The organism is Psychromonas sp. KJ10-2, from assembly GCF_047323255.1.
Taxonomy (GTDB): domain Bacteria; phylum Pseudomonadota; class Gammaproteobacteria; order Enterobacterales; family Psychromonadaceae; genus Psychromonas.
In genome coordinates this window covers 115,343-173,013 of record NZ_CP178827.1, presented here as the reverse complement: position 1 = coordinate 173,013, position 57,671 = coordinate 115,343, and the positions used below count along the sequence as shown (strand labels likewise).

The following is a 57,671-nucleotide window of genomic DNA, read 5'->3' as shown; positions in this document are numbered from 1 at the left end:
TTTATCTTTCAAAGCTGACTCTTTCACAATAAATCCTTCATAAATGACTTAAATATAACTATCCAACTCAGTGGCAAGGCAATCCAAAATAGCTTTAGGTTTAGCTTGCATTAACTGTGTTGAATTATGCACACCATAACTTACACCCAAACTATCGATGCCCGCATTAGCAGCCATCTCTAGATCATAGATAGAATCACCAATCATCAAAGCTTGTTCGGCAGGGATCGCTAATTTGTCTAATAACATTTTAATCATTAATGGGTCTGGTTTGGAGTGTGCTTCATCAGCACAAACAGTGCCACTAAATAGATGCGCAGTATTGGTTTTAGCAATCATACGATCCAATCCTACTCTTCCCTTACCGGTTGCAACGGCTATTTGATAACCGCGTTGCTGTATGTTAACCAGCATATCTGCAATGCCATCGTAGAAAGGCGTTTCAATATGCTGATTCGCATGATAGCGGTCGCGATAGGCGTCCACTAATTGCTGCTGTTTAATGAAGGGTAAATCAGGAAATAACTGTTGCGTAGCTGTTAACAGGCTTAAACCGATAATATCTTTGATTGCGGCTTCACTTGGTACGGCAATATCGATTTGTTTGGTAGCCTGTTGCATACACAACACAATTTTATCTAGGGAGTCCATTAAAGTGCCATCCCAATCAAAAATAATTAACTGGTATTTCATATTAACTGCGCTGTAACTTGGTTAATAAAGTCTCTAAACGAGGACAAAGTGGCGCACTAACAGTCATTTTTTCTCTAATACCGGATGGTAAAAGGTAATATGAGCAGCATGCAGGAAAAGTCGATTTAATCCTAATGCAGTCATTTTACTATCAAAAGTACTGTCACCGTAACGTTCATCACAGGCGATATTATGGCCTTTACAGGCACTGTGCACACGAATTTGGTGAGTTCGTCCAGTAACTGGACTCGCTTCCACTAAGGTAGCGCCTTCATAACGTTGCACAATTTTAAAATGTGTTTCCGAGGGTTTACCCAATGGGCTAACTTTAACCACAGAATCTTGGGCATTCTTTAATAAAGGTTCACGTACTAATCGGTCTTTTTTGTCCCATTGACCTTTAACTAACGCGAAATACTGTTTTTTCATGGTTTTCTGACGTAACTGCTCGTGCAGTGCACGTAACATACTGCGTTTTTTTGCAATTAATAGACAGCCAGATGTTGCTTTATCTAAACGGTGAGCTAATTCTAAGAAGCGTGAATCTGGACGTAAGGCACGCAAGCCTTCAATCGCTCCAAAATTTAGACCACTACCGCCGTGTACTGCTAAACCAGAAGGTTTGTTTAAAATAATTAAAGCGTCATCTTCATAGACAATAGCGGACTCTAAATTTTTAATGCTGTTGAGTTTAGGTGAAGGTAATGCATTTTCCGGATCAACTTTTACAGGTGGGATGCGCACGGTGTCGCCAACCTGCAATTTGTAATCGGGTTTAATGCGTTTTTTATTAACACGAACTTCTCCCTTACGCACAATTCGATAGATCATGCTTTTAGGCACGCCCTTTAAATGTAAGCGAAGAAAGTTGTCGATTCGTTGTTGTGCATTTTCTTGAGCGATGTCAATAATGCGTACTGAGTGATTTATCTGTTCCATTCGTTAAGTTTATCATGCCTGATCGCATAATATGCAAAAACTTTGTTGCTTGTAAGTAGATATAAATGCGACAATAACAGAGTTAATGCCTCGCAATTCCTTCTCTATAAAATTGCTAGTAGGCATGGCTATTATGAAAGCAAATCAAATGATTAGAATGTAACGCTGATGTGTTGAATTATTTTTGATTTAACGCTTTTTTTGTATCCGCTTTTTAACGCACCTCTGAATACTTCCAGTCGAGAGATTGTATAACCAGACATGAGGTCAAGCATGCAAAAAAACAGTTAGTACATATAGAAAATAACGAAAAAATACTACAAGAGTTCACAAATGAAAAGAATGTTAATCAACGCAACTCAAGCAGAAGAGTTACGTGTAGCCCTAGTTGATGGGCAAAAGCTGTATGATCTTGATATTGAAAGTCCTGGTCACGAACAAAAGAAAGCAAATATTTATAAGGGTAAAATCACACGTGTAGAAGCAAGTTTAGAAGCTGCATTTGTTGACTATGGCGCAGAACGTCACGGTTTTTTACCGCTTAAAGAGATTGCTCGAAACTACTTCCCAGAAGGATATTCATTCAAAGGCCGCCCTAACATTAAGGATGTGATTAAAGAAGGCCAAGAAGTAATTATTCAAATTGAAAAAGAAGAACGTGGTAACAAAGGCGCAGCCCTAACCACATTCATTAGTTTGGCTGGTAGCTACCTAGTATTAATGCCAAACAACCCACGTGCAGGCGGCATTTCACGTCGTATCGAAGGAGATGACCGCACTGAACTAAAAGCCGCTTTATCGAACTTAACGCTGCCTAAAGGCATGGGGTTAATCGTACGTACTGCCGGTGTTGGTAAATCAGCAGAAGAGTTAGAATGGGATTTAAATGTACTGGTTAATCATTGGCAAGCCATTGATCAAGCATCACAAACTAAAGCCGCTCCTTTCTTAATCCACCGTGAAAGTAATGTTATTGTACGTTCAATTCGTGACTACTTACGTCGCGATATCGGTGAAATCGTTATCGACCACGCTAAAACATTTGAATTAGCAAAAAGTCATATCGAAATGGTACGCCCAGACTATGTTAACCGTCTTAAACTGTACCAAGGTGAAATCCCACTATTTACTCACTACCAAGTTGAAAGCCAAATTGAATCTGCTTTCCAACGTGAAGTGCGCTTACCATCAGGTGGTTCAATTGTTATCGATCCAACTGAAGCATTAACGTCTATCGACATTAACTCTGCACGTGCAACGCGCGGTGGTGATATCGAAGAAACTGCCTTTAATACTAATTTAGAAGCCGCAGAAGAGATTGCACGCCAATTACGTTTACGTGATTTAGGTGGTTTAGTGGTGATCGATTTCATCGATATGACCCCTGCTCGCCATCAACGTGAAGTTGAAAACAGAATGCGTGAATCAGTTCGTCAAGATAGAGCACGCATCCAATTAGGCCGCATATCTCGCTTTGGTTTAATGGAGATGTCTCGTCAGCGTATTCGCCCTTCTTTAGGTGAATCAGCTTCTAGAGTATGTCCGCGCTGTCACGGCCAAGGTACTATTCGTGATAATGATTCATTATCTTTAGCAATTCTTCGTTTAATTGAAGAAGAAGGCTTAAAAGAAAACACTGCACAAATTCAAGCACGTGTACCGGTAGCAGTTGCTGCTTACCTGCTTAATGAAAAACGTAAAGCAGTGGCTAAAATTGAAAACCGTCATGGTTGTGAAGTTTACATTGTACCTGATGCCAACCTACTAACGCCGCACTTTGAAGTGAAGCGTACACGTAAAGATGGTAAAGAAGATATCAACTATGATGCACTTGAAAAGCAACATACAGTTTATATTCCAAACAGTGCGCAAAAAGAGCATGAAGAGCTTGAAGAGCCGTTACTAAATGGCTTTAGTGCACCTAAGAAAGAGGCTGCGCCAAAAGCACAAACTCAAGAAAAAGTAGCCGCTAAACCAGTGGAGCAAAAACCTTCTTTTGTTGCTAACTTGATCCAATCAATTGTTAAATTCTTTAGTGGTGAGCCAAAGGTTGAAGTTGAGAAAGAGCCTGAGCAACAGCCACAACCAAAGAAAGAGACAACTCGAAATACTCGTAATAACAAGAGTAATCAAAACCGTAACCGTCAACGCAATAACCGCAATGACAAATCGGGTGAGCAATCGAATGAACGTCGTAACAACCGTAAATCAGCTGATCGCAAACCAACAGCACAAGCTAAAAAATACGATAACGAAGATAAAACATCTCAAAATAACAATGAGAAAGGCAATAACCAAGAAGTTATCGTAGCACGCCGTAAACGTCGTAATATGCGTAAGAAGGTACGTGTACAACAGCCAGAAAATGCGGCTGAAACAAACACAACACCTGAAAAACCTAACGTTAATAACGATGCGCCTGTTAAAGCAGCTGAGCCGAAAAAGCCAAAAGCTAAAAACAAGCCTAAAAAATCGCCTGAAGCAAACAAAGAAGCTAAAAAGCAACAGGCACCAGTGAGTGAGCAGAAAGCAAATGAAGTAAAAGCTGAAGAAACCACAGCAAATACTGAAGAAGCTTATACTCCTGTTGAGATCCCACAACGTCGTTCACGTTACCTGCGTAACAATGGTCAACGTAACAAACGCGATCAACAAAACGATCCAGCTAAAGAAGCAATTACTTCTCGTTACCCTGAGGCTGAAACAGAGCAAGTTGAAGCACCAAAAGTGCAATCAGCAGCGCCAGTAGCAGAAACCGTTGATAACATTGCGCCGGCTGAAGCACCGCAACAAGAAGCTGAAAAGCTACAAAAAAGTGTTGAATCTTCTCCAGTGAGCCCTGCTGAGAAAATTCTACCACTGAAAGAAAAAGCAGTAGCAGCTGCTCCAGTTGCGTCTGAAATAGTTGAAGAGCCAGCTAAACCTGTTGAGACTGTGGTTGTAGAGGAAGAGCTAGAGCCTGTGATTGTGACACCAGAAGTGAAGCTTGAAGCAGCGCCTGAAGCAGTTGAAACAGCAAAAGCAGAAGTGACAGAAACGCCAGTTGAAGCATCAGCAATAAGCACAGCTAAAACAGGTACAGTGAGCATTGCTAAAGGACTATCAACGTCAGCAATGGTTAAAACGATTTCTGAGCCTTTAGATTTATCTAAAGAGATCAAGATCGTTGCTGCAACTGAACGCCAAGCGATTGTAAAAGCATCACAACAAGCGGGAAGCTCATTTGCGAGTAACCGTTCAAGCAGTGACATGGTAAAAACATCGTTATAATAAATCGTTATAAACAGTAGATAATAACTATTAGTAAAAACGGATATTCCTATGGAATATCCGTTTTTTTACTGCAGTTTGTCCCTCAACAGTTTAGAATCAATCACAATTATCAACAGTCACACTCAACAGCTTTATTAGCTTAATAGCTCCAGTGAGTCGTATTATTCAAGGTAACAATATGAGCGAAGTAAGACATAACAAATTGTTAATTTTAGGTTCAGGCCCTGCAGGTTACACAGCAGCAGTATATGCAGCTCGTGCCAACCTTAAACCAGTATTAATTACAGGTATGCAACAAGGTGGGCAATTAACAACAACTACCGAAGTTGAAAACTGGCCAGGCGGCGCAGCTGACATGACAGGCCCAGGTCTAATGGAAAGCATGAAAGAGCACGCTTTACGTTTTGATACAGAGATTATTTTTGATCACATCAATGAAGTTGAGTTAACTAAACCACCTTTCACTTTAAAAGGTGATACCGGTACTTATACTTGTGATGCATTAATTATTGCAACAGGTGCATCGGCACGTTACTTAGGATTAGATTCTGAAGAAGCGTTTAAAGGACGTGGTGTTTCTGCTTGTGCCACCTGTGATGGTTTCTTCTACCGTAACCAAAAAGTAGCGGTTGTTGGTGGTGGTAATACTGCTGTTGAAGAAGCGCTATATCTATCAAACATTGCCTCTGAGGTACACCTTGTACACCGTCGTACTGAATTCCGTTCAGAAAAGATTCTATTAGATCGCCTGAACGAAAAAGTAAAAAATGGCAATATCGTTTTACATACTGACCGTACATTAGACGAAGTATTAGGCGATGATATGGGCGTAACAGGCTTACGTATTAAAGATACCTTATCAGACAAGACTGAAGAGCTAGATGTAATGGGTGTATTCATTGCAATCGGTCATAAACCAAATACCGATATGTTCGAAGGTCAGTTAGAGATGAACCACGGCTACCTAAAAGTACAAACAGGTAGCGAAGGTAATGCAACTCAAACCACTATTCCTGGGGTATTCGCTGCGGGTGATGTATCTGATCACATCTACCGTCAAGCAATTACTTCTGCAGGAACAGGTTGTATGGCCGCACTTGATGCAGAAAGATACCTCGATAACTTAAAATAGTAATCTGCTATTGTAGTGTTGATATAAAAAAGACTGCCTAGGCAGTCTTTTTTATTGGCAAATCAAAATTTAATTAAACCATTAAATCTTAAGAATGAAATTCATTACAGGCAAACAGTGTGTTTTCAATCAAGGTTGCTACTGTCATTGGGCCAACACCACCTGGAACAGGTGAAATATACGCAGCTCTCTCTTTAGCTGTTTCAAAATCAACATCACCAGTAATTTTACCAGTGTCTAAACGGTTAATACCCACATCAAGTACGATTGCGCCTTCTTTTACCCACTCACCAGGAATAAAGTTAGCTTTACCACGCGCCACCACTAAAATGTCAGCTTGACGAACATGATCTTCTAAATCAGTTGTAAAACGATGACACGTTGTGGTTGTACAGCCCGCGAGCAATAATTCTAACGTCATTGGACGACCAACAATATTGGATGCACCTACCACCACTGCATGTTTACCATGAAGGTCAACATCAATAGATTCCAACATAGTGATCATGCCACGAGGTGTACAAGAGCGTAACTTAGGAATACGCTGAGCTAAACGCCCTACATTATAAGGATGGAAACCATCCACATCTTTACTTGGTTGAATCTGCTCGATAACCAGCGTTTCATCCAATGACTTAGGCAATGGAAATTGCACTAAAATACCGTCAATGCTGTCATCTGCATTAAGTTGGTCAATCAAAGCCAGTAATTCATCTTGTGTAGTGGTTTCTGGTAGGTCAAACGCTTTAGAGGTGAAGCCTACTTTTTCACAAGTACGACGTTTACTTTGAACATATATTTGCGAAGCAGGATCGCCTCCCACTAAGACAACAGCTAAACCTGGAGCGCGAAGGCCCTTTGCTATACGTGCTTTCACACCCTCAGTCACTTTATCAGTAACCTTAGCCGCAATCGCTTTACCATCAATGATTTGTGCAGACATCAAGCAATACTCTTTGTAGTTGAGAAATTGTCGCTATTGTCGCAAAACTCAATTAAGAAGTCACATCAAAGATGTAAAATTTAACAACTTAAAACGTGCTCTTTTAGCCTAAATTAGGTTTATGATTGATTGTGCTTTTAGTATTCCATTCACAATCAGTTAATGTCTATAATACGCCCCTGAAATGGCGGTGATAAGCAGTGATATATCACCCTTAAACGGTTAAATTTAACTCTGTTAATTTTTCTGATTAGTATAAACTAACTATGTCATTATTTTCTTTACTACTCCCATGAGAAGTCTCGCATGCAACACTCTTTTACATTAATGCTCAGGCGCCTAATTACCGATTCCAATACACATTCTGGCTTTAGAATTGTAATAGCAATGGCTTGCGTATTTGTACCTGCTATTTTCGACCTACAATTTGGTTTTTTTAAACAATCAAGCTTAGCGATATCACTGTCTTTATGTTTAGGCGTGCTCGCATCCGCTATTGTAGAAGTCGATGAAAACACTAAAGACAGACAAAAATTTATCGCAACCGTGATAGCTTGCTTCTTTATTGCATCATCGAGTGTTGAATTACTTTTACCCTACCCTATTTTATTCGCTGTGGGTTTGGGGACATCTACTTTTGCATTTATGATGTTAGCAAGTTTAGGTATGCACTATAGCCGCATTGGATTCGGGGCAATCCTTATTGCGATATATACCTTAATTGGTCATCAACCAGAAGCTGCATGGTTTGAGTCTCCAATGTTGTTAGCCTTAGGAGCTTTATGGTATGGGCTGTTTGCTATTGCTTGGTCACATTTAAGTCCTAACCGAACATTACGAGAACAATTAGCACAGTTATTTTATGCATTAAGTCGTTATCAGTTACAAAAATCTGAACTATTTGATACGCAAAAAAGTAACTCTCGACAAGCAATTACCGATACCCGCCAAAAGTTAGCCCAATTGAATATTAGTATTGTGGCTCGATTAGCCTCATCTAAAGATATGGTAAAGGGTCAATACCAAGCTAATAGACGTCAACAAGAATTATCGCGTCTTAATCAATATTATCTGGTTGCAGAGCAAATACATGAACGTATTTGTGCAAGTCAGTATCTATATAGCCAGTTAGAGCATACCTTTGGCCGTAGTCAAATTTTAGAAGGCTTTCATCAACTTTTATTACAGCTCAGTAGTGATTGTCACCTAGTCGGCAACTGTATTAAAGACAAACATCCATATTTACATAGCAAACGTTTAAAATGGACTGTACAAGCCCTATCGGATCAACTCCTATTACTAAAACAAAAACTACAATCGTTTGATAATAATCAAGAGGCAATGCAAGCCCTTCAAGCTATTTATGATAATTTAAATGGAATTGATCAGTTATTAATGTCATTGACCAATGTTAAATCGCAACAATATCCAATTATTGTAGATAATGAACAAAAGCTGCCCCGTCCTTTTTGGAAAGTGCTATTTGAAGCCTATCAACAAAAAACACCTGTTTATAAACATGCAGTGCGTATTAGCGTCTCCTTAGTGATCGCTTTTGCCATACAAGCTAAGTTTAACCTGAATAACGGCTACTGGATTCTTCCCACAGTATTGTTTGTTTGCCAACCTAGCTTTAGTGAAACACGCAAACGATTAATGTTAAGAAGCTTTGGTACCTTATTGGGTATTTTACTCAGTTTTCCAATTTTCTATTTTTTACACGATACACTCTCACAAAGTGTATTCATGGTATTGGCAGCATTTTTATTTATTACCTATGTAAAAACCAATTATGGGCTCGCGGTTATTTTTATTACCATCATGGTGATGATCTTAACTAATCTGTTAGCACCTTCTGGTATTGCTTTCTTATACGCCCGAATTTATGAAACTTTAATTGGTTGTATACTGAGCTTTGCTGCAATCAGTGTTATCTATCCAGATTGGCAATTTAAACGCTTTCCAGGGTTGGTTAATAACCACCTTTTAAAAACTAGCCGTTATTTTAAGCAGGTTGCACAGCAATATCAGTTTGGTCGAAGTGAAAGTATTATCTTCCGTCAAGCTCGTTTCGCCGCTTTTAAGTCTGATTCAGCATTAACCAATGCTTGGCAAAGTATGTTATTTGAACCGAATTCAAAGCAGCACCTTAAAAAAGAGGTTTATGGATTAGTTAATCGATGTGATGCTTTGTGTTGCTATATTGCAGCCCTTTCATCGCACCGCCATAAGATTGAATCAGAAACTGAATTAGCCGTATTATCAGCTTTGTTTGAAGCGACCTCTCAACAAATTTTGTATACCTACCGCCCGGAATTAAAAGCGCAAACTGAACATGTGATCGAAATTGATACCTTCGAACAGCATAAAGAAAATATGTCCGATGAAGCAAAATTGATCGTTGAGCAACTTAAACTGATCGCCTTTTCCGCCATGGATATACAGTTATTATTAAAGAAGATTGAAGAGACTAGTGAGAAAAAGCGACTCATTGCACAGTAGACAGGCTTAACTGTGCTTTTAGGATAGGCAACTTACAACTTTTATTATAGAATTTTGCAGCAATCAAGCGCCCACCGATAAGAGGAAGATATCTTGCTTTTTAATGGTCAAGACATTGCAACTGATGCACAAGGCTACTTGCTCGATTCCGCACAATGGGATCTTGCTTTAGCGGAGTCAATTGCAAACATAGAAACAATTACAATGACAGATGAACACTGGCAAGTGGTTTACTTTGTACGCGAGTTTTATGAGGAATTTAATACCTCTCCAGCGATTAGAGCCTTAGTAAAAGCGATGCAAAATAAATATGGTAAAGATAAAATCAGCAGTCGTTACCTGTATAAATTATTCCCTGATGGCCCTGCAAAGCAAGCCACCAAAATAGCGGGTTTACCAAAACCAGCTAGATGTATTTAAGTACTTAATAAAGGAAAGATAAGATGCCTAAGGCAAGTGATATCAAGAAAAACACCGCAATCGAATTTAATAACAGTGTTTACATTATTAAAGACATCGAACGTTCTGTACCACAAGGTCGTGCTGGAGGTAGTTTATACCGCATGCGTATGTACGACGTAGTTACAGGTGCAAAAACAGATGAAACTTTCAAAGACAGCGATATGCTAACATTAGCAGACCTAATCCGTCGTAATGTTATGTTTTCTTACATTGATGGTGAAGAGTATGTATTCATGGATAATGAAGATTACACACCTTATAACTTAAACAAAGAAAGCATTGCTGAAGAAGTATTATTCATTGATGAAAATACACAGGGCTTACAGGTTGTGATTGTTGATGGTTCACCAGTAGGTGTTGAATTACCTGCAAGCGTTGATTTAACTATTACTGAAACTGACCCATCAATTAAAGGAGGTTCAGCAACAGCACGTACTAAACCTGCAATCTTAACGACAGGTTTAACAGTGCAAGTACCTGAGCACATTTCAACGGGTGATAAAATCCGTGTAAATACTACCGAAAAGAAATTTATGGGACGTGCTTAACTAGAACGCTTGGTTATCCTTAACAGCTAGAAACAATAAAGCCGATATTAATTATCGGCTTTATTTTTATATGATGTAAGAATATTAAATATCTGCTTTAAATCTAATTATCGATTGGTCAACACTTCCTTTACTAAACAGCCTCCACTGTTAATACGCCGACTTGCATATTGACTATCTTCACTTCAGTACCAGCTGTTAACGCTTGCTTTGATTTAACCTTCCAATCAATACCTGAATATCGATGACTGAGCGTTTTACCTAAATGTAGATCTTCTTCTAGAGTAAATGTTTCCCCTACCATGCCATTTTCAACTTGGTGAGCTTCAACGCTATTTTGCATACGCTTCATTGGCTTCCAGCTAACTAAAGCAACGAGTGATGATATAACCGCCGTTGCAAGTAAGGCATTAACTAAGGTTTCAGGTAAAAAACCTAATGCCATTAATAAGCCGGTAATAATGGTTCCTACACCTACAAATAATAATACAAAGGTTGAAAAACCTAGTACTAGGACTTCAATCACTAAAAAGATTAGACCCAGCACAACCAAAGTTTGTGGAAGATGTGTCAGTATATATTCCATAATTAGCCTTTATCTTTATTTAAACTCGTAATAATTGTCATTGCTTGTGCAACCATTGATGCTGCGTCATTGCCACTATCAGGTAGTAATACCACAGATGATTCTTTAGCAATGGCCTCTTTAGCTTGAATCGCTTTGGTAGCAAGGTCTAGCTGGATCGCCTTTTTGACCTGATTCTGTATTAGCAGCTTCACCGACTTTATTTAACGCTTCAGCTTGGGCTTCTGCCACGGCAATAATAGCTTCTGCTTCACCTTGCGCACGTAGGACTTGCTCTTCTTTTTCTGCTTGAGCTTGTAACACAACCGATTGTTTTTGGCCTTCGGCAACATTAATTGCCGCTTGACGATCACCTTCAGATTCTAAAATTTGAGCACGTTTAACACGCTCAGCTTTCATTTGTGTCTCCATTGCTTCCATTACAGTAGTTGGCGGCACAATATCTTTAATTTCATAACGCAGAACCTGAATGCCCCAAGGACCAGCAGCTTCATTGATTGATGCAACGATATTAGTATTTAGAACATCACGTTCCTCAAAGGTTTTATCCAATTCCATTTTACCTAATTCCGAACGCATAGTCGTTTGTGACAGTTGAGTCACAGCAAATACGTAATCATCAACACCGTAAGTTGCTTTATAGGGGTCTAGTACACGAAAGAACAGGACACCGTCGACACTTAACGAAATATTATCTCGAGTAATAGCACTTTGGCTTGGCACATCAACGGCTTGTTCTTTTAAAGATCTATCAGCGCCGATATGATCAATAAAAGGTACTAAGAAGTTTAAGCCTGCTTCGCGTGTTGATTGATACTTACCAAATCGCTCGACTAAATACGCTCTATTTTGCGGTACAAAAATAATCGATTTCTTTAAAATGATAACGACTAAAACTAAGATAAAGACTTGTATATTTAATACGTATTCGAATATGATATCCATGTTCATTTCCTTAAATAAAAAATAGATTTAAATGCTCGGCTTAAATGATAAGTGTAGGCTGATTTACTAATAAATAGTGCGCTGTAATATAAATTAACTATCTAATAATAAGTTTATTATCATCAATATATATCAGTATCATACAGTAAAGATTAGATGAAGTGCGCTGAGCCTTTAATAATATTCAGATTGACTTTAATATTATTGATACGCTTCATGTCTCTATTAAGCTCACAAAATATGAAACACACATCCTAAAATGTAACAGCCCTAGATAAAGGAAAAATAATGTCACAAAAAATTTATTGCATCGCTATGTTTCGGCCTAAAGCGGGTAAAGAAGATGAGTTATTCAAAATATTACAATCATTAGAGCCTAACTCCCAACGTGAAGATGGTTGCATTCAATATATCGTAACCAGACAAATAGATAACCCTTTTGCGACAGGTGAGAGTTTTCCTTTCGTATTTAATGAAATTTGGGCTAGTAAAGCGGCCTTTGAAGCACATTGTCAGCGTAAAGAGATAGTGGCTTTTTTTGAAGAACAATGTGTTGCAGAAGATGGTTTAGTAGAAGCACACAATGTCTGTGTTTATAGTGATCAGCCTGCGAACTTCGACGCGCCGCAGCTATAACTTCACTGTAATGAAGAGTCAAATTTACTGACCAAAGCCAGCATTACTGCTTTGGTCGCTTAATTAAAGAGGTTAGTTAAGTAATAAGGCCTTTTTACTTAATAATTTTGTCCAGCCCCCACAAACTGTTATTGTAGCGATCATTATTAGCCGATCAGGAAATTATTATCGTGAGTGACACCTCTTTTGCAAGTTTGCCTTTATCAAAGAGCCTTTTAAGTAATCTAGAATCATTAAAATATCAGCAAATGACTGAGATACAGGCACAATCTTTACCGCTCATTCTAAAAGGTGAAGATGTGATTGCACAGGGTAAAACCGGCTCAGGTAAAACTGCGGCATTTACGCTTGGTATTTTACATCACTTACGTGTTAAACAGTTTAATATTCAGTCTTTAGTGATCTGCCCTACGCGAGAATTAGCCGACCAAGTGGCCGCTGAGATAAGAAAATTAGCGCGTGCTATTCATAACATTAAAGTACTGACTTTATGTGGCGGTACACCCTTGGGCCCACAAGCGGGATCTCTAGAACATGGTGCACATATTATCGTTGGTACACCAGGGCGTATTCAAGATCACCTAAAGCGTGGTTCATTAAACTTACAAAACCTATCAGTACTGGTGCTTGATGAAGCAGATCGTATGTTGGAAATGGGTTTCCAAGATGCCATTGATACCGTGATTGAACATTGTCCAAAACAACGACAAACACTGCTGTTCAGTGCAACTTTCCCAGAAGGTATTCAACAAATTGCTAAGCGTATCTTAACAGAGCCAAAACAGGTCACAGTGGCTGCAACCCATGATAATGCCAGTATTGAGCAAACCTTCTATTCAGTTCAAAATAACCAGGACCGTATGCTGGCCTTACGTTTATTACTGAATCGTCACCAGCCTGATTCAAGTGTTGTGTTTTGTAATACTAAGCGCGAAGTACAAGAAGTAGCAGAAGAGTTAGCAAACCGAGGTTACAGTGCGCTGGCTTTACATGGTGATTTAGAGCAAAAAGATCGTGACCAAGCCTTGATCCGTTTTGCCAATAAAAGTGCTCGCATATTAGTGGCAACAGATGTCGCGGCGCGTGGTTTAGATATTGATAACTTAAGTGCGGTATTTAACTTCCATGTTGCACACGATCAAGAAGTGCACGTTCACCGTGTTGGACGTACTGGCCGTGCAGGCAGTAAAGGTCTTGCGTTTACTTTTTACAGTAACAAAGACGATTACCGTATCAAATTATTAGAAGATATCTTAGATCGCAATATTAGCGCCAGTGAGTTACCTGACCCAAGCCTTTTAGATGTGTCTCCTGCTCCATCGGAGATGGTAACTATCCGCATTGAAGGTGGTAAGAAACAAAAAATCCGTCCAGGTGATATCGTAGGTGCATTAACTGGAAATGATGGCATTACAGGACAACAAATCGGCAAGATATCAGTGTCTGATTTTTGGTCTTATGTCGCCGTTAGCCGTGAACATTTAAAAATTGCCTTTAAAAAGCTCAGCGAAGGTAAGTTAAAAGGCAGAAAATTCCGAGTAATGGTAGTGCGCGGTTAATTTTTAACGATATGAATACAATGCGCTATTGAGAGATATAAGAATTCAATGGCGCTTCATAAACATATCAAACAAACCAAATTTAAATTTAAAAACAATAACTTAAACTAACATTCACCCTGCCTATTTTGTAAACCTTCATCCCATTAAAAACAAATAACGATTTGTTTAATTTCCTTGATTATTCCTTTTGTAACAGAATGTATCATCGCAAAATAATAAAGTAAGTAAATGTAACTTAATCGATTTTAGTGTTTGGCTTCAATAACGCCCTCCCTTATCTCTATATACTCCATTTCAAGTTAGCAGCAGCGCTTTTAAACATTTAATCAACGACGATTATGAGCAACAATGGAGAATCACTCATGAACTTATTCGGCAATTTACAAAAAGTAGGGAAGTCATTAATGCTTCCTGTATCCGTATTACCTATTGCAGGTATTTTATTAGGTGTGGGTGCCGCTAAATTTAGCATACTACCAGATGTAGTATCACAGCTAATGGAGCAAGCAGGCGGTGCAGTCTTTGGTAACATGGCATTATTATTTGCTATCGGTGTAGCACTTGGTTTTACTAAAAATGATGGTGTATCAGCCCTAGCTGCTGCAGTGGGTTATTACATCATGATGCAAACCATTGAAACATTAGCACCAGGCGCGAACACAGGTGTACTAGGTGGCATCATCGCCGGTGGTATTGCGGCAGCCATGTTTAATCGCTTCTACAATATTTCATTACCTGATTACCTTGGATTCTTTGCAGGTAAACGTGCAGTGCCAATTATGACTGGCTTTGCTGCGATTATTATGGGTGCAATATTAGCCGTAGTTTGGCCTCCAATTGGTGCGGGTATTGCCTCATTCTCACATTGGGCAGCAAACCAAAACCCAACGGTGGCATTCGGTCTTTACGGTGTGATTGAGCGTTCATTAATTCCATTTGGTTTACACCATATCTGGAATGTGCCTTTCTTCTTTGAAGCTGGTTCATGTGTGAATACTAATGGTGAGCAACTAAACGGTATTTTAACTTGTTACCTATCTGCTGATGATGCAACACGTGCTGCAGGTAATGGGTTCGGTCAATTAGCCGGTGGTTACATGTTCAAAATGTTTGGTCTACCAGCAGCAGCGATTGCTATTGCACACTCAGCTAAGCCTGAGAACCGCGCAAAAGTAATGGGTATCATGTTATCAGCTGCATTAACATCATTCTTAACAGGTATTACAGAACCAATCGAATTCTCATTCATGTTCGTAGCACCAGTTTTATACGCAATCCACGCTTTATTAGCAGGTTCAGCATTTGTTGTAACAAACATGTTAGGTATGGTTCACGGTACTTCGTTCTCACACGGTTTAATTGACTTCCTAGTACTCTCAGCAAACGCTCAAAAAATCGTTTACTTTGTGATTATCGGTCTAGTTTACGCAGCGGTTTACTACACATTATTCAGAGTAGTAATCAAAGCACTTAACCTTAAAACACCAGGTCGTGAAGATGAGGAGCAAGAAGCATCAGCAGTATTAAACAACGAAGAGATGTCTTCAGCGTTAGTAGCTGCATTCGGTGGTAAAGAGAATATCGCAAACCTAGATGCTTGTATTACACGCTTACGTATCAGCGTTGAAGATATCAAGCTAGTTGACCAAGCTAGTCTTAAGAAATTAGGTGCCGCAGGTGTTGTTGTCTCTGGTAACGGTGTACAAGCTATCTTTGGTACGCGCTCTGATAACTTAAAAACGGATATGGAAGCTTACTTAGGCAGATAATCCAATCAAAAAACTAACTTGTTAATGACGGATGATTAGCAAGTTGCTAAGCAAGGTGGTCATAAATTCAGAGATAATACTGAATAGATGACCACCTTTTTTGATTGCCGCTATTTTTCCCCCTCAGTCCCGTTGAACTATCAAACTTCAACATTGTGTGTTAAAAAAGTCATATTGTTTATTGTTTTATAACCATAAAGGATATGCGATTGACCACGCCAATAACGATTCAATTCAATGATGCTATTGATACAATCTCTGAACAAGACTGGCAAACCTTAAGCCATTCCAACAACCCTTTTGTTGATTATCACTTTTTTAAAGCACTTGAAACGAGTCAATCCGTTAGTATCAATCAAGGTTGGCAAGCACACCACCTGGTAGCAAAATCGCAGGAGCAATCTGTTGCGGTAATGCCCATGTATTTAAAAAGTCACTCTTGGGGCGAATATGTCTTTGACTGGGATTGGGCGGATGCTTTTGAGCGTTATGATTTAGATTATTACCCTAAACTCGTGTCTACTATCCCTTTTACCCCCGTAGAAAGTAACAAAGTGCTCTCATCTACTTTGCAGGTCAGCGACCTATTTTCAACCTTAATTGAGTATTGTGAACAGCAGCATATTAATAGCTGGCATATTTTATTTACTGAGCAAATAAAAACACCTTTACCTGAAGATGTGTATCAACGTAATACGGTTCAATTTCATTGGTTTAATCGCGGTTACCAAGATATTAATGACTTCTTTGCTACTTTCACCTCTCGTAAGAGAAGAGCAACCAGAAAGGAAAGACTATCTATTGCTCAACAAGGTTTGACAATACGTCATTTAAACGGTCATCAAATCACTGAAAAAGAGATAGCGTTTTTCTATTTAACCTACCAAATCAACTATTTAAAGCGTGGCCATCAACCACATTTAAATATCGATTTTTTAAACAGATCATCTCCTCTATGCCAGATAACATTTTATTAATCATCGCCAGTGACCAAGATGAAGATGTTGCCTGCGCGCTATTTTTTCACGACGATTCACAATTATATGGTCGTTACTGGGGCGCAACGGGCTACTACAACAATTTACATTTTGAGCTCTGTTATTACCAAGGTATTGAATTTTGCATCAATCACAACCTGAGTCGTTTTAACCCAGGAACACAGGGAGAACATAAGATCCAAAGAGGCTTTGAACCCGTATTAACCTATTCATATCATTGGATTATGCATCCTGGCTTTAAACAGGCAATCAAAGACTTTTGTCAACAAGAGCGATCGCATATGCTAACGTACCAAGCACAATGTCGTGCATTATTACCCTTCAAACAAGCAGATAAATAACGATGACAAACAAACCTTATTCGCAAGCTTCTGAAAATAATAAAACACCTATTCTAGCTATTTTAAAAGAGGTTTTTGCAGACAAGAAACAGATACTAGAAATAGGCTCGGGTACAGGACAACACGCCATTTTTTTGCACAGCATTTACCACATCTATTGTGGCAAACCAGTGACCTTATTATTCATCATCAAGGGATTAAAATGTGGTTAGATGAGTGCACTTTAAGTAATGTCCAGCCCCCTATTTTACTCGACTTGCATCATGATTGGCCGACACCAACTAATCATATTCCTCTTGATGGTGTCTATACTGCTAACACCTTGCATATCATCAGTTGGTCATTAGTTATTAAGTTCTTTGAAGGTATCTCAACAAACTTACCCGTCGCAGGTAAAGTGTGTATCTATGGCCCTTTTAAGTATCAAGGTGAATTTACCAGTGACAGTAATGCGGATTTTGATTTATGGCTGAAGGAGAGAGATAGCCACAGTGGTATTCGTGATATAGAAGATATTTTATTACTGGCCGATTCCGCAGGGCTTAAATTGATAGAAGACTACAAAATGCCTGCCAATAATCAATTATTACACTTTGAGAAAATCATATAAAAGGCAGTCAGAAGAGACTAAATTTTAATAGCATTGTAAAATGCCTATAATTAATCAAAAATAATCATCACAATAATATATGATTGTTGGCATACAGATAGGGTTATACCCATTACATTAATTAAGTGGACCTATTAAAGTAGGTCAGTAATGAATTTGATAGGTATTATACCTCCTAATACAAGTGTGAGACATAAGATGAAAGATTCGGAAAACTTCAGCGTCCGTGTAAACTTTAGGCCACAACAGAGTGTTGCTGTGCCTGCGGAAACAAGCTTACATTGGGGGAGAATTATCACCTGTTTATTGCTAGTTGTATTAGTGATCGCCTTAATAATTGGACTTTCACAACCCTTTTTAATCCAACAAAAGCCAACTATCGAAAACACTAATGATGCTAGTGCTTTGAACTCGACTAATACTTCACAACCTAATCAAGATATCGCTAAACCGGATACTAAACCTCTCAATGCACCACTAGCGTTAAACACTGAAATATCATCTAACCAACAGGCTATCAATGTAAATAAAACAAGTGTTGTTGCCGTAGCAGAAAATAAGCCACAACTAAATATAGCACCCAAGCAAGAGCAGATTATCGATACCAATGATGTTGCACTAGCTAGCGTTACAGAAAATCTACAAGATCAGAATATTGATGCTAAACAACTACAAACAACGATTGCCGAGGATCCAACAGTCATTTCTGAAGATGAAGATCAGGCATCCATAGCCTTAGAAAGTACTCAACAAGCGGTTATCGACATCAACAACATTGATCAGATACAAGCTGAATCAATACCTGAAACTGAAGCCGTTAACTTAGCAACAAACAACATTAACCAGTTTTCAGAAGAAACAAATAAAGGCGATGATGCTTTTACTGATATAGATGCCCATGTTAGCAATACTAATATTGAAGACACTTCAACCGCTGACCTTGACGCTGTAGAAGAGCCACAACAGGAAAAAGTGGTTGAGCGTAAACCAACTATTATCGTGGATAATGAAACAGAAATTAATGAGCAACACCTTCTTGCACAACATATCACTCTGCCACCTTCTACCTTATTAATACAAGGCACAGTGCAACGCTTATCAGATCATATTAATCGCTTTCAAATAGCCCCTATGGTGGAAGATCATGAACCATTAGGCACCATTAATGATATCGAATTTGAAGATGGAACACTCACGGTATACGCTTTTTCTGAAGTCTACGACCTTAAAGATACCGTGCTCTATTATGTTTGGAGTTTAAATGGGCGAGATGTTGCAACTGTACCGGTTAAGATAGGCGCTGACCGATGGAGAAGTCATTCCACCAAATTTATTGAACCAAGCATGAAAGGTCAATGGTCAGTAAAGTTACAAAACTCACAGGGTGACAACTTAGCTATTAACCAATTTACTTATGAGCCTTAATTGGTTTGCATCCAACTTTTGCCATTATTTGATGTACGTTTAATCTTTTTAGCTTGTACTAGCCCATTTACAGCTTTAGTAAATTCAGCTTTAGATATATTTAATTCGTTTTCTATATCATGAAGCCCCTTAGGCTCTTTCAACATATTAAAGATTCTATTCTCAATTTTTCGAGACTCTGGAGGTTTAACTACACTCAAAGTAGTAAGCTCTTTTTGGGGAAACCTAGTGATTTTACTGTCTACACCTAATAGCGTGCACTGTAGCTTAAATGCAGCGATAAGATCTTTATCATTGGTGTATAAATTGAATTGTAAAATAGCCTTTTCAGGCTGCGTAATACTAGCGAGTAACCTAGATAAATAGGCAATGATATAAAAATCAGCTTGATTGGCGCCATCTGGATATTCGTCTAAACAAATAAACAATTTCTGTTCGCAATAGCTTTTAATTGAGTCAACTTTAGAAAAGACAAACACTTTATCAATAATTCTAGGATTAACTGCATCTAATCCTCTAAATCCAACATTCTCAGCATCTACGAAGATAATTTCCATTATCCTTTCCCTTGAAAATAAATCACTTAAAAGTAAAAATAAATATCACATTAACATCATTACCATTTGCAGTTCAATAAAAAAGCCACTGATAAACCCTATCAGTGGCTTTGTTGTTTATAACAAACGAGTCATTAATGTAACTTAGGATCAAAGGGTTTTGATAAGCTCATCGGTGTTGATAGTTTCTGTTTTAAAGAGTTGGAGCTGATTAATACCATCACAATCAAGGTTGCTAGATAAGGCATCATCGCTAGCAAGTTAGGTGAGATATCAAACCCAAAACCTTGCATCACTAAATGTAAAATAGATGCAATACCAAATAGGTAAGCCCCTAACATCAAATACCCTACTCGCCATGAAGCAAATACCACCAGTGCAAGTGCAATCCAGCCACGCCCTGCGCTCATATTTTCCATCCACATAGGTGTATAAGAAAGTGATAAATATGCACCTGCTAAACCAGCCATTGCACCACCAAATAAAGTGGCTAAATATCTAATTTTAATCACCTTAATGCCCAGTGCATTAGCCGAATGAGGGTTTTCACCTACTGCTCTAACGGTTAAACCAACACGGGTTTTGTGTAATACCCACCAGGTTGCGCCTGCAATGAAGAAACTCAAGTAGATTAGAATATCTTGATTAAACAGCAGGTCACCAATAAAAGGAATATCACTTAAAAATGGAATCGCTATCGCTTTAAAACCAGGGATAGTTGAACCTACTAAACTTCCACCCATAAAAGAGCTTAAACCAATGCTGAAAATCGTTAAAGCTAAACCCGTTGCTACTTGGCTCGTATTTAAACTTAACGCTAATGCACCAAATAACAGGGCCATGGTCATACCGGCAACCATGGCTAGTGACATCCCTAAAAATAAGTTACCAGTATAATAAGCACCAGCAAAACCTGCCATTGCGCCCATTAGCACCATTCCCTCCTGGCCTAAATTAAGCACACCTGATTTTTCAGTAACCAACTCACCTAGGGCTATGAGTAATAAAGGTGTACCGGTTTTCAATGCAGCAATTAAGATTTGTTGAATGAGTTCCATATCCATGTTGAGATCCTTTCTATTTATTGCTGTCACTGTTAGTGACTAATTCACTATCAGCTGAACTTGGTAAAACTGGTTTTTCAGGTAACGCTTTAGACTTGAATGAGACTTTATAATTAATTAAAAAGTCACATGCGAGCATAAAGAACAATAAAATGCCTTGAAATAAACCTGTGATGGCAGTAGGTAAACCTAACTCTATTTGGGCTAAATCACTGCCCATGTATAAACAGCCCATAAATAACGCTGAAATAATAATGCCAAATGGATTTAAGCGGCCTAGATAAGCCACAATAATCGCAGCATATCCGTAACCAGGTGAAACAGAAGGAATTAATTGACCTATCGGACCTGTTACTTCAGCAGCGCCGGCAAAACCAGCTAATGCACCGGCAAATAACATCACACCCCACACCACTTTATTACTGCTAAAGCCTGCATAACGAGCTGCAGCTTTATCTTCACCATACACGCGCACAATAAATCCAGGTAAGGTTTTAAACAGTGCGATTCCTGTAATAATTGCAATCACAACTGCGATAACAATACTGATCGATGCACGCCCTTCTTCTTGAATTAGGGGTAATAAAATGGCATCCGCAAACATTGCTGATTCAGGAAACCCAAAACCTTGCGGATCTGCTAAAGGCCCATGCACCGCCCATAGCAAGGTATATAAACCAATATAATTGAGCATAATAGTTGATAGGATAATATTGGTTTTGAAGAAACGATCTAAGGCTGTTGGAATAGCTGCCCACAACGCACCTGAAATAACACCTGACATCAAGATCAGCGTAATCATACCAATGCCGGCATCTTCACCAGCTTGAATGGCAAAATAACTACTAACAACAGCACCGATCAATAACTGCCCTTCCGCACCAATATTCCAAATATTGGCGCGAAAACAGATAGCTAGACCAGTAGCACAGAGCATTAAAGGAGCTGCTTTTACCATTAACTCACCGATATTATAACTATCGCTCAGTGGCATGATCACAAACACTTCAAAGGCTTTGATTGGGCTCACTTCCAATAATACAAACATTAAACTAGACGCTAACATGGTTAAGGCAATGGCAATAAAGGGTGATAACCAAGCCATTAATTTTGCGCTTTCTATGCGCGGTTGAACACTAAGCATGGTTTGCCTCCTTGTGATCGATAAAGCCACCAGCAATCCATTTTCCGATCTCTTCAATATCTGTGTTTTGTGTTTCTACAATAGGAGATAAGCGCCCTTCATATAATGCGGTTAATCGGTCGCAGACAACAAACAACTCATCAATATCTTCCGACACGATCAGAATGGCTGCACCTTGCTCTCGTAATGCAATTAACTGCCGATGAATCGCACTGGCAGCACCAATATCAACCCCCCAAGTCGGATGAGCACAAATTAATACGCTAGGTGCTTGCTGCACTTCTCGACCAATTATAAATTTTTGTAAGTTACCACCAGACAAACTTTTTGATTGCGAGGTTTGATTATGGCATTTAACGTTATTATCACTGATAATTTTCTTGGCTAAGGCTTTGAGTTTGTTACCTAGAATAAAACCACCTTGAATCAATGAAGTAGTATTAGTGAGCAAAGTATTATCGGTCAGGCTCATTTCTGGGACTGCTCCTTGACCTAATCGATCAGCAGGCACATAAGCCATGCCTAACGCTCTTCTTGCTCCAGCGTTTAAATGGCCAATCTTTTTATCGGCGAAGGTAATACTGGCTTTATCAGCCCGTGTATCTTCACCGCTTAAAGCTTCTAATAAATCCTCTTGTCCATTACCTGCAACACCTGCCACCCCTAATATTTCACCTTTTCTTAGGGTTAAACACACATCCGTTAACCCACAACCAAAGGGGTTGGTAGGTGCTAGGCTCAATTGTTGTGCAGAGAAAATGACTTCCTCGGTTAACACTTTAGGGTAGCTTTCAGAGAGTATCGCTTCACTCCCGACCATCATTCTGGCAATCGATTCTGGCGTTTCCTGAGCAGGGATACATTCACCCGTTACTAGACCACCACGTAAAATAACAGCTCGGTCACATAGCTCCGTGACCTCTTTTAGTTTATGGCTGATAAATAAAACACTGCCGCCTTCACTGGCGAGTTTTTTAATACTCTGAATAAACCAGAGACTTCGTGGGGTGTTAATACGGAAGTGGGCTCATCTAAAATCAGTAGTTTTACGTTTTGAATGAGACAACGAAGTATCTCAACCCGTTGTCGTTCACCAATACTCAAGCTATGAACATAACGATCCGGATCAACGTGCAGGTCATACTTTTTACTGATATCAATGATCTCTTGGCGTAGATCGGTTAATTGCTCAACAAACTCTTTATCTAGGCCGAGCTCTATATTTTCTTGAACAGTTAAGGTTTCAAATACTGAAAAGTGTTGAAATACCATACCGATGCCCATGGCACGCGCTTGATTTGGGGAGTTAATATCAACTTCTCGGTTATCCCAAAAAATAGCACCAGTATCGGGTTTATTCACCCCATAAATCATTTTAACTAAGGTGGATTTACCTGCACCATTTTCACCTAATAATGCTAATATTTCGCCCTTGTTCAGGCTCATATTGACATTGTCATTGGCAATCACACCAGGAAAGATTTTACTCACATTCCATAGTTTGAGTAGCGGAAAATTTGCCATATTATCGTTGCTTCCTTATTCGACTTCCATGCACTATATTGCTCATTCAATACTTTACTTTGATTGTGTCTCTTCATTACGATATTCATAGGTATCTGCAAAACGGGATAATATCCATTCACCGGCCGTTACTTCCAGGTAAGGAGAAACTTCACCTTTGTCTACACAAGAGGCAATCGTACTCACCGGTGTATCAAAATTTGGCTCGACAAAAAATGGCATTGAAAAACGTGTTGTTTGAGAAGATGGGCTAGTAACGCGATGCTTTGTCGATTTATAACAATCGTTTGTCCAACGTTGCATCAAATCACCAATGTTGACGACGAAACTATCTTCAACCGGTGTGGCATCAATCCAATCACCATCTCTATTTTGTACCTGTAAACCACCTATTTGATCCTGATACAACAAGGTAATACAACCATAATCCGTATGTGCACCTGCACCATTTTGTTGCCCCTGTTGTGGTGGGTAATGAATCAGACGTAATACACTCACTGGGTAGCTAAAATACTGACTAAAAAAATCAATGGGCAGTGATAATGCAAGAGCCATTGCTTTTAAAATTCTCAAAGCAACTTCCATACTGAGTTGATACTGTTGTTGCATTAATTGAATAAAACCATCTACATTCGGGTATTGATTTGGTCCATATAAGTCGCCGCAACGAGCGACTTGAGGATGATATGGGCTAAGGTCTAAGGCCATATCAAAGGTTTCTTTATGGTCGCTTGGACCATTTGGATCTAGTTTTTCAGCACTCACTTGCCCCCACCCTCGGTGATTGCTTGAATGCTGAATATTAATTTTTTGTTTAGCAAACTCAGGTAAAGAGAAAAAGGTGTTTGCCATCGCTTGTACATTAGAAAATTGCTGTTTAGGGATACCATGACCCGTTACGTAAAAGAATCCAGTATCTCGGCATGCTTTATCAATAGCTTCAATAACATCAGACCATTGGCTAATATCATCACTTTGTAGCGCACTTATATCAATGATGGGTAAGTTTAAGGTCATATTGTATATCCTAAAATTGGGTATTTATTTAAGCGAGGAAACTTAGTACTAGCGAACTAGCACTAAGTGAGGTAACTATTTACTGGGAATTTTTGCATCGATGCCTTCTACATACCACATCACGCCAGCTAATTCCTCATCTGTTAGGGTTTTACCTGCAGGAATAACTTCATTACCTTGGTTATCATTCATAGGACCAGTGAATGGATGGAATTCACCTGATTTGATTTTTGCTTCAGTCTCGCTGATGGCAGTTTTAATCTCATCACTTAGGTTTGGATTAACAGAAACAATTTGTAAAATCTCTTCTTTAAATCCACCCCAGTAATCTTCTGGTTTCCATGTGTTATCCATGATTTTTTGCACTGTATCTATGTAGTATGGTCCCCAATGGTCACGTACCGAAAACATATGTGCATTAGGTGCAAAGTGGCTCATATCAGAGGCTTGACCAATACCCATTTTGCCACGTTTTTCAGCAGCAATAAGCGGTGCAGGGCTATCTGTATGCTGTATGATCACATCAGCACCTTGATCCATTAACGCATTGGCAGCATCTGCTTCTTTGCCTGGATCGTACCAAGTACTTACCCAAACGATTTTCATTTTAATATCTGGATTAACACTTTTAGCGCCCAAGTAAACGGCATTGATATCACGAATAACTTCTGGAATTGGGAATGAAGCGATGTAACCAAGCACGTTAGACTCTGTTTCCATACCAGCAGCAACACCTGATACATAACGGCCTTGATAAGTACTTAATAAATACGTACCAACATTCTTACCACGTTTGTAACCAGTAGCGTTTTCAAAATGCACTTTAGGGAAACGTTTTGCCACTTTAATGGTTGGATTCATAAACCCAAAAGAGGTGGTGAAAATAACATCATGACCTGATTTTGCTAACTGAGTAATAACACGTTCGGCATCGGCTCCTTCCGGCACATTTTCTACATAGGTGGTTTCCACTTTGCCATCAAAATGTTTCTCTAACTCTAAACGGCCTTGGTCGTGCTCATAACTCCAACCATGGTCACCTACAGGACCCACATACACAAACCCCACTTTTAGTGGATCATCCGCAGCTTGTGTTGCTGGTAATAAAAATGCATTAACGGCTAATGCTGCCGCCGTCACTAATTTGTTGAACTTCATAAATAACTCCTTTTATTTAACATCAATTAACATTTAACCTAAGGGGTGTAGCAAAAAGCAGACCAAGAAACGTTCAAAAAATAAAAAACCAGCTATACCTAGCGGCACAGCCCTTTTCGGAAAATCTTAGTACGAGTTATTCATTACTTTTTATGTTGACTTGTCCCCTTTTGGTGCATTTTCCTGACCATTTGCACAAATTATAAGATTCCGATTATTGTGAATTAAAAAGCATTATTCACGCATCTAACAAACTCAGAAAATAGCCCTTCACCTATTATTTCGCTCAATAATAGCCTTAAATTCTGCAACCTTCATTTTCACTTTGTAACCAAATTTTTTTCAATGTTACAAAGTAAAAAAACATCTCAAAAAATAACAATGGCCCCTAATATCCAAACTCAATAAAACAGATACATATCAACTACTAGGCTAGTTTTTAAGCATAAAAACACAATCCTTAATAGGCCAACTTTGTTGAGTTAAATAGCGTTAATTGCCTCTCTCCCCCTGCTTACTTCACCCTATAACTTGTTACATACAAGTTACTTTTTGTTACTTAAAATCAATAACATAAGTGACAGTGATCGCTTTTTGATTATCTATCTTCCCTATAATGCTCAGCCACTTATCGATATCGACATCACAAGTAAACAAGCTAAATGTACGGTATCGCTGGCACTTTATGGATAAAACAATATTTAAATATTCTGCTTTATCTTCAAACGACAAGGAAAATGTATGCATTATCAAAGATCAGTCATTTCATGTGTTGTCTCTCTGGCATTACTCACTGGATGTAACAATGCAGTTGATCAAACCACAGAGGATGGAACCATTACATCTAGTGTTGAGTCTAAAGTCCCTTATTTTTCTGATTGGCCGGAAATCAATAGTGCTGTGGCCGTTGACCCAACTATTGAAGCGGCTATTGTTACTATTCTTGATCAAATGACCCTAGAAGAAAAAGTAGGTCAAATGATTCAACCCGATCTACGTGAAGTGACCGTAGAAGAAGCTAAACAATATAAGTTAGGTTCGTTATTAAACGGCGGTGGAGCTTGGCCGAATGATGATAAATATGCCACGGCATCTGATTGGGCAGAAAAAGCAGACGAATATTATGACGCCCTAGCAGAAGCCTATGAAGATAGACCTTTTAAGATCCCTTTTATGTGGGCAACAGACGCCGTTCACGGTCATAACAATGTCTACCGAGCCACAGTATTTCCACATAATATTGGTTTAGGTGCAGCCAATAACCCTGACTTAATCTATGAGATAGGTGTTGCCACTGCACAAGAAATTGTAGCAACTGGCCTAGATTGGACCTTCGCGCCTACCGTCGCTGCACCTCGCGATTACCGTTGGGGGCGTGTCTATGAAGGTTACTCAGAAGATCCTGAAATTATTTATCAATTTGCAGGGCAAATGGTGGCAGGCCTACAAGGTGGTGCAGAAGGACTAAAAGTCAAACCAATGTTATCTCTAACGTAAAACATTGGGTGGGTGACGGCGGCACTTATGATGGAGAAGACCGAGGCGAAAATCACTATAGCGAAGAGTACCTTAGAAATATCCATGCAACCGGATACTTTGCCGGCTTAGATGCGGGTGCGCAAGTGGTAATGAGTTCCTTCAATTCATGGCACAACGAAGCTAATTATGACCAGACAGAAAGCGGTGAGTACAATTATAAACTACACGGTAGTAAATACTTATTAAATGATATTTTGAAAGAAAAAATGGGATTCGATGGAATTATTGTCACCGACTGGAATGGCCAACAAGAGATCACAGGTTGTACTGCTGCAAACTGTCCAGAAGCAGTGAATGCCGGTAATGATGTTTTCATGGTAACGTCAAGAAGTGATTGGCAAGCTTTCTATAATAATGTCATTGACCAAGTCAATGATGGCACTATCTCAATAGAACGCATTAATGATGCCGTTACACGTATCCTACGTGTAAAAATGCGCGCAGACCTATGGAACAAACCTAAACCGTCAGAGCGGGAATTAGCCGGAAATACGGATATCTTAGGCTCAGATGAACATAGAGCTTTAGCACGACAAGCAGTGAGTGAATCATTAGTGTTACTTAAAAACAACAATGATCTATTGCCTTTAAGTAAAGAGGCGACTTATATAGTCACGGGTAGTGCTGCTAATGACATTCAAAAGCAAACCGGTGGATGGAGCTTAACATGGCAAGGCACTGAAAATACTATTGAAGATGATTTCCCTGGAGCAACCACGCTGTTAATGGCGCTGCAAGATACAGTAGGTACTGAACAGGTATTTACCGATGCCTCTGAAGCGCCTGAAGATGCGATTGCCATCGTGGTGATAGGTGAAGTTCCTTATGCAGAAATGTTTGGTGATATCAAATCAACACAAACACTACAATTTTCATCTTTAGATAGCACTTACGCTGCAGACCTTGCAACGGTGCAAGCAATGAAAGAAGCGGGCCATAAAGTAGTGACTGTCTTCTATTCTGGTCGCCCTCTTTATGTCAATGAAGAGATCAATGCCTCAGATGCCTTTATTGCGGCTTGGTTACCAGGTACTGAAGCCGGCGGTATCACTGATGTGTTATTTGCAGAAAACGACATGGACTTTACTGGACGCCTCTCCTACTCATGGCCTATGACAGTTTGCTCAACCACTATCAATCGCCATGCTCCGAATATTACAGATTACAGTACGCCTGTAGATGGCACTACTGGGGAGTTGATTGAACAAGATATTGAAGGCGAAACTAAACCGCTATTCCCTTATGGTTATGGATTAGGTTACGCTGCTAGCGATACCCAATCAGTGACCACTGACTTAGACAATATTGAACTTGATCAACGTAATTATGGCTGTGGTCAAACCGAACCTGACACAGATACCGCGACGGTCAATTTAGAAATCTATGGACGAGAATCATCTGGTGAATTCACCGCTCGTATCAGTGGTGAAGCCAATGGATGGACTGGCGTAGAAGTCTCTAATGGTTCAGAAACGACCATTGGTTCCGTCACCACTACACCTATTAACTACTTACATCAACAAGATGCAATTAGTGTGAACTTTAGTGGAGAATCAGCAGCACAAGTGTATTTACAGACCAGCGATACCAGCGGTATCGATAAATACAGTTATGTGAATGCCGAGGCTACTTTGCAATTTGATATCGACATGAAAAGCACTGCGCCAGAGAGCCTTATCCTAGCGGCACATTGTGAATGGCCATGTTTAGGTGAAATCGCGATCAATAAGGTATTACCCGATGCAAGCGCGGCAGATGAAAGTAATTGGACAACTATCAAGATCCCGTTATCTTGTTTAGTTGACGAAGGCATGGACTTTTCTGTAGTGAATACACCTTTCTTACTGTATTCAACGGAAGCCGTAGAATTTAACTTAGGTGAAATTCGTTACGTACCCAACAGCATAGATGCAGCGGAAGACGCGATCAGCTGTGAAGCATTACAAGAAGATGCCCTAGCACCATTAGATAGTGATGACCTAGCCGTGCGAGATACTTGGCTTAATATCAGCACTTATCAAACCACAACAGAGGATTGGTCTAGTATCGACGGTCATGTCACTTATAGTGAAGAAACTATCGACGACCAAACAATCTTATCCATTGTTTACGATGCAACTAGCCCTGAAAGTTATAAAGGTATTGTGAGTATTGATGGAGATGCACAAAACCTATCTAACTATGCAGACGGGACGCTAACTTTTGACTTATATATTGAAAGTTACGGAGAGCCTGCGAATGAAGGGGAAACCGCTACGGAAGGATTGGTGATCAAAATGGAATCTGAAAATGGAGTTGGCAATGATTTCCTACTTCCTAAAGCCAACTACAACACCGGAGAATGGTATACAGTGGTCACTAACGTGAGTGATTTAAATACTGGTACTTTGGATATCACCACTATCAATAAACCCTTAGCATTACTCGCTTCTTGGGGATCTTCTCAAGCTGGCTTTAGTTTTAAAGTAAAAAATATACAGTTAACTGAATAAAGCTAATCAACCTTAAGGTACTAGCCGTTCTGCTAGTACCTTATTTTCCTTTCCTTTCCTACAAAATTTATTGCAATTGATCTAAAGTAAGCCAATAAGCGTAATAGTTAAAAAGCATTTTTAAAGGAATAAAATCATGTTTAAACATCTATTACCTGCACTATTTTTGTGCATCACATCAATGAGCAGTTACGCTAATATTGAAATCCAATTTCGCGATGGTGCACCTAAAGATAAATTTACCATCAGCAATAACAGTCAATGTACGCTTCAAAACTTGATGATTAACATTGACCTAACTAAGAGCGCGGGACGCTTAATTTTTGATACCAGCGCCTCAGGTCAAGGGGTAGAAGTCTTCCAACCCTTCGAAGTTACTGCAGGTAACATCACGCTGCATACTAGCGATAAAGTCAACGATGGCGATAAACAACTACCTTTACTAATTAAAACCATGAATACCCAAGAGATTGTAAGCTTCACCATTGACGTTGATGACACATTAAGTAATAGCGAATTAGGCAATATTCGTGTAACCAGCTCTGAAATTGCACAAGGTAATGTCAGCGCAAGCATTAGAGGAAACAAGGCCATTCAAGCTGCTTTTGATAATAGTGGTAAAGCGATACTGATCATGGAAGGCTGCTCTGTGTAAGTTTCATTGTTCTAATTTCACGGTAAAACCCAAATACTTAAACGGCAAACAGCAGCTTCATGGCATATCAATAGCGCTTTATTTAGAGGTTAATGCTTTGACCATCACACTAAGTTGCTGCACAGCCTCTTCAGCAGTCAAAGACTCACTATTAAAGTAATCACTGATAAGCTGAATAATTTGCCCTTGCTGATGACTACTGGTTGCCATATTTTGGGTAAATGATGGAACTTTCACTTTATTATCAAAATCTTGTGCTGACTGTTTTGAACAAGCATCAAAACCGCTTAAGTCTACATTTTGACGTGCTGGAATAGACCCTTTTACCTTGCTAAATTCAATTTGAAACTCAGGTGAGATTAATGTGTTGACGAAGGTTTTTTGATTCGCTAATTCAATCTCCGTATTGACTTTTTTAAACAAAACAAAGCTGTCAATATTATAGCTAAATACACCTTCTGTGCTAGGTGCTGGTACACATTGGTAATCTTTTAATGCTTCTTTACCCGCAGCAGTCCAGCTCCCTTTCACCCAATCTCCCATAAAGAACATTGCGGCTTGATCATTAATAAACGACTGTGAAGCCCAAAACCAATCTTGCCCCTGTTGTGCAATGGACGTGTAAGCATGTAAACGCTTAAATAGCTTAAAAGCTTCAACCATCTTAGTAGAGTTAATGACGCTATTATCAAAGTGAACAAAGGCTTTAATATAGTTCTCTGGACCTAATACAGAAATAGCCACAGATTCAAATAACAATGCATCTTGCCAAGGTGTACCTCCCATGGATAAAGGTTTAACTCCTTTGGCTTGGATAAAATCAGCCACAGCAAAGAACTGTTTCCAGGTTTTAGGCGCGGCTAAACCAAAACGTTTAAAAATGTTGCTATTTAACCATAACCAGTTCACCCGATGAATATTAATAGGAACGCCCATATATTCGTGGTCAACGGAAACATCATCAATCACCACTTCCGGTAAAAAATTAGTCCAAGCCTGGGTATCCACTAGCTGATCGATGGACACTAACATGCTTAACTTATCCCATTCATTAATATCTGGCCCTTTGATCTGAGCTGCTTCTGGTGGTGTGCCTGATAAAGCGCGCATCTGTAATACATGGATAGCGCCATCACCGCCGCCGCCAACAATTGCAAAGTCTTCAAACTCAATATCATTAACTTTAAGATGATCAACCAACACTTGTTTTGATTGTAATTCTCCAGGTTCCGTCCACCAGTGTAATACTTCAAAAGGCGCTGCTTGTAAGCTATTAGAGAGCACCAATGCGCCTGTGCACACAAGTATCGATAAAGGAGATAAGATAGTTTTTTCATTAGCATGCTCTTGGAAGAATGACACATACCGCTAAGCCACCCTGCGGATGATTGAACAGATGGATTTCACCACCATGTGCTTGAATGATATTACGAGCAATACCCAAACCTAAACCATGCCCTTGTTTATCATTATGTAAACGCACATAAGGTGTAAATATTGAACTTAAATCCAGAATCTGCAATACCGGACCTTGGTCCCTTACTGTAATCACTAATGAGTGCGCGGAATCTTTGACAAATACATCAACTTTGCCGCCATATTTCACACCATTATCAATAACATTAGATAAGGCTCTTTTTAAGGCATGCGGTTTGCCTCGGAAGGTTTCATTGGTATTAATATGTAATGAGATAATCTCTTTTTGTGTACCAACAATCTGCTTTAACAATTTATGGATATTAATATTCTCAATATTTTCATGGATATTGGTGTCTTTCACTGTTTGTAATGCCGCTTTAACCAGCATTTCTGAGATCTTCTAAATCAACATTAAAAGCATCTGTTTGTTTTTCATCTTCTAATAACTCTGCGCGTAAGCGTAAACGAGTGATCGGTGTTTTTAAATCATGTGATATTGAACGAAATACCTCTTCTCTATCTTTGATATAGCTTTGCAGTTTTTGCTGCATATGGTTAAAGGCACGCGTAGCGGCAACAATTTCAGTTGCCCCCTGCTCTACTAAAGGTGGTTTAGTGAAGTCGATACTGAACTCACCTACCGCCGATGCTAAATTCTTTAAGGGCTGTGTTTGCCAATAAAAAATCAGATAGATAAACATTAATAAAATAAAGGTAGTCACTGTTATCGACACAAACTGCTGTGTTGATATTGGAGACGGATCATCTAATAAATAAGGGGGTGGTAATACTGCCGCTAGGTATAACCATTCATTTTCACCTAACTCCATTTGTAACACCAAAATTGGCGGACTCACCGACGGGATCATTAAACTATAAGCGCCCCAAGATGGTGGTAAATCTTTAAGTAGAATATTGTTATTAATAACATGCAAGTCATCAGGACTAGAAAACTCTAGATAAAGCGCTCTATGCTCCCCCAATTTTTTCTGCACAATATTTTTCATATCACCCAACACTTGCTGCTTTAAATCACTGTCATTAATCGGGTTAATATCGATCATCTTTTTATTTAAAGACACAAAGAAACGGGAGCCACCTAAATCACGAAGTTGCTCTAACACCAAGTGACGATAACTATTGGGTAATTTTTGAAAAAACGAGATAGTACTGACGGCACTGTTCGCTAAGTTTTGGGCATTAGCGATCACCGCATTTTTTTCAGTATCTGCGATCTGTGTTACCCAAAAAGGCTGGTTAAGCTTTGTGCCAATACCACTGACACTATGGTCAGTAACAACATTCTCGAGATCAAGGAACCAAATAGCTTTCTAATATAGGCCATATTTTACCAAATTTACTTATTCAGTGAGCTGCTGTATTTCAGCAATAAAAACGTAACCCGCACCACGCACTGTTTTAATGATTTGCGGTTGCTTTGCATCGTCGCCAAGGTTCTGGCGTAAACGACTTAGGTGTACATCAATGGCACGTTCGTTTGAAAAGGCATCACGACCATGAAGAGTTTGGCAAATTTTATCTCTGGAAATAGCCTGATTAGGGTTTTCTAAGAATAACATTAATAGTTGGAAATCCGCGCCAGTTAAGGGCAAGCTCTCACCGTTATCATTTAATAAAGTTTGTTGTAACGCATCCAGCTTCCACTGCGCAAACTTCATAAAGCGTGGTTTTACCGAATCAATGGCAGCTTTATGGAAAGCACTGCGACGTAATAAAGCTTTGATCCGTGCCAATAATTCACGCGGACTAAAAGGTTTCGCCATATAGTCATCCGCACCAATTTCTAAGCCTAAAACTCTGTCAACTTCATCGGAGTTTGCAGTTAGCATAATAATAGGCACATTAGAGGTTTGACGAACACGCTGACATAATACAAAACCATCATCACCTGGCATCATAATATCTAGTACAATCAAGTCTGGTTGATGCACTGATAATTGCTTTTCCATCGCAACACCGTCTTCAGCAGCAATCACTGAAAAGCCTACTTTACTTAAATATTCAGATAACAACTCTCGAATTGTTTTATCGTCATCGACTACTAAAATCTGTTTACTATTTGACACATGCACTCGCTTATTAAAGAAAAGATTTACTCAGAAAAATATCACCGAAGAGAAACCATTTTAAACTAAACAGATGATCGCAAACAATAAACTGCATGGTTTTGTTGTAGAGTATTGATTCAACCCGCAAAAACACAACAAAATCACTAAAAAAACACACAAATAAAAAGGCTATTATTCAAACAAAAATATAGTTAAGCGATTTAATTTCAACAACATAGAGACACTGCTAATTTTAATTTAAATAAACCTGTTTTTTAAGCTTGCACTGGCTAAAAACGATGATAAAATGCGCGCGTTTTCAAATTCAACTCAAATTATTTTAACGATTAACTATTAAACGGAGGCCTATACAATGCAAACACTTAACATTGACTCATCTAGATCTCTGAATCGTTATTTTAACCCCAAAAACAATACTCATTACAACATCGAGAACGTACAGTCGAACCTTGAGCCATTTGCCTTAAGAAACTGTAAAACCCGTACCGAATATTTGTAATTAATCTATTGCTATGCCCTATTTACTCAATTTATTTTTATAAATTGATGTATTTTAATTTTTCCAATTTAGTGGAGCGTAAAATGCCAAACGTCCTAAATTTAGCACCAGAATGTCACTCTTTAAACGATTCAGAAGTACCTGTTGTGACTTCACCGTATGACTTAACACCCGATGAAGTGTTACTAAGTCAAGAACACTATGAATCTGAAGTGCGTTCATATCCACGTCGTTTGCCGATTGCTATCAAAAGCAGTCGAGGTGCAATTGTAGAGGACACTAAAGGTCAAGTGTATCTGGACTGTTTAGCATGTGCTGGTGCATTGCCATTAGGTTATAACCACAGTGAAATTAACCAAGTATTGATTAACCAAATTAATATGGGTGTGCCTTACCAAACGTTGGATTTAACCACACCAAGCAAAGATGCATTTATCAAAGCTGTGATGCAGTTTTTACCGGCTAACTTTGCTAAAACAGCACGTATTCAATTTTGTGGTCCTTCTGGCGCAGACGCTGTTGAAGCGGCAATAAAATTAGCTAAGTTATACACTAAACGTAATACCATGATGTCATTCCAAGGTGCTTACCACGGCATGACGAATGGCTCACTAGCATTAACGGGCAACTTAGGCTCTAAAAGCCGTCGTACAGGCTTAATGTCAGACGTGCACTTTATGCCATTCCCATACAGCTTCCGTTGTAAGTTTGGCTTAGGTGGTGAGGCTGGCGCACAGCAAAGTATTCGTTATATTGAATCAGTATTATGTGATGACGAGTCAGGTATCACTAAACCTGCAGCGATTATTGTTGAACCAATCCAAGGTGAAGGTGGTGTGATCCCAGCGCCTAAAGAATGGTTACAAGAGTTACGTCGTATTACTACCGAGCATGGCATTCTATTGATCTTTGATGAAGTACAATGTGGTATTGGACGTAGTGGCGATCACTTTGCTTTTGAAGAATCAGGCATTGAACCAGATATCCTGATCCTATCTAAAGCGATTGGTGGTGGTATGCCGATGTCGATTATTCTTTACCATGAGAAATTCGATTGCTGGAATGCAGGTGAGCACACAGGTACGTTCCGTGGTAACCAATTAGCCATGGCAAGTGGAGCAAAAACATTAGAAATCATCCAACGTGATAATTTAGCAGACAATGCAGCACAACGTGGTGAGCAACTACGTGACGGTTTACGACGCGTACAAGCCAACTTCCCACAGATTGGTGATGTACGTGGTCGTGGGTTAATGAATGGTATTGAAATAGTTAAACCAGGCGAAACAAATGGTTTAGGGCAAGCCGTTGCAGATCCGCAATTAGCTATCGCCATCCAACGTGCCGCGTTAGAGTTAGGCTTGATCATTGAAAAAGGTGGACGCCAAGGTGCGGTATTACGCTTCTTACCACCACTCGTGATCAGTGAAGTACAAATTAACTTTGTGATTGAAACGATCGAAAAAGCGATCAGTATTGCAGTGGAAGCACAATAATGACAGCAAGCAATAACTGGTCAGCGTATTTTGCTCAGCTTGGTGAAAACCAAGCTTTTGAGCAAGCAACGGCACAGACTAAAGCAGCCATTGACGGTTTATTTCAACATGCAACTAAGCCCTACTCAGGGCTTGAACCTGCATTATTAAAACAGCAACTTAACGGCGTTGATTTTTCACAACCTGCACCGCTTGCTGAAGTGATTGAAAGCACCAACGAATTAATCGCTAAAAATTCATTATTGGTACAGCACCCGCATACTATTGCTCATTTACATACGCCACCTTTAATTGCGTCGATTGTCGCTGAGCATTTTATTGCTGCATTAAACCAATCTATGGATTCTTGGGATCAAGCGCCTGCTGCTACGTTTGTTGAGCAGCAAATGGTTGATTGGTTATGCGCAACATACCAACTTGGCGAGCGTGCCGATGGTGTATTTACTAGCGGTGGCACACAAAGTAACTTAATGGGTTTATTATTAGCCCGTGACTGGTATGCATACCAACAGTCGCAACATGATATTCAACAAGATGGTCTGCCACACTATGCTCAAAAAATGCGTATTATTTGCTCTGATAAAAGTCACTTCACGGTACAAAAATCAGCGTCATTAATGGGCTTAGGTGAGCGCAGTGTTGTATTGGTAAAAACCAATGTACAAGGTCAAATTGATGTTGATGAATTACAACTAACTATTGATGCATTAAAAGCGCAGGATCTATTACCTTTTGCTGTTGTAGCTATGGCAGGAACAACCGACCATGGTGCAATTGATGACTTAGAAGCGGTTGTTAATATTGCACGTAACGCAGGTTGTTGGTCACATGTTGATGGCGCTTATGGTGCAGCATTACAATTAAGTGAACAACATAAAGGTCGCCTTAAAGGCATTGAACTTGCTGACTCTGTGAGTGTTGATTTCCATAAACTGTTTTATCAAACAATCAGTTGTGGTGCTTTATTGATTAAAGATAAAACCAACTTCAATACCCTATTACATCACGCAGATTACTTAAACCGTGAAGGCGATGAACTGCCAAACTTAGTAGACAAAAGTATCGCTACTACCAAACGTTTTGATGCATTAAAAATGTTCATGACATTAAAAGCAGTGGGTGAAAAACAGTTCGGTGAATTTTACGACCACCTGTTGTCATTAACCCAGGAAGTGGCAGATAAGATCAATCAAAATCCACACTTTGAGTTATGTTGTACACCATTACTGTCAACAGTATTATTCCGTTTATCAAGTAAGATTCAAGGTGAGCTTAATGATGTTGAGTTCAATCAATTACATCAAACCTTGCGTTTACAACTATTAACTAGTGGTGAAGCTGTGATTGCAGAAACTAAAGTTGATGGTCAATTAGTGCTTAAATTTACGTTATTAAACCCATGTTTAAACAGCGCAGATTTTGATTCATTAATCGCTAAAATTGAAACTACTGCCTTGCAGTTAATCAATCAGTAACAATTTAAAAGTCGTTTTAATATAACAACAGACTAACACTGAGATTACTAACACTAGCGTTTCTCGCTAGTAGTTAGCTAAGCAATACACGAAAGAATAAATATAGGGATCAACATGTCTGTACTACAAATAGGCGCCGGTGGCGTAGGATGGGTGATAGCACATAAATGTGCACAAAATAACGATGTCTTTGGCGATATTACTATTGCTTCTCGTACTTTATCTAAGTGTGAGAAGATCATTACTTCTATCAAAGGTCGTAATAACCTAAAAGACAGTAGTAAATCTATTAGTGCCGTTAAAGTAGATGCCGATGATGTGGCTGCTTTAGTTGCATTGATCAATCAAGTACAACCTGATTTAGTGATAAATGCAGGCCCACCATGGGTTAATGTGGCCATCATGGAAGCTTGTGTACAAACTAAAACCGCTTACCTAGACACGTCAGTAGCCACTGATTTATGTAGCCCAGGTCAACAAGTACCTGAAGCTTACGACCCACAATGGGCCTTTGCTGAGCGCTTTAAAGAAGCAGGTATCACAGGCATTTTAGGTGCTGGTTTTGATCCTGGTGTGGTGAGTGTATTTGCTACCTATGCACACAAACACCTATTTGATGAAATTGACAGCATCGATGTAATGGATGTTAATGCCGGTGATCACGGTCAGAAGTTTGCAACCAACTTTGACCCTGAAACCAACATGCTAGAGATCCAAGGTGACTCTTTCTATTACGAAGACAAACAATGGCATCAAGTGCCTTGTCATAGCCGTATGATGGAATTTGATTTTCCAGTAGTTGGTAAGCAAAAAGTCTACTCAATGGCCCACGATGAAGTACGTTCAATGGCTGAATATATTCCAGCTAAACGTATTGAGTTCTGGATGGGTTTCTCAGACAGCTACCTAAACTACTTCAATGTAATGCGTACTATCGGCCTATTAAGTACAGAGCCAGTTACCACTTGTGACGGCATCACTGTTGAACCATTAAAAGTATTAAAAGCCATCTTGCCTGACCCAACCTCTTTAGCACCAGGTTACACAGGTAAAACCTGTATTGGTACTTGGTTACGTGGTAAAAAAGATGGGGTGGCAAAAAGTGTGTTTATCTACAACATATGTGACCATAAAGCCTCATACAATGAAGTTGAACACCAAGCGATCTCTTACACAACAGGTGTACCAGCGATCACTGCTGCATTACTTTACTTCCAAGGAAAATGGAGTGATAAAGGTCTGTTTAATGTTGAACAGTTAAACCCAGATCATTTCTTAGCGCTAATGCCAACAATTGGTTTAACGTGGGAAGTAATGGAACTACCAGCCGAGTAACCAGACCCCCTTTGTATCTACTATGGCGAAGTATTTACTTCGCCATCTTTTTATTCGAGTAAATAAAAGACTATGGCAGTACTTGATAAATCATCAAAAGACAGTTTAAACACCCCTTACTTTATGATTAACGAACAAGCGTTAATTAATAATCTTGAAAAAGCCAAACAGTTAAAAGCGATCTCAGGCGCTAAATTAGTGCTGGCTTTAAAGTGCTTTTCAACTTGGGGTACCTTTGACACTATCAAACCCTATTTAGACGGCACAACCAGCTCAGGGCCTTATGAAGTAAGATTAGGACACGAAAAGTTTGGTGGTGAAACTCATGCTTATAGTGTTGGTTATTCCGATGCGGATATCGAAGCGGTAAAACCACTATCAGATAAGATTATCTTTAACTCATTATCACAGCTAAATCACCATTATCAGCAGTGTAAAGAGGATACATCATTAGGTTTACGTATCAACCCTGAAATGAGCGTAGCCGGTCAAGACTTAGCCAATCCAGCGCGCCCATATTCACGCTTAGGGGTGAAGCAATCATTATTAGACTTATCTGTGACTGATAAAGTAGATGGTTTTATGTTTCATATGAACTGTGAAAATAAAGATGTAGATGCGTTTATCAAGGTATTAGATCATATCTCCTCTACCTTTGCTGCTTACTTAGATAAATTGTCATGGTTAAGTTTAGGGGAGGCATCTTTTTTACTTATCCAGGCTACCCAATCGAAAAGCTAGGCTTGGCCTTAAAAGCCTTCTCTGAAAAACATGATTTGCAAGTGTACCTTGAGCACTGGTGAAGCCATCATTACTCGTACTGCTGACTTAGTGGTAAGCGTCATTGATATTGTTGAAAACGAAAAGCAAACCGCCATTGTAGATAGCGCCACAGAAGCACATCGATTGGATACATTAATTTATAATGAGCCTGCTTCGGTAAAAGAAGCGTCAGAAGATGGTCAATTCCCTATGTGATTGGCTCTTGCTCTTGTTTAGCAGGCGATCAATTTTGTGAAACGCAATTTGCACAGCCTTTACAGATAGGTCAAAAATTGCATCTATTAGATAGCGCTGGTTATACCATGGTTAAACTTAACTGGTTTAATGGCCTGAAAATGCCAAGCATTTACTTTGAAAAGGTAAATGGACAAATTGAAGTATTAAATGAGTTTGGTTATGAAGACTTTAAAGGCACTTTAGGGCGTTAAAGCATCAATCCCGAAAAGTAAAATGCCCATCAATCAGAGTAAAAGATGGGCATTTTTAACTAAAGATTAACTGGACAAAAACTATTCCTACTGAGTAGCACCTTGTTCTTTTGCCTCTTGCACTTTAGCCACCTGTGCTTGTAACTTTTTCTGAATATTATTTAAATCAATCAGCGAATATTTATATTCAATAAAGTCTTTTACGTTAGTCGCAGCACTTAGTTTTAAGTAATAAATGGCTTTATCCAAGGCATTATTATTCATGTGCCAATGTGCTAAGTAATAGTAAGCCTCACATAAACGTTGTGCTAACTCTTCGTTAGTTTGGATGCCATTAGCAATATTATCGAAGAAATCTTCCTCCGATAAATCACCATTAATCACTTCTACAATCGCCCAAGCAAAACGCTTATCATCATCTGCCTTCTGCACATTATCTAATTGTGTTTCTGCAGCAGCTAAATCCACTTGTGAATTGATAATGTAACGCCACAACACACGATAAGGGTCACTTTTATCAAGGTCATAGAAGTGCTCTATATCCTGTTGCGCGCCATCCAATCTCCCGACTAATGATAAACCAATGGCACGGTGCAAATAGCTATATTGCATAGTATCTGATAATTCAATGGCAGAATCAAAGGCATCAAAGGCTTCATCGTAGGCTTCCCCAATAATAAATACACACCCAGTGAGTTATAAGACTCAGCTAGAGTAGGATCTAAATTAATGGATTGGGTAAAGTCATAACGACTGTGAGCGCTAAGTCCCATACGGTCATAGATTAAACCACGTTCGTATAATAATACTGCACGTTGTTTATCATCAATATTTTCTTTATCTGCAATAAGTTGGGTAAGTCGCAACAGCTTTACTTCATCTTGGTAAGTAACCTGTACTGGTGTTGCAATAGGGAAGACGGAGTTTCACTTGTCCCGTGGCGGCTAGTGTATAACTTTTATTTTCATTATTTAAGCTTGAACAAGCAGTGAGTGTAACAACTGAGAAAACTAGAAATAATTCTTTTAAAGATATTTGCATGGTTAAACCCTTCTAAACAAGAGTTTCAAGAGTGTACTATATCTAAGATAATGTAAAGTTTTGCCTTACAATTGAACAATTAATCAATGAATTACGTTTAAAAATACTACTGCACTGGTATTGGTATAACAAAAAAGCACTGCAATGCAGTGCTTTTTAGTGGTGAAAATAACCTTATCAATTACATAATGGCATCTTGATCTGCGCCTTCTTTTTCCACAACTTCTGGAATCATATGGTCGCGAGAAATCCCTAATTTAATGGCTAATGCACTTGCCACGTAAATAGATGAGTAAGTACCAACAAAAATACCAATCAATAATGCGGTTGCAAACCCATGAATAAGCTCACCACCCACTACAAACAATGAAACCAAAGGTTAAAATAGTTGTACCTGAAGTAATAATCGTACGACTCAATGTTTGCGTTAAAGATTTATCAACAATATCAGAAGGAGTATCTGATGCTAATAAACGGAAGTTTTCACGAATACGGTCAAATACTACGATAGTATCATTTAACGAGTAACCAACTACCGCTAGTAACGCCGCTAATACCGTTAAATCAAATTCAATTTGGAATAACGAGAAAACACCTAAAGTAATAATGATATCGTGTGCCAGTGCTAATACAGAGCCCATCGCTAGACGCCATTCAAAACGCATACTCACGTATAACATGATACAAACCAGTGCGATAATGATAGCAATACCGCCATTTTCAGCTAGCTCATCTCCTACATTTGGACCAACAAACTCGATACGACGCATATCTACGTTACCAAAGTCTGCATTTGTTAATGCATCTAACACTTGGTTACCGATCACTTGCCCTTTTACACCTTCGCGAGGCGCTAAACGCACCATCACTTCATGGCTACTGCCAAAGTGTTGCACAACTGCATCTGGGAATTCAGCATCAGCTAAAGTAGTACGCACATTTTCAAGGTTAGCAGGTTGTTCAAAACCTACTTCAATCAATGTACCACCAGTAAAGTCTAATCCCCAATTTAGCCAGTTAATGCTTAGCGTCACAACAGAAAGGATCACTAGTATTAACGATAACCAGGTTGCAGGATTTGCAAATTTCATGAAGCCAATAGTTTGCTTCGTTTTAATTATTTCAAACATAGTGCCCCCTGCTTAGATAGAAAGTTTTTTAATGTCATTACGTCCACCCCACACGGCATTAACAATTGCACGTGTACCGAAGATAGATGTAAACATTGAAGTTAAAATACCGATTGCTAATGTTACCGCAAACCCTTTCACTGGACCTGTACCCACTGCGAATAAAATAACCGCTGTAATAAAGGTAGTAATGTTTGCATCTGCAATGGTTGATAAAGCATTTGAGTAACCTTCGTTTATTGAGCGTTGAACAGATTTACCTGCTTTCAGCTCTTCACGAATACGCTCAAAAATAAGTACGTTAGCATCAACCGCCATACCAATTGTTAGCACAATACCTGCAATACCTGGTAAGGTTAATGTAGCCCCTGGAATGAGCGACATGAAACCAACAATCATCACTAGGTTTAGAATCAAAGCCGCATTCGCCACTACGCCAAACTTACGGTAATAGATGAGCATAAAGATCACCACAGCTAATAGACCATAAATCATCGCTTTCATACCATTATCGATATTTTGCTGACCTAGGCTTGGCCCGATAGTACGTTCTTCTACGATTTGAATCGGTGCAGTTAAGGCACCGGCACGCAGTAATAAAGCTAAATTATGTGCTTCAGCAGTATTATCTAAGCCAGTAATACGGAAACTACGACCCAATTGTGCTTGGATAGTCGCAACGTTAGCCACTTCAATACGTTTTTCAGTTTCAGCTTTTCCGTTAGCTTTTTCTTACCCGTTGGTAAATACTCAATGAATAGTGTAGCCATTGGTTTACCAATATTATCTTTAGTAAAGCGAGACATTTTACTGCCGCCTTGTGAATCTAAAGAAATATTAACCTGTGCACGACCATATTCATCTGCGCCAGACTGCGCATCCACAATGTGATTACCGGTTAAAATAATTTTCTTCTTAACAACAACAGGTAAACCATCACGTTCTTTATATAACGCAGAAGATGCAGGAATTCGTCCAGCTAATGCATCAGACACATCAGTATCAGAATCAACCGCATGGAATTCTAACGTTGCTGTCGCACCTAAAATTTCTTTAGCACGAGCAGTATCTTGAATACCAGGTAGTTCAACCACGATACGGTCTTCACCTTGACGTTGTACTAATGGTTCAGCAACGCCTAACTCATTAACACGGTTACGTAAAATACCTAAGTTTTGCTCTAACGCATCATTTTTTGCAGACTTGAGTTTTTCATCTGTCATGCTAACGGTTAGGTAGAAAGTACCACCCGTCTCTTTTTCTGCGAAGCTGTAACTCTGGATTTAGTGGCTTCAAGTAATCAACAGCATCATCTAAGATATCTTGAGAAGTAAAACGAACAATCACGCCCGTTTGTGTTGATGCTTTTTCAATGCCACGATAACGGATTTTTTGTTCACGCAATTCAGAACGTAAATCTTGAACTAGCTGATCTTGCTCTTTGCTGATCGCTTCGTCCATGTCAACTTCCATTAAGAAGTGAACACCACCACGTAAATCTAAGCCTAATTTTAATGGCCCACCACCAATAGCTTCTAACCATCCAGGTGTTGCAGCCGCTAAGTTAAGGGCTGTTACAAAACCATCACCAATGTTGGCGCGGATTGCTTCGCTAGCTAATAATTGATCTTCACTTGAAGTCAATCTAACAAGAATTTGTCCATCTTCTAGGATGGTAGATTTTGGTGAAATATTAGTTTGTTTAAGGATATCTTGTACTTTGTCTAAAGTAGATAATTCAACTTTAGCACCACGAGTCGCTGAGACTTGTACAGCAGGATCTTCACCATAAAGATTTGGAGCAGCATAAACTAGGGTAAATAAAACGATAAACCCGAGTAGTAAATACTTCCAAAGAGGGTATTTGTTTAACACGATAATGTCCTTTAATTGACGCTAAAGGTAAAAAACTAACACCGTAGTATTGGGAAATACATTATCACGATGTTAGTCGTCAAAAAGGCAGGATAACCTGCCTTTTTTATTTAGATTGATTTAAGCGTACCTTTAGGTAGTACAGCTGTAATAAAATCTCTTTTGATTACGATAGTGTTATTTTCATTTAACTCTATTTGAACGTATTCACTTTCAGCACTGATTTTAGCAACACGGCCGATTAAACCACCCGTTGTTAGTATTTCATCATTTTTGCTGATGCTTTCCATCAGGTTTTTATGCTCTTTAGTACGACGCGCTTGTGGGCGGTAGATCATAAAGTAGAAAATAGCTGCAAAAACTACCAACATAAAAATCATTTGCATGCCGCCGCCATCTGCTGGTGCGCCTTCAGCTGCTGCATGTGCTTGAGAGATAAATAAACTCATGTTATATCCTTTATTGTATAAAAATTAAACTATCTAATGGTTTGGTAATAGTATTGTGTTATCAATTATTTAGAACTGGTTTTTCTTTTCCAATTCGCTTATAAAATATATCAACAAACTCGTCTAATGTACCTTCTGAAATGGCATCACGCAAACCTTTCATCAAACGTTGGTAATAACGTAAGTTATGGATCGTGTTTAAGCGTGCTCCAAGGATCTCTCCACACTTGTCAAGATGGTATAAATAAGCACGAGAATAGTTTTTACAAGTGTAACAATCACACTCAGCATCTAATGGACTTTGGTCTTCACGATGCTTAGCATTACGAATCTTAACCACACCGTCCGTTGTAAATAGATGGCCATTTCGTGCATTGCGTGTTGGCATTACACAGTCAAACATATCCACACCACGACGCACACCTTCCACTAAATCTTCAGGTTTACCTACGCCCATTAAGTAACGTGGTTTGTCTTCAGGGATTTTAGGAGCAATGTACTCTAAAATGCGATGCATATCTTCTTTTGGCTCACCTACCGCTAAACCACCAATGGCATAACCGTCAAAACCAATTTTCGCTAGGCCTTCTAAAGACACATCACGTAAATGCTCATAACAACCACCTTGAATAATACCAAACAATGCATTTGGGTTTTTCTGTTCATCAAAACGTTTACGGCTACGTTCAGCCCAACGTAATGATAATTTCATTGAAACATCTGCTTCTTGCTCAGTAGCAGGGTAAGCAGTACATTCATCAAAGATCATCACAATATCTGACCCTAGGTCATATTGAATATCCATTGATACTTCCGGTGATAGGAACACTTGGTCGCCGTTTACCGGGCTTCTAAAGTAAACGCCCTCTTCTTTGATTTTACGCATTTTACCTAGGCTAAATACTTGGAAACCACCTGAGTCAGTTAAGATTGGACCTTTCCAGTTCATAAAATCATGTAAGTCACCGTGCTGACGGATTACTTCTTGCCCAGGACGTAACCAAAGATGGAAAGTATTACCTAATAAAATTTCTGCACCTGTTGCATCCACTTCTTCAGGTGTCATCCCTTTTACCGTGCCGTAAGTGCCCACTGGCATGAATGCAGGTGTTTCAACCGTACCGCGGTCAAAGGTTAAACGGCCACGACGTGCACGGCCATCTGTTTTAATTAATTCGTATTTCATGGTTTTCCTTATCAGAGAAACAGTCTGATTTTAATTGTACAAACATCGCATTATGCGCTGAGCATTAACTCAACAAAGCGCTAAAGTGAGTTTTTATGTTGATTTTTTAGTTAAGAACATAGCATCGCCGTAACTAAAGAAACGGTATTTTTCTTGTATTGCTGTTTGGTATGCATGGTCAATATTTTCTTTACCAGAAAACGCACTCACCAACATCAACAAAGGTTGATTCAGATAAGTGGAAGTTAGTCACCATGGCATCAACCAATTGAAACTCATAACCTGGATAAATAAAGATACTGGTTTCAGAGAAGAACGGCGCTAATGGCAGCCCTTTTGCTAACGTGACACTGGCAGCACTTTCAATTGAACGTACTGAGGTCGTACCTACGGCAATCACTCGCCCGCCCGCTGCTTTGGTAGCAATAATTTTATCAACCACTTGCTGTGACACTTCTGCGTATTCACTGTGCATTTGATGATCGAGTATATTATCTACTTTTACTGGCTGAAAAGTACCTGCACCTACATGCAAAGTAACAAAGGCTGAATCCGCACCTTTAGCAGCTATTTTATCAAGAATAGCTTGATCAAAATGTAAGCCAGCTGTCGGTGCAGCCACGGCACCTGGATTTTTGTTATAGACAGTTTGGTAACGTTCTTTATCAGCATCTTCATCAGGTCTATCAATATAAGGCGGTAACGGCATATGCCCGATACGCTCCAATATTTGTAACACACTGTCATCACTGTCTACTTTGATTTCAAACAAAGGACCTTGACGTTGTACCATTTCCGCGTTGACAGCATTTTCTAATAATAATTTGCAGCCTGGTTTAGGAGATTTAGAACTACGGACATGCGCAAGAAAAGTTGTTTCATCAATAACACGCTCTACCAATACTTCTATTTTGCCGCCTGTTTCTTTAGTGCCAAATAAACGAGCTGGGATCACTCGCGTATCGTTGAAGATCAACAGGTCTTTTTCATCCACTAAGTCGATAATATCAGTGAAGTTTAAATGCTGTAATTGGCCGCTATTAGCCTCTAATGAAAGTAGACGGCTATTAGTACGTTCTGGCATTGGATAACGCGCAATCAATTCTTCAGGCAGGTGAAAAGAAAAATCAGCAACTTTCATGTAACGGTTCCAGTAAATAAAAGGCGCAGTATACCTGATGCTAGAAAGGCTGCAAAGGGTTGTCGTTAAAATGAAAAAAGGCGTAGATAATCAGATTACCTACGCCTAAAAAGTGTGCAAAACATGGTCGTATCAGTTAATTAACCTGCTTGCTATCACTCTTCAATCAGAGAATTGATCTCTTCTTCTGTTGCATGACGAACATCGATACCTTTAACTAAGTAAACGACTTGTTCACAGATATTTTGACATCTGTCACCAATGCGCTCAATCGCACGTGCAGATGCTAGTACGTTAAGTACAAAAGGGACAGAGCGCGGATCTTCCATCATGAAAGTCATTAATTCGCGTAGGATACTTTCATACTGACGATTTACTTTTTTGTCTTCGTTATGTACTGCAATCGCTGTATTAAGGTCTAAACGCGTGAAGGAATCCAGTGAGTTATGTAGCATTTTAATAACAATTTGCCCCATGTTTTCTAGTCCGATCAACGACGGTACTTTTTTACCATGGTTTTCAATTGCCATTTTAGCGATAGCGGCAACACTGTCACCTACACGTTCTAACTCTGTCACCGTTTTCATAATCGTTAAGATTAAACGAAGATCCGTTGCAGCAGGTTGACGTTTAGCGATGATACGAGAACATTCTTGGTCAACACGTGTTTCAAATTGATTCACTTCGTTGTCTTTTACAATCACTTCACGCGCGAGTTCTAAATCGTTGTCTGCCATTGCAGTTAATGCATCAATTAATTGCTGTTCAATTAGGCCGCCCATTTGCATAACTTGGTTACGCACACTCTCCAGCTCAGTATTAAACTGACCTGAAATGTGACGGTTTAAATTTAAGTTTTCCATTTTAGCTCCTTATTTAACCGTAACGTCCGGTAATGTAATCTTCTGTTTGTTTTTGAGTTGGTGAAGTAAATAGTGTATTCGTATCAGAATATTCAATTAGCTTACCCATGTACATAAATGCAGTTTGGTCTGATACACGCGCAGCCTGTTGCATATTATGCGTTACAATCACCACCGTGAATTTTTTCTTCAATTCTGTGATCAGCTCTTCAACGGTTAATGTTGAAATTGGATCCAATGCTGATGTTGGTTCATCCAGTAATAAGACTTCTGGACCAATCGCAATCGCTCGCGCAATAACAAGACGTTGTTGCTGACCACCTGATAAACCAAATGCGTTATCGTGTAGACGGTCTTTCACTTCATTCCATAATGCGGCACCACGTAATGAGGTTTCGCATGCTTCATCTAATGTGCGACGGTCATTGATACCCTGTAGGCGTAAACCGTACACAACATTTTCGTAGATAGACTTTGGAAATGGATTCGGGCGTTGGAATACCATACCAATTCGGCGACGTAGTGATGCTACATCTACTGATTTATCGTAAATGTTAATGCCATGTAGTTCGATATTGCCATCTACTCGACAGATTTCCACTAGGTCATTCATACGGTTAATACAACGTAGTAACGTAGATTTACCACAACCAGATGGACCGATAAATGCAGTTACTTTACCTTTCGGTATTTTCATTGATACGTTGTGAAGTGCTTGTTTATCACCGTAAAACAAGTCTAAGTTTTTAATTTCTAACGCTGTATTCTCAGGCGTTAGCGTATTTAAATCATTTGTTTTCGCGTTTAAGTTTGATAAATCAATCATTGTCATTCCTACTCTTTATTCACGCACACTAATGTGCGTGATTTTGTAATGTCTAATACGTTAATAGTTAGTGTTAACTTTTAATCACTCTTACCTATTAATGTTCTAATGCTCTGTATTTTTCACGTAAGTTATTACGAATTGCGATAGCTGCTAAGTTTAAGCCGATAATCACTGTCACTAATAAGAATGACGTTGCATAAACTAATGGACGTGCCGCTTCTACATTCGGGCTTTGGAAACCAACATCATAGATATGGAAACCAAGGTGCATGAATTTTCTTTCTAAATGCAAGTATGGGAAGTTGCCATCAACGGGTAATGTCGGTGCAATTTTTACCACGCCTACCAGCATCAATGGTGCAACTTCACCAGCAGCACGTGCTACCGCTAAAATAAGACCTGTCATAATTGCAGGGCTCGCCATAGGAATAACAATTCTCCATAACGTTTCAGATTTTGTTGCACCTAATGCTAACGAACCTTCACGTAATGTGCTTGGGATACGGCTTAATCCTTCTTCTGTTGAAACGATAACAACAGGTAAAGTAAGAATAGCTAACGTTAAAGCAGCCCATAAAACACCTGGAGAACCAAACGTTGGTGATGGTAATGCTTCAGGGTAAAGTAACTGGTCGAGACTGCCACCCAACGATATAAACAAAGAAACCTAAACCAAATACACCATATAACAATAGAAGGCACACCCGCCAAGTTTAATTACCGCAATACGAATGAACTTAGTGATGCTGTTTTTACCGTGCATACTCATGTGTAAATAGATGGCGAGCAACGACACCAAATGGCGTCACGATCACAGCCATCAACATTAGCCATGAACACCGTACCGAAGATAGCTGGGAATAACACCGCCTTCTGTATTCGCTTCACGAGGGTCATCGAGCTAACAAACTTATGCTGTTTGGTGAAACCAATGTCCTACTTTTTCAATAGAAGACATTATCGTTTGGCTAGATAGAAATCAAGCACATATGAGATAAAGGCATGACTAACATCGAGCGCCCAGTCATATCTGTAACAACGACAGAATCGCGTTTCGCTTCGTCACGATAAGCTAAATAACGTCGTTCTCTAAGCACTAAATACTCATGCGCGTCAATGCGTCGGCTTTGCGCTTTACCAAACTCAGCGATTTTAGCATCGGTTAATTCACCATCTAATTCAACCTTACGTTGCTCTAAGCGAATATTCGCTAGGTCATTATTAATACGGCCAATATCACCGGTTAATAAGATCATGTCTCTTTATCACTGAGAACTCTAATGCAACGGTCAAGGCGCTGATGCTAATTCATTGATTAAATTCATCGCCAGATCGATTGGCAGTGTTGATTCGCCGTTCTTTTGAATCGCTTCAAGATAAGCCGTAGAAGTTACCGTTTTTAGTACGCTCAAATACAACAATATCATGAGCTACATGTTTATCTTTAATATACAGTTTCTAGAATCCATTGAAAATCTAAATCAACATATTCACGGTTACCAATTTTAAGTCAAGATAGCGATCTAATGAATCAGGCTTCATCTTCTAATCCTGTCACACCACGCATCAATTAATTGTTGCTTCAAGTACACTGTTCAGTATCGTAAATTTCACCGATTGATAGCGACTTTTCTGCCTGCTGATTTTCAATTGAAAACTCATACACAGTGGCAGGCCAGAAGAAACTTAGCCCTCTCCAACCTATTAGATACAAATTAACCCAATTACTGCGATTAAACTCAAACTTACAGCACCACCTGTCATCCAAATCCACGGTGTACCAGATTTAAACCACTTTACCCATATCATAACTACACTCCATTTACTAGAGCTTGAATATTTTTCACGCAGACGCTGACGAACAAACTCAGCGACCGTGTTGAAAGATAGAAGGTGAAGATAAACAGCACAAATGCAGCGAGGAACAATACGCGATAATGTGAACTACCTACTTCTGACTCTGGCATTTCTACGGCGATGTTAGCCGATAACGTACGCATACCTTCAAATATATTCCAATCCATAATAGGTGTGTTACCTGTTGCCATTAATACAATCATTGTTTCACCCACAGCACGTCCCATACCCATCATAACAGCAGAGAAAATACCTGGACTAGCAGTTAAAATAACCACTTTAGCCAATGTCTGCCAGCGCGTCGCACCTAATGCCAGTGAACCCATTGTTAAACTTTTAGGCACACTGAAAATGGCATCTTCAGCAATTGAGAAGATAGTTGGAATAACCGCAAAGCCCATCGCAATACCTACGATTAATGAGTTACGTTGGTCAAAATTGATACCTAGGTCATTGGTTAGGAATACACGTGTATCGCCATTAAATAACCATAACTCCAAAGTTTCACTAAAGGCCATTGAGAAGTAACCAGTGAAAACTAGGATAGGTAATAAAACTAAAGGTAATACGCCTTCACTAACTTTATCGCTCATTGATTTAGGTAAATTCGTCCAAATTATCGCAGCCACTAAAATACTGGCTGGTAAAGTAATTAATAGAAGAATAATACTAGGTAACTGATTTTCAACGATTGGTGCTAACCATAACCCAGCTAAGAAACCTAGAATAACTGTTGGTAATGCTTCCATGATTTCAACGGTTGGTTTGATGTAAGAACGAATCCCTGGAGACATGAAGTATGCCGTATAAATCGCCGCTGATATAGCAATAGGTACCGCAAATAACATGGCATAAAAAGCAGCTTTGATAGTACCGAATGAAATAGGCACTAAACTCATTTTTGCTTCAAAATCATCACTTGCAGAGGTTGACTGCCAGATATATTGTGGCTCTGGGTAACCCTCATACCACACTTCTTGCCATAGTGCTGACCATGTAATTTCAGGATGTTCATTATCGACAGAGTACAGTTTGATAACGTCTTTATCTGATACTAGAATTGCATTAGCACGTGGAGAGATAGCAATATTCAACGCACCCGCTTTAGAGATAGACTCAGTTAATAATTCAGTATTACCTGTTGTATGGAAAATCGACAACTCACCTGCTTCTGTTGTAGTCAAAAAACCTTTACGGTAAAACTCAGGAACAATATGAGTCACTTTAGCAGGCGCTTTAAAATCACGAATAAAGGTAAATTCACGTTTGTTTTCACCCAACACTTCAAACCACTGGCTAATCACACCATTTTCATTGGCAACCAGTAATGAGCTTGCACCAGTCAGTAACTGAACATTATTAACGTTAGTGCCTTTAGCATTCACTTTAAACACCGAATCAATATGGATATCATCGGTATCACTAATGTCGTAGACCATTAAGTCATTAGCGCTACGTACAAATAACTTACGCAGATTAGGCGTTAACAATAACTGGTCAACCTTGTTTGGAAAACGGAGGTAATGTAAATAACTCTTGAGACCATTCAACGTCACCGGTCATGAAGTTTTCTTCACCTGATACCAGCATGTAAACGCCTTCGCCATCATCATTTACCGCAGCAATACCCGCGTTTTCTTCATTCATTTCAAAGGCTAAATGATGTAAAGGTTGTTGATTTTCTGAAACGACAAAAACGTCTTCTCCCAATGGGAAATCCAATTCAGGTGTAATTAATCGTTTATCATTTGGATAACTTGTTGCGAAGCTAGGCTTAACGATTTTTACTTCACCTTGCATATTAGTTAATGCAAAAATGCCACTTGCAGGCATTGTTTTAGTGATTTCGTTAGTATCTTCAAAGGCTTGATATTGGAGTAACGACTGGCCTAAATCATCGTCCCTTAAAGAATAAAAACGTAATAAACCTTGCTCATCCATTTGGTAAGCAACTTCATTTTGTTCATCTATACCCTGTGCATAGATTGGTGTCGCGTCTTTACGTTGAAATGATTGCGTTTCTTCGATACTTACTGGCGCAAAAATTGGGAAAACAACGTATAAAAGGTACCCGAAAATTAGCAACAACGTGACCAGCACTAACGAGCCGCCTGTTGTTACCCCATATTTTACTAATTTATCCTTAACCACTCGCTTTTTATTTGCTTGTAGCGTGGTCGCTAAATCACGTTCCATTTACTATCTCCAACATCATTGATGGCGAGGATTATATTTCTCTTTTGTGACAGTTATATTACAGCTGTCATGATACTGCTATTTAGCAAGGAGATAGTTTATATTTTAAACAAACTGAAGTGAGAAAGCGCTTTTGAGGAGTTCGAAAGGTAAATTTTGAGCAAAAAAAGGAGACATAAATGTCTCCTTCTTCAATACTATTTAATCAATAATGATTAAGCTAGCGCTTTTTTAGCAACTTCTACTAAATGTGCAAATGTTGCTTTATCAAATACAGCAATATCAGCTAAGATCTTACGATCGATTTCAACAGAAGCCTTTTTAAGACCATTGATGAAACGGCTGTAAGATAATCCGCTTAAACGAGATGCAGCGTTAATACGTGCGATCCATAGTTGACGGAACTGACGTTTACGTTGACGACGGTCACGGTAAGCGTATTGACCAGCTTTAGTTACTGCTTGAACTGCTACGCGATAAACACGTGAGCGAGCTCCGTAATAACCTTTAGCTTGTTTTAAGACTTTTTTATGGCGTGCACGAGCTTGTACACCGCGTTTTACTCTTGGCATTTTATATATTCCTTACTTAAGCGAATGGTAACATTCTGTTAATACTAGGTACGTCTACTTTTGCTACCATGCTTTGAGCACGTAGGTGGCGTTTACGTTTAGTAGATTTCTTAGTAAGGATATGACGTAAGTGAGATTGCTTACGTTTAAAACCACCAGAAGCAGTCTTTTTAAAGCGCTTTGCAGCACCTTTGTTAGATTTCATTTTAGGCATTGCGAACTCCGCATTGTTAAAATATTTAAATTAAACCAGTAAGGCGAGTAAATAATGCGAATATTCTCATATTCGCACTTCAATACTTCTTTATGCCTTAGCTAGCACGTTTAGGGCCAAGTACCATCACCATTTGACGACCTTCCAGTTTAGGGAAAGATTCGACAGTCGAGATTTCTACTAAATCGTTTTTAACGCGATTTAATAATTCCATCCCAAGTGATTGATGCGCCATTTCACGACCACGAAAACGTAGCGTTACTTTGGCTTTGTTACCCTCTTCTAGAAAGCGAACCAGGCTGCGTAGTTTTACCTGATAGTCGCCATCATCAGTCCCAGGACGGAATTTTATTTCCTTCAACTGAACCTGTTTCTGATTCTTCCGTTGTTCTTTAACGGATTTACTCTTTTCAAAGAGAAATTTGCCATAGTTCATGATGCGACAAACTGGCGGCTCGGCATTTGGACTAATTTCAACCAAGTCCAGGTCTGCTTCAAATGCCATGTCTTTAGCTTCTTCTAAAGAAACAATACCAACAGGTTTGCCTTCTGCGTCAGAAAGACGTACTTCAGTACCAGTTATTTCATCGTTTAAACGATGTTTGTTAGCCGTTTGAGGGCCTTTTTTTGCACCTTTTATAACAAATTCCTCCAAGTAATTAATGTTATGAGCGGGAAATGATCTCTTGCTTCACATGGTCAATGAAATTATCAACCTGCATTTTACCAAGGTCATCACCCTTACGCGTTCTTACTGCAACTTCGTTTGCTTCAACCTCTTGGTCACCGATAACGAGAAGGTATGGAACACGCTTTAATGTATGCTCGCGGATTTTAAAGCCTATCTTCTCATTTCTCAAGTCCGAAATGGCTCTAATACCCATTTTTTTCAATTTATTGACTACTTCTGTAACAAATTCTGACTGTTTATCAGTAATATTCATTACAACCACCTGTTGAGGTGATAACCAAGTTGGGTAAATACCCGCATATTCTTCAGTTAAGATACCGATGAAACGTTCTAAAGAACCTAAAATCGCACGATGAATCATAACCGGAGTATGACGTTCGTTATCTTCGCCTACATAAGTAGCGTCTAAACGACCTGGCATTGAGAAGTCTAACTGTATTGTACCACATTGCCACGCACGACCTAAACAATCATATAAAGTAAATTCGATTTTTGGACCATAGAAAGCACCCTCTCCTGGTAAGTATTCGAATTTAACACCATTTTCGTCTAATGCATGTGCTAACGCAGCTTCAGATTTATCCCATGTTGCATCATCACCAACACGTTTTTCTGGACGAGTAGATAATTTAACCACGATATCTTCAAAGCCGAATGTTTTGTAACATTCAAATACCATGTTGATACACGCAGATACTTCTTCAAGGATTTGCTCTTCAGTACAGAAGATATGCGCATCATCTTGAGTGAAACCACGAACACGCATTAATCCATGTAAAGAACCTGATGGTTCATTACGATGACATGAGCCAAATTCAGATAAACGCAATGGTAAATCACGGTATGATTTTAAACCTTGATTAAAGATTTGTACGTGACCAGGACAGTTCATTGGTTTAATTGCGTAATCACGGTTTTCACTACAAGTACAGAACATGCCGTCTTTGTATTTATCCCAGTGACCCGATTTTTCCCATAATGAACGGTCTAAAATTTGTGGTGCTTTTACTTCTTGGTAACCAAAGGCAACAGTTTGCTCACGAATATAACTTTCTAGTTCGCGGAAAATAGTCCAACCGTTTGGATGCCAGAACACCATACTCAGGTGCTTCTTCTTGCATGTGGTAAAGATCTAACTGTTTACCAATTTTACGATGGTCACGTTTTGCAGCTTCTTCAAGACGCTTGAGGTAACCATTTAACTGTTTTTTATCTGCCCAAGCCGTACCATAGATACGTTGTAGCATTTTATTGTCTGAGTCTGCACGCCAGTATGCGCCCGACACTTTCATTAATTTAAACCACTGGCTAAATTTCATCATAGGTACGTGTGGACCACGACACATATCTACATATTCTTCGTGATGGTACAAACCTGGGCGATCATCTTTATCAATACCTTCAAGAATCTCTAATTTGTATGGTTCATTACGCTCTTTAAATACAGCGATAGCCTCATCAACGCTTACTTTCTTTTTCACAACTTTATAATTAGTTTTTACCAACTGTTGCATGCGTTTTTCAATTTTAGCTAACTCTTCATCATTAATGGTAACGTCTAAATCTACGTCGTAGTAGAAACCATTATCAATGGTAGGACCGATTGCCATTTTAGCTTCAGGGTACAATTGTTTAATTGCATGACCTAATAAATGTGCACATGAGTGACGTAATATTTCTAAACCTTCATCATCTTTACTGGTGATGATAGCTACTTCAGCATCGGTTTCAATCGGATCACAAGCATCAACAAGTTGACCATTAACGCGACCAGCGATACAAGCTTTTGCTAAGCCTGGGCCGATATCTGCAGCGATTTCCATTATAGAAGTAGTGTTGTCGAATTGACGTTGATTTCCATCGGGAAGAGTAATAGTTGGCATGCTATTTTCCTCACAGTGATGCTTCCAACCAAAAAGCATATGTATTTTAGTAATTTAAAACGAGCATGCATTCTAGACAAATAGCAAACAGATTAAAAGTCTGAATTAACTTAATAATAGAAGTTTAATAGTAGAAATAGTAAATAAATTAAGACATAGCGCTAATTTAATATTTTTGGTAGTGTTTCACTTGGTATGCACTGAAGATGTTTAATGCTGAAATAATATTTTTATTAAAGGCCATGCTTATGATGAATGTTTCTGCTGTAATCCCTGCCTACAATCGCCCCGATTATTTAGAAAGTGCGATAAAAAGTGTATTAGCCCAAACCTACCCTATATCCGAAATTATTGTTGTTGATGATTGTTCAACAACGGACCTATTGCCTGTCATTTTAGCTTTTAAAGATGAACGAATTCACTATCATAAATCAACAACAAATATGGGTAATGGTTACTCTAGAAATCAAGGGACTAAAATGGCCAATGGTGACTGGATAGCTTACTTAGATGATGATGATATTTGGTATGAAAATAAAGTAGAGTTACAAATACAGTCCATTGAAAAACATAACTGTATTGCATGTTTAACTTCATTAGAACATTTAGAGACAGGAAAAATACATCAACCTGAAGTTGGTGAATTTGTTGAGGATAAACACCTTCGATTAGGTAATCTATATTGCGGCACATCAGGGCTACTTGTATCTAAGGCTGCGATACTCCCTTTACTTTTTGATGAAACATTAAAATGCGGAGTAGACTGGGATATTTATATACGGCTTAATCAAGTTGGTAAGATTTATTATCTACAGCAACCTTTATTTTATTATCGTCAAGGTACTCACAGCGGGATAATAAGCAACTTAACTAAAATGAAAATTGAGAACTACGATTCTCGATTAACCGCTATTAAGAAACATCGTCATTGGTTAGGGGAGCACAAATATAAAAAAAGATTAGCAAAACAAATTTTATATTATGCTTTTTCTAAACCTAAGCCTCAAGATTGGATTTATTACTCTATTAAAGAAGCGGAATCCCTGCTACTTTAAATGTCATATTTAAAAAGTTTTATGAGAAAATAAAAACAAAATTGGGCTTCACAAGTAAGGTCGTATAACAAGCAAATTTCATAGTTTCTAAGTTGCTACTAACCAGCTATTACATGAATAATTTTAGCGAATTATTCCTGTTCTTTTTCAATTGCTTCAGGGCTATATAACTGGCCTTTAAATAGGTTTTGTAATACATCTTTATTACTTGCGATATATAGACCTAACTCTTCCAGTTGCTGATCATCCAGTGAAACTGGACTATCACTTAGAAATAATGCAATTTGATCAGCGCTATCTAGCATCTTATCGTATGCATCGGCTTCTTTCTTACTGGTAAAGGTCATTTTTTCAACACCCTTTCTTTCTACAATGTATTTAATGATGACTGCCACGGTGGCCTCTTTTTTTATAACAATTAAAGATGGTTTATGCCCATACTAATTTAAGGTAGGTGGTGATTTTCAACACTGCATAATAACATGGGTATATATACAGTACTACTTGTGCTTTGAGAATGCAAATTTTGTCATCTTATATTTAGTTTGCTATCTTATTGGATATCTCAAATTACTGATAAGTAAGTATGAATACAATTATTTGTAGGCACTGTGACCTAGTGTCAGAACGCCCAGCTTTAACAAAGGGTT

45 protein-coding genes and 10 pseudogenes (2 of these 55 running past the window's edge) are annotated in these 57,671 nt (G+C 39.0%); 22 read left to right on the top strand and 33 right to left on the bottom strand.

Annotated elements, in window-relative coordinates; genetic code table 11:
* From ACLKL2_RS00815 to rluC, 3 genes and pseudogenes are all read right to left on the bottom strand, one after another.
* Positions 1-27: the beginning of a glycosyl transferase family protein gene (locus tag ACLKL2_RS00815; RefSeq protein ID WP_413693008.1), read on the bottom strand. It extends 696 nt beyond the left edge of the window; the window shows 27 of its 723 coding nt (coding positions 1-27); its start codon is at positions 25-27; the stop codon falls past the left edge of the window.
* Between the two features lie 21 nt (positions 28-48).
* Entirely contained in the window at positions 49-693 is a 645-nt protein-coding gene (locus ACLKL2_RS00810; RefSeq protein WP_413693007.1) for an HAD family hydrolase, read from the bottom strand.
* Between the two features lies 1 nt (position 694).
* Positions 695-1,632 (bottom strand): annotated as a pseudogene (gene rluC / locus ACLKL2_RS00805) (23S rRNA pseudouridine(955/2504/2580) synthase RluC).
* 333 nt (positions 1,633-1,965) lie between these two features.
* Between rluC and rne the strand changes: the two are divergent.
* Positions 1,966-4,902: a ribonuclease E gene (rne, locus tag ACLKL2_RS00800; protein WP_413693006.1), complete on the top strand. Its 2,937-nt coding sequence runs from the start codon at positions 1,966-1,968 to the stop codon at positions 4,900-4,902.
* Positions 4,903-5,083: 181 nt separating this feature from the next.
* Complete coding sequence (trxB, locus tag ACLKL2_RS00795) at positions 5,084-6,037, top strand: thioredoxin-disulfide reductase (protein ID WP_113819352.1); 954 nt, start codon at positions 5,084-5,086, stop codon at positions 6,035-6,037.
* A gap of 88 nt (positions 6,038-6,125) precedes the next feature.
* Here trxB and folD read toward each other — a convergent pair whose 3' ends face one another.
* Complete coding sequence (folD, locus tag ACLKL2_RS00790) at positions 6,126-6,980, bottom strand: bifunctional methylenetetrahydrofolate dehydrogenase/methenyltetrahydrofolate cyclohydrolase FolD (protein ID WP_413693005.1); 855 nt, start codon at positions 6,978-6,980, stop codon at positions 6,126-6,128.
* A gap of 306 nt (positions 6,981-7,286) precedes the next feature.
* Here folD and yccS point away from each other — a divergent pair, with 306 nt between their 5' ends.
* The 3 genes from yccS to efpL all read left to right on the top strand — a co-directional run bounded on the left by yccS (position 7,287) and on the right by efpL (position 10,492).
* Entirely contained in the window at positions 7,287-9,482 is a 2,196-nt protein-coding gene (gene yccS / locus ACLKL2_RS00785) for a YccS family putative transporter (RefSeq protein WP_413693004.1), read from the top strand.
* A 93-nt stretch (positions 9,483-9,575) separates the two neighbouring features.
* Positions 9,576-9,902 carry a TusE/DsrC/DsvC family sulfur relay protein gene (locus ACLKL2_RS00780; protein WP_413693003.1) on the top strand — a complete coding sequence of 109 codons (327 nt, stop codon included), beginning with the start codon at positions 9,576-9,578 and terminating at the stop codon, positions 9,900-9,902.
* A gap of 23 nt (positions 9,903-9,925) precedes the next feature.
* Positions 9,926-10,492, top strand: coding sequence for an elongation factor P-like protein EfpL (efpL, locus tag ACLKL2_RS00775; RefSeq protein ID WP_333385540.1), 567 nt, complete (start codon positions 9,926-9,928; stop codon positions 10,490-10,492).
* Between the two features lie 133 nt (positions 10,493-10,625).
* Here efpL and ACLKL2_RS00770 read toward each other — a convergent pair whose 3' ends face one another.
* Together ACLKL2_RS00770 and ACLKL2_RS00765 are read right to left on the bottom strand one after the other, a co-directional pair.
* The gene (locus ACLKL2_RS00770) at positions 10,626-11,078 is read right to left on the bottom strand and encodes an NfeD family protein (protein WP_413693002.1); all 453 of its coding nucleotides are present in this window, start codon (positions 11,076-11,078) and stop codon (positions 10,626-10,628) included.
* A gap of 2 nt (positions 11,079-11,080) precedes the next feature.
* Positions 11,081-12,023, bottom strand: a pseudogene (locus ACLKL2_RS00765) (SPFH domain-containing protein).
* Positions 12,024-12,311: 288 nt separating this feature from the next.
* On the opposite strand from ACLKL2_RS00765, the gene ACLKL2_RS00760 reads away from it, so the two are divergent.
* The 6 genes and pseudogenes from ACLKL2_RS00760 (at position 12,312) to ACLKL2_RS00735 (ending at position 19,364) form a co-directional block, all read left to right on the top strand.
* On the top strand, positions 12,312-12,659 hold the full coding sequence (locus ACLKL2_RS00760) for a putative quinol monooxygenase (protein WP_413693001.1): 348 nt from the start codon (positions 12,312-12,314) through the stop codon (positions 12,657-12,659).
* 170 nt (positions 12,660-12,829) lie between these two features.
* Positions 12,830-14,218, top strand: a complete 1,389-nt coding sequence (dbpA, locus tag ACLKL2_RS00755; RefSeq protein ID WP_413693000.1) for an ATP-dependent RNA helicase DbpA — start codon at positions 12,830-12,832, stop codon at positions 14,216-14,218.
* 365 nt (positions 14,219-14,583) lie between these two features.
* Positions 14,584-15,990 (top strand): PTS glucose transporter subunit IIBC, encoded by a 1,407-nt coding sequence (ptsG, locus tag ACLKL2_RS00750; RefSeq protein WP_413692998.1) that lies wholly within the window; start codon positions 14,584-14,586, stop codon positions 15,988-15,990.
* Between the two features lie 203 nt (positions 15,991-16,193).
* Positions 16,194-17,329 (top strand): annotated as a pseudogene (locus ACLKL2_RS00745) (GNAT family N-acetyltransferase).
* A gap of 2 nt (positions 17,330-17,331) precedes the next feature.
* Positions 17,332-17,939, top strand: a pseudogene (locus ACLKL2_RS00740) (DUF938 domain-containing protein).
* A gap of 198 nt (positions 17,940-18,137) precedes the next feature.
* Positions 18,138-19,364: a DUF2914 domain-containing protein gene (locus tag ACLKL2_RS00735; RefSeq protein WP_413692997.1), complete on the top strand. Its 1,227-nt coding sequence runs from the start codon at positions 18,138-18,140 to the stop codon at positions 19,362-19,364.
* On the opposite strand, the gene ACLKL2_RS00730 is transcribed toward ACLKL2_RS00735, so the two are convergent.
* The 7 genes from ACLKL2_RS00730 to ACLKL2_RS00700 all read right to left on the bottom strand — a co-directional run bounded on the left by ACLKL2_RS00730 (position 19,361) and on the right by ACLKL2_RS00700 (position 25,828).
* Positions 19,361-19,921 (bottom strand): hypothetical protein, encoded by a 561-nt coding sequence (locus tag ACLKL2_RS00730; RefSeq protein ID WP_413692996.1) that lies wholly within the window; start codon positions 19,919-19,921, stop codon positions 19,361-19,363. The genes ACLKL2_RS00735 and ACLKL2_RS00730 overlap by 4 nt on opposite strands.
* Before the next feature lie 134 nt (positions 19,922-20,055).
* The gene (locus ACLKL2_RS00725) at positions 20,056-20,985 is read right to left on the bottom strand and encodes an ABC transporter permease (protein WP_413692995.1); all 930 of its coding nucleotides are present in this window, start codon (positions 20,983-20,985) and stop codon (positions 20,056-20,058) included.
* 13 nt (positions 20,986-20,998) lie between these two features.
* A complete protein-coding gene (locus ACLKL2_RS00720) occupies positions 20,999-22,129 on the bottom strand; it encodes an ABC transporter permease (RefSeq protein WP_413692994.1) in 1,131 nt (376 codons plus the stop codon).
* A complete protein-coding gene (locus ACLKL2_RS00715) occupies positions 22,122-22,952 on the bottom strand; it encodes an ATP-binding cassette domain-containing protein (RefSeq protein ID WP_413692993.1) in 831 nt (276 codons plus the stop codon). Before ACLKL2_RS00715 ends, ACLKL2_RS00720 begins: the two co-directional genes overlap by 8 nt.
* Before the next feature lie 101 nt (positions 22,953-23,053).
* The gene (locus ACLKL2_RS00710; RefSeq protein WP_413692992.1) at positions 23,054-23,653 is read right to left on the bottom strand and encodes an ATP-binding cassette domain-containing protein; all 600 of its coding nucleotides are present in this window, start codon (positions 23,651-23,653) and stop codon (positions 23,054-23,056) included.
* Positions 23,654-23,707: 54 nt separating this feature from the next.
* Complete coding sequence (locus tag ACLKL2_RS00705) at positions 23,708-24,670, bottom strand: isopenicillin N synthase family dioxygenase (RefSeq protein WP_413692991.1); 963 nt, start codon at positions 24,668-24,670, stop codon at positions 23,708-23,710.
* A 75-nt stretch (positions 24,671-24,745) separates the two neighbouring features.
* Positions 24,746-25,828, bottom strand: a complete 1,083-nt coding sequence (locus tag ACLKL2_RS00700; RefSeq protein WP_413692990.1) for a BMP family ABC transporter substrate-binding protein — start codon at positions 25,826-25,828, stop codon at positions 24,746-24,748.
* A 741-nt stretch (positions 25,829-26,569) separates the two neighbouring features.
* Here ACLKL2_RS00700 and ACLKL2_RS00695 point away from each other — a divergent pair.
* The 3 genes from ACLKL2_RS00695 (at position 26,570) to ACLKL2_RS00685 (ending at position 30,514) form a co-directional block, all read left to right on the top strand.
* The gene (locus tag ACLKL2_RS00695; protein WP_413692989.1) at positions 26,570-27,325 is read left to right on the top strand and encodes a glycoside hydrolase family 3 N-terminal domain-containing protein; all 756 of its coding nucleotides are present in this window, start codon (positions 26,570-26,572) and stop codon (positions 27,323-27,325) included.
* 8 nt (positions 27,326-27,333) lie between these two features.
* Positions 27,334-29,859, top strand: coding sequence for a glycoside hydrolase family 3 C-terminal domain-containing protein (locus tag ACLKL2_RS00690; protein ID WP_413692988.1), 2,526 nt, complete (start codon positions 27,334-27,336; stop codon positions 29,857-29,859).
* A 136-nt stretch (positions 29,860-29,995) separates the two neighbouring features.
* The gene (locus tag ACLKL2_RS00685; RefSeq protein ID WP_413692987.1) at positions 29,996-30,514 is read left to right on the top strand and encodes a hypothetical protein; all 519 of its coding nucleotides are present in this window, start codon (positions 29,996-29,998) and stop codon (positions 30,512-30,514) included.
* A gap of 78 nt (positions 30,515-30,592) precedes the next feature.
* Here the strand turns inward: ACLKL2_RS00685 and ACLKL2_RS00680 are convergent, their stop codons facing one another.
* From ACLKL2_RS00680 to ACLKL2_RS00665, 4 genes are all read right to left on the bottom strand, one after another.
* The gene (locus tag ACLKL2_RS00680) at positions 30,593-31,876 is read right to left on the bottom strand and encodes an ABC transporter substrate-binding protein (RefSeq protein ID WP_413692986.1); all 1,284 of its coding nucleotides are present in this window, start codon (positions 31,874-31,876) and stop codon (positions 30,593-30,595) included.
* Complete coding sequence (locus ACLKL2_RS00675; protein ID WP_413692985.1) at positions 31,851-32,321, bottom strand: sensor histidine kinase; 471 nt, start codon at positions 32,319-32,321, stop codon at positions 31,851-31,853. The genes ACLKL2_RS00680 and ACLKL2_RS00675 overlap by 26 nt, the downstream gene beginning before the upstream one ends.
* Complete coding sequence (locus ACLKL2_RS00670; protein ID WP_413692984.1) at positions 32,311-33,144, bottom strand: histidine kinase dimerization/phospho-acceptor domain-containing protein; 834 nt, start codon at positions 33,142-33,144, stop codon at positions 32,311-32,313. The genes ACLKL2_RS00675 and ACLKL2_RS00670 overlap by 11 nt, the downstream gene beginning before the upstream one ends.
* A 150-nt stretch (positions 33,145-33,294) precedes the next feature.
* Positions 33,295-34,020 carry a response regulator gene (locus ACLKL2_RS00665; protein ID WP_113817668.1) on the bottom strand — a complete coding sequence of 242 codons (726 nt, stop codon included), beginning with the start codon at positions 34,018-34,020 and terminating at the stop codon, positions 33,295-33,297.
* Positions 34,021-34,605: 585 nt separating this feature from the next.
* Here ACLKL2_RS00665 and ACLKL2_RS00660 point away from each other — a divergent pair.
* From ACLKL2_RS00660 to ACLKL2_RS00635, 6 genes are all read left to right on the top strand, one after another.
* Positions 34,606-36,018 carry a diaminobutyrate--2-oxoglutarate transaminase family protein gene (locus ACLKL2_RS00660; protein ID WP_413692983.1) on the top strand — a complete coding sequence of 471 codons (1,413 nt, stop codon included), beginning with the start codon at positions 34,606-34,608 and terminating at the stop codon, positions 36,016-36,018.
* A complete protein-coding gene (locus tag ACLKL2_RS00655; RefSeq protein ID WP_413692982.1) occupies positions 36,018-37,493 on the top strand; it encodes a pyridoxal phosphate-dependent decarboxylase family protein in 1,476 nt (491 codons plus the stop codon). The genes ACLKL2_RS00660 and ACLKL2_RS00655 overlap by 1 nt, the downstream gene beginning before the upstream one ends.
* Before the next feature lie 114 nt (positions 37,494-37,607).
* Complete coding sequence (locus tag ACLKL2_RS00650) at positions 37,608-38,828, top strand: carboxynorspermidine synthase (protein WP_413692981.1); 1,221 nt, start codon at positions 37,608-37,610, stop codon at positions 38,826-38,828.
* 72 nt (positions 38,829-38,900) lie between these two features.
* Positions 38,901-39,569, top strand: coding sequence for a hypothetical protein (locus ACLKL2_RS00645; RefSeq protein ID WP_413692980.1), 669 nt, complete (start codon positions 38,901-38,903; stop codon positions 39,567-39,569).
* A gap of 48 nt (positions 39,570-39,617) precedes the next feature.
* Positions 39,618-39,806 carry a hypothetical protein gene (locus ACLKL2_RS00640; RefSeq protein ID WP_413692979.1) on the top strand — a complete coding sequence of 63 codons (189 nt, stop codon included), beginning with the start codon at positions 39,618-39,620 and terminating at the stop codon, positions 39,804-39,806.
* Complete coding sequence (locus ACLKL2_RS00635; RefSeq protein WP_413692978.1) at positions 39,803-40,039, top strand: hypothetical protein; 237 nt, start codon at positions 39,803-39,805, stop codon at positions 40,037-40,039. The genes ACLKL2_RS00640 and ACLKL2_RS00635 overlap by 4 nt, the downstream gene beginning before the upstream one ends.
* Positions 40,040-40,126: 87 nt before the next feature.
* Here ACLKL2_RS00635 and ACLKL2_RS00630 read toward each other — a convergent pair whose 3' ends face one another.
* The 15 genes and pseudogenes from ACLKL2_RS00630 to thrS form a co-directional block, all read right to left on the bottom strand.
* The gene (locus tag ACLKL2_RS00630) at positions 40,127-40,651 is read right to left on the bottom strand and encodes a hypothetical protein (protein ID WP_413692976.1); all 525 of its coding nucleotides are present in this window, start codon (positions 40,649-40,651) and stop codon (positions 40,127-40,129) included.
* On the bottom strand, positions 40,609-40,905 hold the full coding sequence (locus ACLKL2_RS00625) for a hypothetical protein (protein ID WP_413692975.1): 297 nt from the start codon (positions 40,903-40,905) through the stop codon (positions 40,609-40,611). The genes ACLKL2_RS00630 and ACLKL2_RS00625 overlap by 43 nt, the downstream gene beginning before the upstream one ends.
* 356 nt (positions 40,906-41,261) lie before the next feature.
* Positions 41,262-42,210: pseudogene (gene secF, locus ACLKL2_RS00620) on the bottom strand (protein translocase subunit SecF).
* Positions 42,211-42,222: 12 nt separating this feature from the next.
* Positions 42,223-44,085: pseudogene (secD, locus tag ACLKL2_RS00615) on the bottom strand (protein translocase subunit SecD).
* A 110-nt stretch (positions 44,086-44,195) separates the two neighbouring features.
* Complete coding sequence (yajC, locus tag ACLKL2_RS00610; protein WP_113817674.1) at positions 44,196-44,534, bottom strand: preprotein translocase subunit YajC; 339 nt, start codon at positions 44,532-44,534, stop codon at positions 44,196-44,198.
* A 61-nt stretch (positions 44,535-44,595) separates the two neighbouring features.
* Positions 44,596-45,720, bottom strand: a complete 1,125-nt coding sequence (gene tgt / locus ACLKL2_RS00605; protein WP_113817675.1) for a tRNA guanosine(34) transglycosylase Tgt — start codon at positions 45,718-45,720, stop codon at positions 44,596-44,598.
* 93 nt (positions 45,721-45,813) lie between these two features.
* Positions 45,814-46,861, bottom strand: a pseudogene (gene queA / locus ACLKL2_RS00600) (tRNA preQ1(34) S-adenosylmethionine ribosyltransferase-isomerase QueA).
* A 155-nt stretch (positions 46,862-47,016) separates the two neighbouring features.
* Positions 47,017-47,724: a phosphate signaling complex protein PhoU gene (gene phoU / locus ACLKL2_RS00595; protein ID WP_113817677.1), complete on the bottom strand. Its 708-nt coding sequence runs from the start codon at positions 47,722-47,724 to the stop codon at positions 47,017-47,019.
* A 13-nt stretch (positions 47,725-47,737) separates the two neighbouring features.
* Positions 47,738-48,556 (bottom strand): phosphate ABC transporter ATP-binding protein PstB, encoded by an 819-nt coding sequence (gene pstB, locus ACLKL2_RS00590; protein ID WP_413692974.1) that lies wholly within the window; start codon positions 48,554-48,556, stop codon positions 47,738-47,740.
* A gap of 91 nt (positions 48,557-48,647) precedes the next feature.
* Positions 48,648-50,359: pseudogene (pstA, locus tag ACLKL2_RS00585) on the bottom strand (phosphate ABC transporter permease PstA).
* Between the two features lie 24 nt (positions 50,360-50,383).
* Positions 50,384-52,606, bottom strand: a pseudogene (locus ACLKL2_RS00580) (phosphate ABC transporter permease); the annotation flags it as partial.
* A gap of 215 nt (positions 52,607-52,821) precedes the next feature.
* Positions 52,822-53,178: a 50S ribosomal protein L20 gene (rplT, locus tag ACLKL2_RS00575; RefSeq protein WP_028862951.1), complete on the bottom strand. Its 357-nt coding sequence runs from the start codon at positions 53,176-53,178 to the stop codon at positions 52,822-52,824.
* A gap of 16 nt (positions 53,179-53,194) precedes the next feature.
* On the bottom strand, positions 53,195-53,392 hold the full coding sequence (rpmI, locus tag ACLKL2_RS00570; RefSeq protein WP_025564055.1) for a 50S ribosomal protein L35: 198 nt from the start codon (positions 53,390-53,392) through the stop codon (positions 53,195-53,197).
* A 97-nt stretch (positions 53,393-53,489) separates the two neighbouring features.
* Positions 53,490-54,047 carry a translation initiation factor IF-3 gene (infC, locus tag ACLKL2_RS00565; protein WP_113817681.1) on the bottom strand — a complete coding sequence of 186 codons (558 nt, stop codon included), beginning with the start codon at positions 54,045-54,047 and terminating at the stop codon, positions 53,490-53,492.
* 10 nt (positions 54,048-54,057) lie between these two features.
* Positions 54,058-55,966: pseudogene (thrS, locus tag ACLKL2_RS00560) on the bottom strand (threonine--tRNA ligase).
* Positions 55,967-56,172: 206 nt separating this feature from the next.
* Here thrS and ACLKL2_RS00555 point away from each other — a divergent pair.
* Complete coding sequence (locus ACLKL2_RS00555) at positions 56,173-57,021, top strand: glycosyltransferase family 2 protein (RefSeq protein WP_413692973.1); 849 nt, start codon at positions 56,173-56,175, stop codon at positions 57,019-57,021.
* Between the two features lie 131 nt (positions 57,022-57,152).
* Here ACLKL2_RS00555 and ACLKL2_RS00550 read toward each other — a convergent pair whose 3' ends face one another.
* Positions 57,153-57,416, bottom strand: coding sequence for a YebG family protein (locus ACLKL2_RS00550; RefSeq protein WP_113817684.1), 264 nt, complete (start codon positions 57,414-57,416; stop codon positions 57,153-57,155).
* Between the two features lie 224 nt (positions 57,417-57,640).
* Here ACLKL2_RS00550 and ACLKL2_RS00545 point away from each other — a divergent pair, with 224 nt between their 5' ends.
* A protein-coding gene (locus tag ACLKL2_RS00545) for a paraquat-inducible protein A (protein ID WP_413692972.1) crosses the window boundary here: on the top strand, positions 57,641-57,671 show its 5' end (the start). 530 nt of this gene lie beyond the right edge of the window; only the first 31 of its 561 coding nucleotides appear in the window; it begins with the start codon at positions 57,641-57,643; its stop codon lies beyond the right edge, outside the window.

Coding starts and splice junctions, on each gene's coding strand:
- ACLKL2_RS00730 (WP_413692996.1), bottom strand. CDS start 19,921: ATGGAAATTATCTTCGTAGATGCTGAGAATGTTGGATTTAGAGGATTA.
- rne (WP_413693006.1), top strand. CDS start 1,966: ATGAAAAGAATGTTAATCAACGCAACTCAAGCAGAAGAGTTACGTGTA.
- ACLKL2_RS00735 (WP_413692997.1), top strand. CDS start 18,138: ATGAAAGATTCGGAAAACTTCAGCGTCCGTGTAAACTTTAGGCCACAA.
- ACLKL2_RS00685 (WP_413692987.1), top strand. CDS start 29,996: ATGTTTAAACATCTATTACCTGCACTATTTTTGTGCATCACATCAATG.
- ACLKL2_RS00650 (WP_413692981.1), top strand. CDS start 37,608: ATGTCTGTACTACAAATAGGCGCCGGTGGCGTAGGATGGGTGATAGCA.
- phoU (WP_113817677.1), bottom strand. CDS start 47,724: ATGGAAAACTTAAATTTAAACCGTCACATTTCAGGTCAGTTTAATACT.
- ACLKL2_RS00555 (WP_413692973.1), top strand. CDS start 56,173: ATGTTTAATGCTGAAATAATATTTTTATTAAAGGCCATGCTTATGATG.
- yajC (WP_113817674.1), bottom strand. CDS start 44,534: ATGAGTTTATTTATCTCTCAAGCACATGCAGCAGCTGAAGGCGCACCA.
- ACLKL2_RS00705 (WP_413692991.1), bottom strand. CDS start 24,670: ATGACCTTAAACTTACCCATCATTGATATAAGTGCGCTACAAAGTGAT.
- efpL (WP_333385540.1), top strand. CDS start 9,926: ATGCCTAAGGCAAGTGATATCAAGAAAAACACCGCAATCGAATTTAAT.
- ACLKL2_RS00695 (WP_413692989.1), top strand. CDS start 26,570: ATGCATTATCAAAGATCAGTCATTTCATGTGTTGTCTCTCTGGCATTA.
- ptsG (WP_413692998.1), top strand. CDS start 14,584: ATGAACTTATTCGGCAATTTACAAAAAGTAGGGAAGTCATTAATGCTT.
- rpmI (WP_025564055.1), bottom strand. CDS start 53,392: ATGCCTAAAATGAAATCTAACAAAGGTGCTGCAAAGCGCTTTAAAAAG.
- ACLKL2_RS00655 (WP_413692982.1), top strand. CDS start 36,018: ATGACAGCAAGCAATAACTGGTCAGCGTATTTTGCTCAGCTTGGTGAA.
- ACLKL2_RS00660 (WP_413692983.1), top strand. CDS start 34,606: ATGCCAAACGTCCTAAATTTAGCACCAGAATGTCACTCTTTAAACGAT.
- ACLKL2_RS00770 (WP_413693002.1), bottom strand. CDS start 11,078: ATGGAATATATACTGACACATCTTCCACAAACTTTGGTTGTGCTGGGT.
- ACLKL2_RS00720 (WP_413692994.1), bottom strand. CDS start 22,129: ATGCTTAGTGTTCAACCGCGCATAGAAAGCGCAAAATTAATGGCTTGG.
- ACLKL2_RS00645 (WP_413692980.1), top strand. CDS start 38,901: ATGGCAGTACTTGATAAATCATCAAAAGACAGTTTAAACACCCCTTAC.
- ACLKL2_RS00760 (WP_413693001.1), top strand. CDS start 12,312: ATGTCACAAAAAATTTATTGCATCGCTATGTTTCGGCCTAAAGCGGGT.
- rplT (WP_028862951.1), bottom strand. CDS start 53,178: ATGCCAAGAGTAAAACGCGGTGTACAAGCTCGTGCACGCCATAAAAAA.
- yccS (WP_413693004.1), top strand. CDS start 7,287: ATGCAACACTCTTTTACATTAATGCTCAGGCGCCTAATTACCGATTCC.
- trxB (WP_113819352.1), top strand. CDS start 5,084: ATGAGCGAAGTAAGACATAACAAATTGTTAATTTTAGGTTCAGGCCCT.
- tgt (WP_113817675.1), bottom strand. CDS start 45,720: ATGAAATACGAATTAATTAAAACAGATGGCCGTGCACGTCGTGGCCGT.
- folD (WP_413693005.1), bottom strand. CDS start 6,980: ATGTCTGCACAAATCATTGATGGTAAAGCGATTGCGGCTAAGGTTACT.
- ACLKL2_RS00675 (WP_413692985.1), bottom strand. CDS start 32,321: ATGCTGGTTAAAGCGGCATTACAAACAGTGAAAGACACCAATATCCAT.
- ACLKL2_RS00710 (WP_413692992.1), bottom strand. CDS start 23,653: ATGGCAAATTTTCCGCTACTCAAACTATGGAATGTGAGTAAAATCTTT.
- ACLKL2_RS00630 (WP_413692976.1), bottom strand. CDS start 40,651: ATGCAATATAGCTATTTGCACCGTGCCATTGGTTTATCATTAGTCGGG.
- ACLKL2_RS00725 (WP_413692995.1), bottom strand. CDS start 20,985: ATGGATATGGAACTCATTCAACAAATCTTAATTGCTGCATTGAAAACC.
- ACLKL2_RS00810 (WP_413693007.1), bottom strand. CDS start 693: ATGAAATACCAGTTAATTATTTTTGATTGGGATGGCACTTTAATGGAC.
- ACLKL2_RS00715 (WP_413692993.1), bottom strand. CDS start 22,952: ATGATGGTCGGGAGTGAAGCGATACTCTCTGAAAGCTACCCTAAAGTG.
- pstB (WP_413692974.1), bottom strand. CDS start 48,556: ATGACAATGATTGATTTATCAAACTTAAACGCGAAAACAAATGATTTA.
- ACLKL2_RS00700 (WP_413692990.1), bottom strand. CDS start 25,828: ATGAAGTTCAACAAATTAGTGACGGCGGCAGCATTAGCCGTTAATGCA.